The sequence below is a fragment of the Pseudoalteromonas sp. APC 3250 genome, from assembly GCF_030407915.1.
Classification (GTDB): domain Bacteria; phylum Pseudomonadota; class Gammaproteobacteria; order Enterobacterales; family Alteromonadaceae; genus Pseudoalteromonas; species Pseudoalteromonas tetraodonis.
The window spans coordinates 1-57,671 of sequence record NZ_JASDCM010000016.1 but is presented as its reverse complement, the minus strand read 5'-3'; the positions used below and the strand labels follow the sequence as shown (position 1 = coordinate 57,671).

At 40.5% G+C, this 57,671-nt stretch carries 51 protein-coding genes and 14 tRNA genes (1 of these 65 running past the window's edge); 33 read left to right on the top strand and 32 right to left on the bottom strand.

Translation table 11 applies throughout. The features are described 5' to 3' along the window. The 4 genes from QL986_RS15045 to QL986_RS15030 all read left to right on the top strand — a co-directional run. Window positions 1-359, top strand: the 3' portion of a protein-coding gene (locus QL986_RS15045) for a hypothetical protein (RefSeq protein ID WP_016898941.1). 100 nt of this gene lie to the left of the window's left edge; only the last 359 of its 459 coding nucleotides appear in the window; its start codon lies off the left edge, out of view; its stop codon occupies window positions 357-359. Window positions 360-438: 79 nt separating this feature from the next. Beyond that, window positions 439-2,865, top strand: coding sequence for an AAA family ATPase (locus tag QL986_RS15040; protein WP_024601593.1), 2,427 nt, complete (start codon window positions 439-441; stop codon window positions 2,863-2,865). Further along, the gene (locus QL986_RS15035; protein ID WP_024601594.1) at window positions 2,862-3,338 is read left to right on the top strand and encodes an FKBP-type peptidyl-prolyl cis-trans isomerase; all 477 of its coding nucleotides are present in this window, start codon (window positions 2,862-2,864) and stop codon (window positions 3,336-3,338) included. Before QL986_RS15040 ends, QL986_RS15035 begins: the two co-directional genes overlap by 4 nt. Before the next feature lie 140 nt (window positions 3,339-3,478). After that, complete coding sequence (locus QL986_RS15030; RefSeq protein ID WP_024601595.1) at window positions 3,479-3,991, top strand: hypothetical protein; 513 nt, start codon at window positions 3,479-3,481, stop codon at window positions 3,989-3,991. Between the two features lie 56 nt (window positions 3,992-4,047). On the opposite strand, the gene QL986_RS15025 is transcribed toward QL986_RS15030, so the two are convergent. Continuing rightward, window positions 4,048-4,572, bottom strand: a complete 525-nt coding sequence (locus tag QL986_RS15025) for a CIA30 family protein (protein ID WP_024601596.1) — start codon at window positions 4,570-4,572, stop codon at window positions 4,048-4,050. A 186-nt stretch (window positions 4,573-4,758) separates the two neighbouring features. Between QL986_RS15025 and QL986_RS15020 the strand changes: the two genes are divergently transcribed. Genes QL986_RS15020 through QL986_RS15010 form a run of 3 tightly spaced genes read left to right on the top strand, consistent with a single transcriptional unit; the run spans window position 4,759 to window position 7,190 of the window. Further along, the gene (locus tag QL986_RS15020; RefSeq protein ID WP_024601597.1) at window positions 4,759-5,769 is read left to right on the top strand and encodes an RDD family protein; all 1,011 of its coding nucleotides are present in this window, start codon (window positions 4,759-4,761) and stop codon (window positions 5,767-5,769) included. A gap of 25 nt (window positions 5,770-5,794) precedes the next feature. Next, the gene (locus QL986_RS15015; RefSeq protein WP_024601598.1) at window positions 5,795-6,646 is read left to right on the top strand and encodes an alpha/beta hydrolase-fold protein; all 852 of its coding nucleotides are present in this window, start codon (window positions 5,795-5,797) and stop codon (window positions 6,644-6,646) included. 52 nt (window positions 6,647-6,698) lie between these two features. Then, window positions 6,699-7,190 (top strand): hypothetical protein, encoded by a 492-nt coding sequence (locus tag QL986_RS15010; RefSeq protein ID WP_024601599.1) that lies wholly within the window; start codon window positions 6,699-6,701, stop codon window positions 7,188-7,190. Between the two features lie 67 nt (window positions 7,191-7,257). Here QL986_RS15010 and lnt read toward each other — a convergent pair whose 3' ends face one another. Genes lnt through miaB form a run of 5 tightly spaced genes read right to left on the bottom strand, consistent with a single transcriptional unit; the run spans window position 7,258 to window position 12,717 of the window. Continuing rightward, on the bottom strand, window positions 7,258-8,808 hold the full coding sequence (gene lnt / locus QL986_RS15005; RefSeq protein WP_024601600.1) for an apolipoprotein N-acyltransferase: 1,551 nt from the start codon (window positions 8,806-8,808) through the stop codon (window positions 7,258-7,260). Beyond that, window positions 8,789-9,673: a CNNM family magnesium/cobalt transport protein CorC gene (gene corC / locus QL986_RS15000; RefSeq protein WP_290191681.1), complete on the bottom strand. Its 885-nt coding sequence runs from the start codon at window positions 9,671-9,673 to the stop codon at window positions 8,789-8,791. Before corC ends, lnt begins: the two co-directional genes overlap by 20 nt. Window positions 9,674-9,695: 22 nt before the next feature. After that, window positions 9,696-10,154 (bottom strand): rRNA maturation RNase YbeY, encoded by a 459-nt coding sequence (gene ybeY / locus QL986_RS14995; protein WP_010388332.1) that lies wholly within the window; start codon window positions 10,152-10,154, stop codon window positions 9,696-9,698. Between the two features lie 4 nt (window positions 10,155-10,158). Continuing rightward, window positions 10,159-11,217 carry a PhoH family protein gene (locus QL986_RS14990; protein WP_024601601.1) on the bottom strand — a complete coding sequence of 353 codons (1,059 nt, stop codon included), beginning with the start codon at window positions 11,215-11,217 and terminating at the stop codon, window positions 10,159-10,161. Between the two features lie 54 nt (window positions 11,218-11,271). Then, window positions 11,272-12,717: a tRNA (N6-isopentenyl adenosine(37)-C2)-methylthiotransferase MiaB gene (miaB, locus tag QL986_RS14985; RefSeq protein ID WP_010388336.1), complete on the bottom strand. Its 1,446-nt coding sequence runs from the start codon at window positions 12,715-12,717 to the stop codon at window positions 11,272-11,274. Between the two features lie 257 nt (window positions 12,718-12,974). On the opposite strand from miaB, the gene QL986_RS14980 reads away from it, so the two are divergent. Next, window positions 12,975-14,156 (top strand): FAD-dependent oxidoreductase, encoded by a 1,182-nt coding sequence (locus tag QL986_RS14980; RefSeq protein WP_029750353.1) that lies wholly within the window; start codon window positions 12,975-12,977, stop codon window positions 14,154-14,156. A gap of 156 nt (window positions 14,157-14,312) precedes the next feature. On the opposite strand, the gene QL986_RS14975 is transcribed toward QL986_RS14980, so the two are convergent. From QL986_RS14975 to lolB, 16 genes are all read right to left on the bottom strand, one after another. Beyond that, window positions 14,313-14,387 (bottom strand) — tRNA-Gln (locus tag QL986_RS14975). A 39-nt stretch (window positions 14,388-14,426) separates the two neighbouring features. Beyond that, window positions 14,427-14,511 (bottom strand) — tRNA-Leu (locus tag QL986_RS14970). Window positions 14,512-14,575: 64 nt separating this feature from the next. Next, window positions 14,576-14,650: transfer RNA gene (locus tag QL986_RS14965), tRNA-Gln, on the bottom strand. Between the two features lie 40 nt (window positions 14,651-14,690). Then, window positions 14,691-14,775: transfer RNA gene (locus QL986_RS14960), tRNA-Leu, on the bottom strand. A 64-nt stretch (window positions 14,776-14,839) separates the two neighbouring features. After that, window positions 14,840-14,914: transfer RNA gene (locus QL986_RS14955), tRNA-Gln, on the bottom strand. Between the two features lie 41 nt (window positions 14,915-14,955). Continuing rightward, window positions 14,956-15,040, bottom strand: a tRNA-Leu gene (locus tag QL986_RS14950). Between the two features lie 95 nt (window positions 15,041-15,135). Further along, a tRNA-Met gene (locus tag QL986_RS14945) sits at window positions 15,136-15,212 on the bottom strand. A 5-nt stretch (window positions 15,213-15,217) separates the two neighbouring features. Continuing rightward, window positions 15,218-15,292: transfer RNA gene (locus QL986_RS14940), tRNA-Gln, on the bottom strand. A 38-nt stretch (window positions 15,293-15,330) separates the two neighbouring features. Beyond that, window positions 15,331-15,415 (bottom strand) — tRNA-Leu (locus QL986_RS14935). Between the two features lie 69 nt (window positions 15,416-15,484). Then, window positions 15,485-15,561 (bottom strand) — tRNA-Met (locus QL986_RS14930). Window positions 15,562-15,883: 322 nt separating this feature from the next. Beyond that, entirely contained in the window at window positions 15,884-16,975 is a 1,092-nt protein-coding gene (gene ychF, locus QL986_RS14925; protein ID WP_008467970.1) for a redox-regulated ATPase YchF, read from the bottom strand. A 53-nt stretch (window positions 16,976-17,028) separates the two neighbouring features. Next, on the bottom strand, window positions 17,029-17,613 hold the full coding sequence (pth, locus tag QL986_RS14920) for an aminoacyl-tRNA hydrolase (protein WP_016900436.1): 585 nt from the start codon (window positions 17,611-17,613) through the stop codon (window positions 17,029-17,031). An 18-nt stretch (window positions 17,614-17,631) separates the two neighbouring features. After that, on the bottom strand, window positions 17,632-18,246 hold the full coding sequence (locus tag QL986_RS14915; protein WP_013465331.1) for a 50S ribosomal protein L25/general stress protein Ctc: 615 nt from the start codon (window positions 18,244-18,246) through the stop codon (window positions 17,632-17,634). Window positions 18,247-18,395: 149 nt separating this feature from the next. Continuing rightward, window positions 18,396-19,343: a ribose-phosphate pyrophosphokinase gene (locus QL986_RS14910; protein ID WP_008115168.1), complete on the bottom strand. Its 948-nt coding sequence runs from the start codon at window positions 19,341-19,343 to the stop codon at window positions 18,396-18,398. Window positions 19,344-19,429: 86 nt separating this feature from the next. Continuing rightward, complete coding sequence (gene ispE, locus QL986_RS14905; protein WP_016900433.1) at window positions 19,430-20,287, bottom strand: 4-(cytidine 5'-diphospho)-2-C-methyl-D-erythritol kinase; 858 nt, start codon at window positions 20,285-20,287, stop codon at window positions 19,430-19,432. Window positions 20,288-20,289: 2 nt separating this feature from the next. Then, complete coding sequence (gene lolB, locus QL986_RS14900; protein ID WP_029610017.1) at window positions 20,290-20,877, bottom strand: lipoprotein insertase outer membrane protein LolB; 588 nt, start codon at window positions 20,875-20,877, stop codon at window positions 20,290-20,292. Between the two features lie 83 nt (window positions 20,878-20,960). Here lolB and hemA point away from each other — a divergent pair, with 83 nt between their 5' ends. The 12 genes from hemA (at window position 20,961) to rlmM (ending at window position 32,388) form a co-directional block, all read left to right on the top strand. Next, window positions 20,961-22,217, top strand: a complete 1,257-nt coding sequence (gene hemA, locus QL986_RS14895) for a glutamyl-tRNA reductase (RefSeq protein ID WP_024602657.1) — start codon at window positions 20,961-20,963, stop codon at window positions 22,215-22,217. A 7-nt stretch (window positions 22,218-22,224) separates the two neighbouring features. Further along, the gene (gene prfA / locus QL986_RS14890) at window positions 22,225-23,310 is read left to right on the top strand and encodes a peptide chain release factor 1 (RefSeq protein ID WP_008115176.1); all 1,086 of its coding nucleotides are present in this window, start codon (window positions 22,225-22,227) and stop codon (window positions 23,308-23,310) included. A gap of 2 nt (window positions 23,311-23,312) precedes the next feature. Then, window positions 23,313-24,152, top strand: a complete 840-nt coding sequence (prmC, locus tag QL986_RS14885) for a peptide chain release factor N(5)-glutamine methyltransferase (protein ID WP_013465327.1) — start codon at window positions 23,313-23,315, stop codon at window positions 24,150-24,152. A 55-nt stretch (window positions 24,153-24,207) separates the two neighbouring features. After that, a complete protein-coding gene (locus QL986_RS14880) occupies window positions 24,208-25,761 on the top strand; it encodes a DUF3369 domain-containing protein (protein ID WP_013465326.1) in 1,554 nt (517 codons plus the stop codon). An 18-nt stretch (window positions 25,762-25,779) separates the two neighbouring features. Beyond that, a complete protein-coding gene (locus QL986_RS14875; RefSeq protein ID WP_016900431.1) occupies window positions 25,780-26,154 on the top strand; it encodes a SirB2 family protein in 375 nt (124 codons plus the stop codon). Between the two features lie 131 nt (window positions 26,155-26,285). After that, window positions 26,286-27,113, top strand: a complete 828-nt coding sequence (locus QL986_RS14870; RefSeq protein ID WP_013465324.1) for a tetratricopeptide repeat protein — start codon at window positions 26,286-26,288, stop codon at window positions 27,111-27,113. Between the two features lie 21 nt (window positions 27,114-27,134). After that, window positions 27,135-28,388 carry a DUF819 family protein gene (locus QL986_RS14865; RefSeq protein ID WP_013465323.1) on the top strand — a complete coding sequence of 418 codons (1,254 nt, stop codon included), beginning with the start codon at window positions 27,135-27,137 and terminating at the stop codon, window positions 28,386-28,388. 9 nt (window positions 28,389-28,397) lie between these two features. After that, window positions 28,398-29,252 (top strand): 3-deoxy-8-phosphooctulonate synthase, encoded by an 855-nt coding sequence (gene kdsA, locus QL986_RS14860; RefSeq protein WP_013465322.1) that lies wholly within the window; start codon window positions 28,398-28,400, stop codon window positions 29,250-29,252. Window positions 29,253-29,371: 119 nt separating this feature from the next. After that, window positions 29,372-30,268, top strand: coding sequence for a transcriptional regulator GcvA (locus QL986_RS14855; RefSeq protein ID WP_013465321.1), 897 nt, complete (start codon window positions 29,372-29,374; stop codon window positions 30,266-30,268). Then, a complete protein-coding gene (locus QL986_RS14850; protein ID WP_016900430.1) occupies window positions 30,268-30,924 on the top strand; it encodes an alpha/beta family hydrolase in 657 nt (218 codons plus the stop codon). Before QL986_RS14855 ends, QL986_RS14850 begins: the two co-directional genes overlap by 1 nt. Then, window positions 30,917-31,285, top strand: a complete 369-nt coding sequence (locus QL986_RS14845; protein ID WP_016900429.1) for a DUF423 domain-containing protein — start codon at window positions 30,917-30,919, stop codon at window positions 31,283-31,285. The genes QL986_RS14850 and QL986_RS14845 overlap by 8 nt, the downstream gene beginning before the upstream one ends. A gap of 17 nt (window positions 31,286-31,302) precedes the next feature. Next, window positions 31,303-32,388 (top strand): 23S rRNA (cytidine(2498)-2'-O)-methyltransferase RlmM, encoded by a 1,086-nt coding sequence (gene rlmM, locus QL986_RS14840; protein WP_013465318.1) that lies wholly within the window; start codon window positions 31,303-31,305, stop codon window positions 32,386-32,388. 46 nt (window positions 32,389-32,434) lie between these two features. Here the strand turns inward: rlmM and cysZ are convergent, their stop codons facing one another. Further along, on the bottom strand, window positions 32,435-33,163 hold the full coding sequence (gene cysZ, locus QL986_RS14835) for a sulfate transporter CysZ (RefSeq protein WP_013465316.1): 729 nt from the start codon (window positions 33,161-33,163) through the stop codon (window positions 32,435-32,437). A gap of 305 nt (window positions 33,164-33,468) precedes the next feature. On the opposite strand from cysZ, the gene QL986_RS14830 reads away from it, so the two are divergent. Next, window positions 33,469-35,715, top strand: a complete 2,247-nt coding sequence (locus QL986_RS14830; RefSeq protein ID WP_290191680.1) for an EAL domain-containing protein — start codon at window positions 33,469-33,471, stop codon at window positions 35,713-35,715. A gap of 403 nt (window positions 35,716-36,118) precedes the next feature. Then, window positions 36,119-37,678 (top strand): BCCT family transporter, encoded by a 1,560-nt coding sequence (locus QL986_RS14825; protein ID WP_013465314.1) that lies wholly within the window; start codon window positions 36,119-36,121, stop codon window positions 37,676-37,678. Window positions 37,679-37,857: 179 nt separating this feature from the next. On the opposite strand, the gene QL986_RS14820 is transcribed toward QL986_RS14825, so the two are convergent. Next, window positions 37,858-39,462: a methyl-accepting chemotaxis protein gene (locus tag QL986_RS14820; protein WP_013465313.1), complete on the bottom strand. Its 1,605-nt coding sequence runs from the start codon at window positions 39,460-39,462 to the stop codon at window positions 37,858-37,860. 202 nt (window positions 39,463-39,664) lie between these two features. On the opposite strand from QL986_RS14820, the gene QL986_RS14815 reads away from it, so the two are divergent. The 3 genes from QL986_RS14815 (at window position 39,665) to speB (ending at window position 43,107) form a co-directional block, all read left to right on the top strand. After that, on the top strand, window positions 39,665-40,123 hold the full coding sequence (locus tag QL986_RS14815) for a GNAT family N-acetyltransferase (protein ID WP_013465312.1): 459 nt from the start codon (window positions 39,665-39,667) through the stop codon (window positions 40,121-40,123). 143 nt (window positions 40,124-40,266) lie between these two features. Then, on the top strand, window positions 40,267-42,180 hold the full coding sequence (speA, locus tag QL986_RS14810) for a biosynthetic arginine decarboxylase (RefSeq protein WP_013465311.1): 1,914 nt from the start codon (window positions 40,267-40,269) through the stop codon (window positions 42,178-42,180). Between the two features lie 3 nt (window positions 42,181-42,183). Continuing rightward, window positions 42,184-43,107, top strand: coding sequence for an agmatinase (gene speB, locus QL986_RS14805; RefSeq protein ID WP_013465310.1), 924 nt, complete (start codon window positions 42,184-42,186; stop codon window positions 43,105-43,107). Window positions 43,108-43,169: 62 nt separating this feature from the next. Here the strand turns inward: speB and QL986_RS14800 are convergent, their stop codons facing one another. The 3 genes from QL986_RS14800 to QL986_RS14790 are packed head-to-tail and all read right to left on the bottom strand — an operon-like array spanning window position 43,170 to window position 45,588. Then, window positions 43,170-43,463, bottom strand: coding sequence for a hypothetical protein (locus tag QL986_RS14800; RefSeq protein ID WP_013465309.1), 294 nt, complete (start codon window positions 43,461-43,463; stop codon window positions 43,170-43,172). Then, window positions 43,460-44,500 (bottom strand): M48 family metallopeptidase, encoded by a 1,041-nt coding sequence (locus QL986_RS14795; protein WP_290191679.1) that lies wholly within the window; start codon window positions 44,498-44,500, stop codon window positions 43,460-43,462. The genes QL986_RS14800 and QL986_RS14795 overlap by 4 nt, the downstream gene beginning before the upstream one ends. Continuing rightward, a complete protein-coding gene (locus QL986_RS14790) occupies window positions 44,500-45,588 on the bottom strand; it encodes a YjgN family protein (protein WP_013465307.1) in 1,089 nt (362 codons plus the stop codon). The genes QL986_RS14795 and QL986_RS14790 overlap by 1 nt, the downstream gene beginning before the upstream one ends. Before the next feature lie 172 nt (window positions 45,589-45,760). Between QL986_RS14790 and QL986_RS14785 the strand changes: the two genes are divergently transcribed. The 8 genes from QL986_RS14785 to msrB all read left to right on the top strand — a co-directional run bounded on the left by QL986_RS14785 (window position 45,761) and on the right by msrB (window position 54,700). After that, window positions 45,761-46,492 (top strand): RNA methyltransferase, encoded by a 732-nt coding sequence (locus QL986_RS14785; RefSeq protein WP_013465306.1) that lies wholly within the window; start codon window positions 45,761-45,763, stop codon window positions 46,490-46,492. A gap of 68 nt (window positions 46,493-46,560) precedes the next feature. Beyond that, complete coding sequence (locus QL986_RS14780) at window positions 46,561-49,962, top strand: AAA family ATPase (protein WP_013465305.1); 3,402 nt, start codon at window positions 46,561-46,563, stop codon at window positions 49,960-49,962. A gap of 73 nt (window positions 49,963-50,035) precedes the next feature. Continuing rightward, window positions 50,036-50,782 (top strand): cell division protein ZipA, encoded by a 747-nt coding sequence (gene zipA / locus QL986_RS14775; RefSeq protein ID WP_024602645.1) that lies wholly within the window; start codon window positions 50,036-50,038, stop codon window positions 50,780-50,782. A gap of 79 nt (window positions 50,783-50,861) precedes the next feature. Beyond that, window positions 50,862-52,883 carry an NAD-dependent DNA ligase LigA gene (gene ligA, locus QL986_RS14770; RefSeq protein WP_013465303.1) on the top strand — a complete coding sequence of 674 codons (2,022 nt, stop codon included), beginning with the start codon at window positions 50,862-50,864 and terminating at the stop codon, window positions 52,881-52,883. Next, window positions 52,876-53,220 carry a DUF3392 family protein gene (locus QL986_RS14765; protein ID WP_013465302.1) on the top strand — a complete coding sequence of 115 codons (345 nt, stop codon included), beginning with the start codon at window positions 52,876-52,878 and terminating at the stop codon, window positions 53,218-53,220. Before ligA ends, QL986_RS14765 begins: the two co-directional genes overlap by 8 nt. After that, window positions 53,217-53,717 (top strand): DUF2919 domain-containing protein, encoded by a 501-nt coding sequence (locus QL986_RS14760; protein ID WP_024602644.1) that lies wholly within the window; start codon window positions 53,217-53,219, stop codon window positions 53,715-53,717. The genes QL986_RS14765 and QL986_RS14760 overlap by 4 nt, the downstream gene beginning before the upstream one ends. A gap of 6 nt (window positions 53,718-53,723) precedes the next feature. After that, window positions 53,724-54,164, top strand: coding sequence for a hypothetical protein (locus tag QL986_RS14755; protein ID WP_013465300.1), 441 nt, complete (start codon window positions 53,724-53,726; stop codon window positions 54,162-54,164). A gap of 95 nt (window positions 54,165-54,259) precedes the next feature. Further along, on the top strand, window positions 54,260-54,700 hold the full coding sequence (gene msrB / locus QL986_RS14750) for a peptide-methionine (R)-S-oxide reductase MsrB (protein WP_013465299.1): 441 nt from the start codon (window positions 54,260-54,262) through the stop codon (window positions 54,698-54,700). Between the two features lie 357 nt (window positions 54,701-55,057). On the opposite strand, the gene QL986_RS14745 is transcribed toward msrB, so the two are convergent. The 5 genes from QL986_RS14745 to QL986_RS14725 form a co-directional block, all read right to left on the bottom strand. Next, a complete protein-coding gene (locus QL986_RS14745; protein ID WP_024602643.1) occupies window positions 55,058-56,689 on the bottom strand; it encodes a response regulator in 1,632 nt (543 codons plus the stop codon). Between the two features lie 405 nt (window positions 56,690-57,094). Next, a tRNA-Val gene (locus QL986_RS14740) sits at window positions 57,095-57,170 on the bottom strand. 50 nt (window positions 57,171-57,220) lie between these two features. Further along, window positions 57,221-57,296 (bottom strand) — tRNA-Val (locus QL986_RS14735). A gap of 151 nt (window positions 57,297-57,447) precedes the next feature. Then, window positions 57,448-57,523 (bottom strand) — tRNA-Val (locus tag QL986_RS14730). Between the two features lie 50 nt (window positions 57,524-57,573). Next, window positions 57,574-57,649, bottom strand: a tRNA-Val gene (locus QL986_RS14725). Window positions 57,650-57,671 lie beyond the last annotated feature (22 nt).

Here is a 57,671-nt window from a genome sequence, read left to right as displayed (position 1 = left end):
AGCAGGCACTTAAAGATTTAGGTGAAGAAAAATATTATCTTTATCGTAATTACCTAATGCGTGACATTTCTCATCTACAAGAAAATAACAACTACTATAATTCGCTTGCATGGCAGGAGCTTAAAGAGTCATTGTGGTTTGAGCTTTCTCATATTGAAGACAAAACACAACTTGAATGGCAGTCATTAAGTGAAGATTTTAAGCATAATGGTGTTTATCACGCAGGTGAATGGATAGCCATGGGCACATTAGTATGTAAGAATTGCAACCATAGTTACGATGTTTATCATGCAACGCAAATTATTCCGTGTACACAGTGTGATGGCATCTATTTTAGCCGCCAGGCTTTACAACCTTAAATATGAATATTGAGTGGCTTATATAGCCACTCAATACGTCCAAAACCTAGCGAATATGCTGGTAAAAAAAGAAGTTAGAATGACGAAAAAATTGCTGCCACTACCCGTATCAAATCTTGCACCGAGTATTTCATCGAGCCATGTAAACACTTGCATGAGTAATCCATACCCTGAGCAACTTACCTTTATAGGCCAACAACGTGCGCAAAGTGCATTGGACTTTTCTTTAGGAATGGACCTACCCGGTTATAATGTTTATGTAATGGGAGAGGCGGCACACGGGCGTTTTACCTTAGTAAAAGACAAATTAAAAGAACATGCTAAAGAGCGCACTACACCGCATGAATGGTTATATGTTAATAACTACGACGATCACCGTGAGCCTATTGCGTTATTTATGCATGCAGGGCAAAGCAAGCAATTAGCCGATGATATTGACTCATTTATTGATGAAGTGCTCGACACTTTTCCTGCTGCATTTGATAACCCAGCCTATCAGCGTAAGAAAAAATCGATAGACCGTGAATTTAACGATGCTTACGACGGCGCAATTACCGCAGTAGAAATAGCAGCACTTGAACAAAGTGTGGCACTAATTGAAGAAAAAGGCGTAGTCGGCTTTGCACCGCTGATTGATGGTAAACAACTTACCGATAATGAGTTTTCTGATCTTGAAGATGACTTACGCGAGATGTTTTTTGAGCGTATAGAAAAATTAGAAGATGCCCTCATTGAGGCGCTTATTGAGTTACCGCGCTGGAAACGCGAGTCGAAAGAAAAGCTCCGCAACCTTAAAAAGTCTACTGCTGAGCAAGCCACTAAACCGTTATTAAAAGATTTAGAACATAAATATGCCAGCCATATTGGTGTACTGCGTTATTTAAAAGATATACGTGTAGAAATTATTGATGCCGTCCTTGAATGGCTTGATGATGAAGGTGAAAGCGAAGAAAACAAAGAAGACTTTGATCGTAAAGGCATGCTTACCGACTTTTTTGCGCCTAATATTTTGGTCGAATATAAAGAAGGCGATGCGGCACCGGTTGTTTACGAGCCGAACCCCACTTTTGGTAATATTTTTGGCAAAATTGAATACGCAACATCGCAAGGGTCGTTAATTACCAGCTATCGATCAATTCAACCAGGTGCATTGCACCGCGCGAATGGCGGCTATTTAATTATGGATGCTGAAAAAGTAATGGCTCAACCCCAAGTGTGGGATGGGCTAAAGTTGTCGCTAAAAACGCATCAAATAAAAAATGACTTACCTTATCAAGACAGTGTCGTTGGCAGTAGCTTTACGCTTCGCCCGCAGTTAATACCGCTTGATGTGAAAATTATTTTACTCGGCTCACGTGAACTCTATTACACCATCGGTGAATACGACGAAGAATTTGCCGAGTTATTTAGAGTACTTGCCGATTTTGATTATTACTTACCAAGCAGCGATAAGCTGCAGTATCAGTTTATTACTAAAGTCAGTGATTACTGCGAGCAAACATTAAAGTGCACGTTAAACGAATCAGCAATGGTGCGATTGCTTAAGTTTAGTTACCGCCAAGCTGAGCACCATAATAAACTCTCAGCCCGTTTTGCTGATGTACTAGAGCTTGTGGCTGAGGCCAGTTTTTACGCTAAGCAAGACAAACTGACGGTGATTGATGCTCGCCATATTGACGAAGCGATTGAAGGCAAACAATACCGTACGGGGCAAATTAGTGAAAATATGCTCAGCGATATAAAAGAAGGGCATACCTTAATTGCAACCGACGGGCAAGCCGTAGGTAAAGTAAATGGTTTAACAGTACTGCACATTGGTGATACTTCGTTTGGTACACCTGCACGCATTACCGCCACTGTTTATGCGGGTGCTGATGGCGTTATTGATGTGGAGCGCGAAGCAGAGCTGGGTAAAGCAATTCACTCAAAAGGGGTGATGTTGCTTACCGGTTATTTAGGTAACAAATACGCGCAGCACTTTAGCTTAACACTCAGTGCGAATATTGCCATTGAACAAAGCTATGGCTACATAGATGGTGATAGCGCCTCATTAGCTGAACTTTGTGCGCTAATATCGGCGATCACCAGTTTACCAATAAGCCAATCTATTGCACTAACCGGCTCTATTAATCAGCATGGTGATGTGCAAGCAATCGGTGGCGTAAATGAAAAAATAGAAGGCTTCTTTAAACTATGTAAAATGCGTGGCTTAACGGGTGAGCAAGGCGTTATTATTCCAAAATCAAACCAAGTTAACTTAGTACTTGATGATGAAATACTGAATGCGGTTGAACTGGGTAAATTTAATATTTTCGCCGTTGAAACAGTTGACCAAGCGCTAAACTTACTAATGGACATTGACGCGGGTGACATGATTGATGAGCAGTACCCAGAAGATTCAGTGAATGGCATCGCATTAGCGCGATTAAAAGACATTGCTGATATTGTTAATGGCGATAACAGCGACGACAAAGACGACTCAGAAGATGAAAAAGGGGAGTTATGATCAATATTATTTTACTGATTGTTATCGCTATTTTTTGCGTTTTGATTTTTAAAAACAGTAAAAAAGCCAAGCAGCAAGCAATCGCTAACGCGCAAATTGAAAGTGATTATTTAATTGCCAATGCAAAGGTAGAAGGCGTTCAAGAAACCGCATCTGGCTTGCAATATAAAATAATCCATAAAGGACAGAGCGAAAATACACCTATCCCAACGAGTATGGTGAAAGTGCATTATCATGGCACTTTAATTGATGGCACTGTATTTGACAGCTCAGTGGAGCGTAAAACGCCGATTAGCTTTGGCTTGCACCAAGTTATAAAAGGCTGGACTGAGGGTCTGCAACTGATGAGCCCAGGCGATAAATTTCAGTTTTATATACCGCATCAGCTCGCCTATGGTGAAAAGCGAGTAGGGAGTATTCCTCCTGCATCATTGCTTATTTTTGAAGTGGAATTACTGGCTATTGAGTCGTAATTTTAAAGAAAAAAAACACTTTAAGCCTTACTTTAATCAAGTAGGGCTTTTTATTTGCTCTCATTAGCCAATCCTACTCAAGAATTTAAAATATCAGTCGATACCTAAAATAGTGACAAATTCATTTTAGGGATAAAATAATGAAGATTTCAACCGCCTCAATCCAATATCAAGCATCTAATTACAACAACCAGCCTTTAATAGAATCAGAACAGCAACGCATTGATGATAAATCAGAGGAAGAACCTGACTATGTTTTATCAGAGTTTTTAGATGCTAAGGTTCAAAAATACAGCGAAGATAACGCAACATTTGCTGAGCAATATCAAAATTTAGAAAAGGCATATAAATATTTCACCCAGCAAGTGGTTGCATTGCAAGAACAAGTAAATAAGCTTAAGCAGAGTACGGTACAACGCAGTTTAACCATTGATAATAGCCAATATGGGCCAGCTCAAGAGGGCTATCAGTTGGCTATGGATGCTGAGCATATGGGAGCTAAAAAGTATAAAACCGAGCAACAACAAGAAGAGATAAATAGATTGAAGCTGCAACTTAGTGAGGTAAAGTCACAGCAGGCAGCAATAAAACAACAAATTATTGAGCTAGTAATCAACGAAATGAAAAGGCGAGGCGACGACTTTACTATTTAACCAAAGTCTAACTGTATTAGTTCAGGTTATTTAACCTTGTAATGTACGCAGAAAAGTTAGTTTTTAAACTCAATTTTTTCAACCTCAAGCCTAAATTCTCCCGCCTGTTTACCTGCAATCATAAACCCAAGCTGCCTTACATCTTTAAAGTTAATTGTAGGTTGTTGTTCAAGTAAGCGGCCGCGATAAGTAAGCTGAAAATCCTCAGGTAAAAACTCAATATTAAGCCACTCGCTCTTTGTGGTACTAAACGAGCGGGTATAAGCCGCACCATCCATGTACTCATTGGTTCTTAAACGTAATTGATAGGTTTGACCATCGCCCTTAACACGTAGCATAATTTTAGTGATGTCTTGGCTTTGTACATCCAATAGCGTTCGAATAGAAGCAAACCCGCCATTGTTTGCAAGCGATACATTGCCTGTAAACACTAAATTGTCGTTTTCATACAAAACCTGACTATTAGAAATGCCACCCATCACCGAATCATTCACTACATACCAGCGAGCATTGGCGTTTGCCTCGGTTGTGGCAAACAGTAAGTTAAAAACGAAAAGTGATGAGAGTTGTTTGGTTGTCATAAGCTCTTCCTCGTAGCTTTTATATTTAATACGATACGATAGATTAATTGTTCACTCTTTTAAGAATTAATCTACACCTAGCGGCTATTTTCAATGTGAACTCTCGTTATCCATTTTATTCGCTTGAGCAAAAATTAAAAAGCGCGTAATTTAATCGCGTTACCTATTTTAATAACAAGTATAATAATGAAAGCACAAGAATTAGAACAATTAGCGTTATCTAAAGCCGAAACTCGAGAAGTGATCACGCCATATGCCTTTGAGGTTGATAATGCTTTACTTGGCTTGCCTTTGGCTTCGCCGACTCGGCGCGCATTAGCTATGATTATTGATGTTGCATTAATATTCATAGCTGCAAAGCTCAGTGCGACTATTATTGCATTCGTTGCTGCGATGGCTTTTTACAAAGGAACGGCGCAGCAATACCTTCCTAAAATGTCGAGTGTGTGGCGAAGAATATTAAAAATAGTAGCAGCAAGTATTTTATTTGTAAGCGCTCTTGCTGTGCTTTCAATTGGCATAGATTACTTAGAAGGCGATGACCCTGTTCAAGGCTTAACTGTTAAAGGCTTAAAAATACAGGATGACATTCAGCTTACCTCCACAGAAAAAAAGCAGGTAAATGCCTACTTAGTGCAAACAGCCGACGAAAGCTGTGAGCAACTTTGCCAACAAAATGCGCTTGATAATTTGATAGGGCAAGTACCCAAATTAGCCGAAATGGACGACTTACAAAACCCACAACTTGCAAAAGCATTTTTACAATTATTAGTGTTTGGTGAAAATAATGAATTAAAGCTTGCGCAGTTAATAGAAGATAAGCCCGCACAAACAACCACGCACAGTATTTTGCAGTGGGGTAAAGGTATTATTCAAGATTTAGGTTTGGGTTTTGGCTGGGCGACTGTGTACTTCACACTGTTTTCTTTATTATGGCGCGGTCAAACCCCTGGTAAAAAGCTCTGTAACACCCGAGTGGTTGCATTAAGTGGTGAACCGCTGGGTTTACTTGATTGTTTTGGCCGCTACGGTGGTTACGGCGCAGGTTTTGCCACCGGCTTGTTAGGCTTTTTACAAGTGTACTGGGACCCAAACAGACAAGCTATTCAAGATAAAATATCAGCCACGGTGGTTATTAAAGGGAGTATTAACCAAGTTGTAAATGTGCAAACGGTAGAAGAGACTGTTAAAAGTTAATTTTGCTCTTATTACAAGGATGGTTATGAAAGCTTTATTAATTGTATTTATTAATCTGTATTTTATTATGGTTTCGTATGCGTCAGAAAATATTGTGTTCGCAAAAACGCATCAGCTTACGTCTGTTATTTTAGGTGAGCAACGCAGCTTTAGCGTTTATTTACCGCCAAGCTATAATGAAAACCCTAATAAAGTATATCCAGTTATTTACTTGCTCGATGGTGACCAAACACATCTAAAAGCCGTAGCTGGGCTAGTAGAGACACTTAGTACGGACCGGCTAGAGCAGCAAATACAGCAAGCAATTATAGTAGCCATTCCTAATAGTAAAAATGCGATAAGAGAGCGTGACTTTACCCCAACCAATGTTGATTGGACATTTAACGGTAAACTCCTAGAAAGATTTGAAAATATCGGCAACGCCTTAAACTACAGCGCCTTTTTTGAAAAAGAACTTATTCCACTCATTAATAAAAATTACCGGACATCAACTAAACGCGTATTAATTGGCGAGTCTTTCGGTGGCTTATTTGCCAGCTATGTATTGCTTACCAACCATGCGCTATTTACTGATTACTTAATTATTGATGCAACCTATCTGTGGGATAATAACTACCTCAATCGTTATTTTAATGATAACCAATTTATAAATAAGCAGCTTAACGGCAATGTGTATTTTACCTTTGCAAATAATGTCGAAGCGTTTGGCGAAATTGGTAAAACAAATTACCAATGGGGTTTAGCGTTTGCTAAAAAGTTAAAAGCGCACCCGAGCGATAATTTAGTTATAAATCAACGTTATTTTGAAGATGAAACCCATGGCACAGTCGCCGCACTTAGTTGGTATTATGGGATTAAAGAATTATTAAGTAACTAGAAACCTAGTTTTATAAGAATAAAAATATTTAGATTATTTTTAAGGAAAGGCTATGAACGATGACAGCTATGATTGGGTTTTAGCTCCTCATATGATTGAAACATCATATCTATATTTGAAGGCATCAGAGCTTATGTGGAGTCATTCAATTAGTATTTCGATAGCTAATGCAGCATTAGCTTTGGAGATATTACTTAAAAGCTTTAACTGCAAAGTAGTAAGCAATGATGGATTAATAAACGAAAAATATCAATTTAACGCTAAGGTTCTTAATAAAAAAGAAAATGCACATGATTTGGTGTATCTATTTAATGCGTTACCAACTTCAATTAAGCATAAATTTTCAAGCGACCTTTCATTGATACTGATTGAAAGATATCGACATACCTTTATTGAAAGTCGCTATATTTATGAGAAAAATGCAATTACTGGGGGAACAACTGCATTAATGGACATGACAAGTCGTCTTTTAAAGAAAACAATCTCAATTTATCTTGAAAGAGGGTGTACTGATCAATGGATAAAAAATTACCCTGATGTTTAAATCTTACTAAATTATTGGGGTTGTATTTATATACTGATAGCTGACAACCGACAGCTATCAACTCCATTCACTTGCTAAACCTAACCCCAAATCCAATCATACCCAACAACACCATTACTCCCCACACAACCATATTGCCGTATTGGCTATACACGCTATCCCCTTGTATGAGCTTTATATTGGCTTTGAGAGTAGTAGCTTCAAACTGTGGCATAGTTTGGCGTGTTTGGCTTATGGGGTCATATACACCGCTTATGCCGTTGTTGGTAACACGTACCAATGGGCGCTGTAGTTCAAGGGCGCGCATGCGGGCAATTTGCATATGCTGGTGGGGGCCGATTGAATCACCAAACCAGGCATCGTTGCTTACGGTAAATAGTAAATCAGAGTCGCTTTTGTAGTTACCCCGCACTAAATCGGCAAAGACTATTTCATAGCAAATAGCGGGCAGTAGATTAAAGCCATTCGCGCGTAAGTTATTTTGCACTCTATCACCGCGAGAGAACGACGACATAGGCAAATCAAATAACGGCGCTATGGGGCGGAGTATGTCTTCAAAAGGAACAAATTCTCCAATAGGCAATAACTGATGCTTTTGATAGCGGTTACTATCTAAGTAACGATAGTGGCCGTGTTCATCATTTTGCTCTTTGTTACCGACCACAATAAGTGTATTAAAAATGGTTCTTGTATCGCGTTGGTAATCGACAATACCCGTTACTAGCGCGGTTTTATTAAATGAGGCGGCACTGTCTAAGCCTGCTAAATATGAATCAGCGAGGGCTTCTATTTCAGGGACTGCGGCTTCAGGCCACACAATTAAATCAGCATCCCACTGACGGCGCGTCATATCCTGATACTTACTCATGGTGGTCCAAAACTCACTGGGGTCAAAGCGCAAGTGTTGTTTTATATTACCTTGTACAAGCAGCACAGAAAGGTCTTTATTGGAGTAATGGGGTGCCTTTGTAAAATGTGCACCTACGAAAGCTAAAACAACCACAGCAGCGGTAATAGCAGGCACTTTATATTGTTTTTGGGTTAAGCTGTACAATGCAAAACCAATGGCAATACATAATAGCGTGAGTCCAAATTCACCAATAAAAGGAGCAAGGGCATTCAGTGGACTGTCGGTTTGTGTATAACCAAAGCTTAACCAAGGAAAACCGGTTAACAGCTTGGCTCGCAAATACTCACTAATCGCAAAACAAGGGAGTAGTAGCGCTGCAAAACTTATAGAGCCGTTTGAAAAACGAGTGGTTGCCCACAGCGCCAACGCAGGAAATAATGCAAGGTAGCTGCACAGTAATACCATTAACGAAATGGAAGCGATAAGTGGCATACCACCAAAGGTGGCAATAGATACATGCACCCAGCTAATGCCTGCACCAAACCAGCCTAGACCAAATATAAAGCCATATTTAGCCGCCGTTTTAGCGTGGTTTTTTCCGGTGAGGTTTGCAGGGATACAATAAAAAAATGCGGCCAAGCTAAAAAATACAATTGGCCAAATACCAAAAGGCGCGTAGCTAAAAGTCAAAACAAGGCCCGCAACCAGTGCGAGCCATGCTTTTTTATCTTTTGCTAGTAGGGTGAGGCTAGTTAGCAGTTTCTTCACTGTCGTTATCATCAGCCTTAGGAATGGTGACTTGCAGTTGTAATATACGACGGTTATCAGAATTAGTTACTTTAAACTGAAATCCGTCTATATCAATGGTTTCGCCACGACTCGGCATATGGCCAAAGGCATGTAATACGGTACCACCAATAGTATCGGCGTCTTGCGAACTATAGCCTGATTTAAAATGCTCGTTAAAGTCATCTACAGGGGTTAGTGCTTGCACAACGTAAACATGTTTAGCTAGTTGACGAATATCTTGTTGTTCTTCTTCTTCATCGTGCTCATCTTCGATTTCGCCAACAATGATCTCAAGAATATCTTCAATGGTGACCAAACCAGATACGCCGCCGTACTCATCAATCACAATCGCCATATGGTAGCGTTGCAGACGAAACTCGTTAAGCAGAGTATCAACCCGTTTACTTTCAGGCACCACCATAGCTGGACGTAAATAGTCACGTAGCGATGGTAAATGCTCATCTTTGTTTAAAATGAGAGGTAATAAGTCTTTTGCGAGTAAAATCCCTTCTACATGGTCTTTATCTTCACACACAACCGGAAAACGAGAGTGGGTAGAGTCAACCATCATAGGTATATGCTCTTCAAGCGGGCTATCAATTTCCAAAGTGACCATTTGTGAGCGCGGTATCATAATATCTCGCACTTTAAGCTCAGACACACCAAGCACACCTTCAATCATTTCTTTGGTTTCAGGATCGATTACATCCCGCTCTTGGGCATCGGCAATCACCTCAACCAGCTCTTCTCTATTCTGGGGTTCCCCTTGCAACATGTGGGTTATACGGCCCAGCCAAGTCCTGCCAGAAGAACCCTGGCTAGATTGCGAGTTATCGTCGCTCATTACGTCTAATTGCTCCGTTTATTTAAATATCGTCCCGGTATGGGTCTGCTATGTTTAGTTCAGCAAGTAATTGCTTTTCTATACTTTCCATCTCTAACGCATCTTCACTCTTTATATGGTCAAATCCAAGTAAATGCAAGCATCCATGAATAACCATATGGGCAAAGTGGTCATGAAATGACTTTTCTTGCTCTTGCGCCTCAGCCAAAACGATGGCTGGACAAATAATTAAGTCACCCACAAGTGGGATATCAATACCCGGTGGCGCTTCAAATTCAAACGATAATACGTTGGTAGGCTTATTTTTACCGCGGTAGTCATTATTGAGCTGTTGCGACTGTTCTTCATCGCTAATAACAATAGTCAGCTCAGACTCATCGCGGTATTGGCTAAGCACTTTATCGGCCCACATGGCAAACTGCTCGAGGCTAGGTAAGTTGTCAAACTCACACGCTATTTGTAAATCAAGTTCTGTTTTCACGGTGTTACTCTTTAGTCGCAGGTTGCTCTTGAGCGGCGAGCGCTTCTTTGGCTTGTTGTTTCTCTAATCGCTTAAGGCGTTCACGCTCATCGTTGCGCTCATACGCTTCTACAATGCGTGCAACTACAGGGTGGCGAACTACATCGTGCGATTTGAAAAAATTAAAGCTAATTTCATCAACGCCATCTAATACTTCAATAGCATGGCGAAGACCTGAGCGCGCACCCCGAGGTAAATCAACTTGGGTTATATCGCCGGTGATCACTGCTTTAGAATTAAAACCAATACGGGTTAAGAACATTTTCATTTGCTCTGTGGTGGTATTTTGGCTTTCATCTAAAATAATAAACGCATCATTGAGTGTGCGCCCACGCATGTAAGCCAATGGCGCAATTTCAATGATGTTTTTTTCAATTAGTTTTTCAACACGCTCAAAGCCAAGCATTTCAAATAAGGCATCGTAAAGTGGACGTAAGTAAGGGTCTATTTTTTGGCTTAAGTCACCTGGTAAAAAGCCGAGTTTTTCACCCGCTTCAACCGCAGGGCGAGTGAGCAATATACGGCGTATTTCTTGGCGCTCTAGTGCATCAACTGCCGCTGCAACAGCAAGATAGGTTTTACCTGTACCTGCAGGGCCAATACCAAAGGTAATGTCGTGGTGCAAAATGTTAGCAACATACAAGCCTTGGTTATCGTTTCGCGGTTTAATAACGCCACGACGGGTTTTAATCATCATTTCTTTGCCATAGGCGCTACTAGAGGTGTCTTGCTCAAGCGCTTTAGACTCAGTGATGGCTAAATGTACGTTGTCAGGCTCAATTTCGCCAATTTCCCCACGTACAGGTTGAGTATCAATATAAAGGTTTTTTAAGATCTCTACCGCGCCGGCGCTACTGTGTAGTTTACCGGTTACTTTAAAAAAGTTATCACGATGAATAATTTCAACACCTAGACGGCGTTCAATTTGTTTGATGTTTTCGTCAAACGGGCCACATAATGAAGAAAGGCGTTTGTTGTCGGCAGGTTCTAAATAAATCTCTAATGTTTTTAACTGATTACTCAAAATTACTTCCTATTACAGTGCGCCAGCGTTAACTGGCGCAATGAATTTTTGCAACTAAGGTACGAAAGTAGCGACGCCAATTTCGTTAGCTGTCTCGGTTTTTTGCTCACTCGCTGCTTTAGTTAAAATAGCAGAAGGCGCAATTTCGCGGCGTAAGTTCATTTCTGATTCTGTACGAATTAAATCGCCACGTAAAGAGTTTGGTAGTGCCTCGGTAATACGTACATCAACAAACTGACCGATCACTGTGTGTGGGCCAACAAAGTTAACTACACGGTTGTTTTCAGTTCGGCCACGTAGTTCCATCGGGTTCTTCTTAGAAGGACCTTCAACTAAAATACGTTGCTCAGTATCAAACATTTGGCGGCTAATTTGCTGTGCCATTTGCGTAATACGATTTTGCAATAAGTACAGGCGTTCTTTTTTCTCTTGCTCGGTTACGTCATCTGGCAAATCGGCTGCTGGTGTACCTGGGCGTGCGCTGTAAATAAAGCTAAAGCTCATATCAAAACCAATATCGTTGATAAGGTTCATGGTAGCTTCAAAATCGGCCTTGCTTTCACCTGGGAAACCTATGATGAAATCTGACGACATGCTTAGGTTAGGGCGAATTTTACGTAGCTTACGAATTGTTGATTTGTACTCAAGAGCAGTATGGCCGCGTTTCATTAAGTTTAAAACACGGTCTGAACCACTTTGTACTGGAAGGTGTAAGTGATCAACCAGTTCAGGCACATCAGCGTACGCATCAATAATGTCTGGTGTAAACTCTACAGGGTGTGAGGTGGTGTAACGAATACGGTCAATCCCGTCAATTGCAGCCACTAAACGAATTAGATCTGAGAAATAGCAAATTTCACCATCGTGTGTATCACCACGGTATGCATTTACGTTTTGACCTAATAGGTTAACTTCACGTACGCCTTGCTCGGCTAACTGTGCAACTTCTAATAATACATCATCAACAGGGCGGCTTACTTCTTCACCACGGGTGTAAGGCACAACACAGAAAGTACAATATTTAGAACAACCTTCCATAATTGATACAAACGCAGAAGGACCTTCCGCTTTAGGCTCAGGTAAGCGGTCAAATTTTTCAATCTCAGGGAATGAAATATCAACTACAGATGAACCTTTATCGCCTTGTACTTGTTTAATCATCTCAGGTAAACGGTGCAAAGTTTGTGGACCAAAAATAACATCTACAAACGGAGCACGTTGGCGAATTGAATCACCTTCTTGTGATGCAACACAGCCGCCTACACCAATAATAAGGTCTGGTTTGTCATCTTTTAATAACTTCCAACGACCTAGTTGGTGAAATACTTTTTCTTGCGCTTTTTCACGAATTGAACAGGTGTTAAGTAAGATAACATCAGCATCAGCAGCTTCTTCAGTTAGCTGATAGCCGTTGGTAGCATCTAGAAGATCAGCCATTTTCTGAGAGTCGTATTCGTTCATCTGACAACCCCAGGTTTTAATATGCAGCTTTTTGCTCATTGAAATATAGCCTCGTGTTCAATTCGATAGTGGCACAAATATGTGCTAGAAACAGGTATAAGTGGCGGAATTATTAAAATTTCGCTCGACTTAAAGGACGCGTATTTTAGCTGGATACACGCTCAAAACCAAGTATAGATTTCATGTTTGTGATCTGAAATCAATATAGTATGGGTTTAATAATAGAATTAAGCGAAGCGCTCACACTGAGCAAACTAATTACGATATAATCTAAGCAGAGTTAAGTCAGAATTAAAATGATGAAAAACATGGCTAAAAATAATGTAATTGTAGTAGGGGGCGGCATGGTTGGTGCCGCTATGGCTATTAAATTAGCGCAACAAGGCAAAGCCGTACGTGTTATTGAAAAACACCCAATAGATGCACCACAGGTACTTAACAGTGATGACGTTGATATACGTGTTTCGGCTATTAATCGCTTTTCGGAAAAATTGCTTGATCAGCTCGGTGCGATGCCATTACTGCGAGCAAATAGATTGGCTCCCTATGAACAATTAGAGACCTTTGAACGAGGTAACGATCATTTATTATTTGATTGTCATGCTATTAATACCACCCATTTAGGTCATTTAATCGAAAATAAGCTAATTCAAGCCAGTTTATGGCAGCAATTTGTGCAACATAATATTGAAATGATTAATCCTTCATCGGCTTTAACGGCAATAGAGCAAAACCCTGACAGCATTAGCTTGCACTACAACGAACAAAGCTATACTGCTGATTTAGTCATTGCAGCGGATGGTGGCCAATCACAATTACGCAGCAAAGCCAATATTGGTATAACTGGTTGGCAATATCAGCAGCATTGTATGGGCGTGCTAATAAAGCTCGATGCACCGCAACAAGTTAAAACATGGCAGCAGTTTACACCTACAGGGCCTGTTGCGTTTTTACCTATGAAAGCACCTTATGCAAATTTAATTTGGTATGACGATGCAAATACCCTCAAAGCATTTAAAGCCCTACAACCTAGCGAATTAAAAGCCCATATTATTGAAAAGTTTCCAAAGCTTGCTGGTGATTTTGAAGTACAAAGCCATGCTATATTTCCTCTGGCAAGGCAGCATGCCAATAATTATTCACAAGGCAGACTCGTTTTAGTGGGTGATGCGGCGCACACCATTAATCCTCTGGCAGGACAGGGTGTTAATTTAGGCTTTCAAGATGTAGCTGCTTTAGCTGAAGTGTTACGTACAGCTGATGATGTAGGGTGCCCGCTAATGCTTAAAGAATACGAGCGTAGTCGTCGTAACGCTAATTTATTAATGATGAGTATGATGGATGCTTGCTACTTTGGTTTCTCAAATCAAATAGCCCCATTAAAATGGGCGCGCAGCACATTTTTAAAGTTAGCTAATAATACAGGGCCGGTAAAAAACTGGGTGCTGAAATACGCAATAAGCGGTGAGCTTAGTTAAAATACTTATAGTTATTAAAAGGCTCAAATTTGGGTCTTTTTTTATGCCCAAGAAAAAGTGGTGTAGATTATAAAGGTAGAAACAGAATTAAATATATAAGTTAGATAATTGGAGTTTAGGATAGATCGTGAAGTGTAATCAAAGACGTGTGCAAATTGGCTGGGATACCAGGATTTGAACCTGGGAATGCCAGGATCAAAACCTGGTGCCTTACCGCTTGGCGATATCCCAACTCTAAATTTGGATGAGTTTTAGTTCTAGTTAAGAACATGGTGCGGAAGGAGAGACTTGAACTCTCACATCCTAAGATACTGGAACCTAAATCCAGCGCGTCTACCAATTCCGCCACTCCCGCATACAGGCTTATATTTATACTCTTAACAGAGTTTTCTTATACAACGCTCTTTGGTAGAAGAAGTTGGCTGGGATACCAGGATTTGAACCTGGGAATGCCAGGATCAAAACCTGGTGCCTTACCGCTTGGCGATATCCCAACTAAGAAATTGCTGATAATTTTAATTCTTATCAAGAATGTGGTGCGGAAGGAGAGACTTGAACTCTCACATCCTAAGATACTGGAACCTAAATCCAGCGCGTCTACCAATTCCGCCACTCCCGCATACAGGCTTATATTTATACTCTTAACAGAGTTTTCTTATACAACGTTCTTTGGTAGAAGAAGTTGGCTGGGATACCAGGATTTGAACCTGGGAATGCCAGGATCAAAACCTGGTGCCTTACCGCTTGGCGATATCCCAACTAAGAAATTGCTGATAATTTTAATTCTTATCAAAGAATATGGTGCGGAAGGAGAGACTTGAACTCTCACATCCTAAGATACTGGAACCTAAATCCAGCGCGTCTACCAATTCCGCCACTCCCGCATTATAACTTTGAATTAATCAAAGAAATGGTAGTTATTTTAAACTCTTCATTGAGCTGCAATTTAACTCTTGCAGAGCCACTTCTAAAAAAGAAATGGTGGCTAAGACGGGATTTGAACCTGTGACCCCATCATTATGAGTGATGTGCTCTAACCAGCTGAGCTACTTAGCCATTGTTGGCTGGGATACCAGGATTTGAACCTGGGAATGCCAGGATCAAAACCTGGTGCCTTACCGCTTGGCGATATCCCAACAATAACAATTGATAGTTTTAATTCTTATCAAGAATATGGTGCGGAAGGAGAGACTTGAACTCTCACATCCTAAGATACTGGAACCTAAATCCAGCGCGTCTACCAATTCCGCCACTCCCGCATTATCACTTTGAATTAATCAAAGAAATGGTAGTTATTTTAAACTCTTCATTGAGCAACAAAAAATAAATGGTGGCTAAGACGGGATTTGAACCTGTGACCCCATCATTATGAGTGATGTGCTCTAACCAGCTGAGCTACTTAGCCATCTTTTTTGTTAACACTTCATCGCTGAGTGCGGGGCGTATTATGCTGATATGCCCCAAATTCGTCAACACCTTTTTTGCAAAAAAACACTTAAGTTGGTTTGTTTGCAGGAAAAATAGGCTAACCGGCTACTTTTTAATTAAAACGTTGCTTTTTTAACACTCTTTGTGAGCTTTGTATTGTAATTTTGGCTTTGCCTTACAATTCTAAGCCTATAGTAAGGGTAGACTAATTATTACTTTTATTCGGCTGAAAAATAAAAAGGCCCGTAAAAACGAGCCTTTAAAAAACAATGAGCCACTTAACGTGGTGCAATGTTTAATTATACGTTGAACAAGAAGTTCATTACATCGCCATCTTTAACAATGTACTCTTTCCCTTCTTGGCGCATTTTACCTGCTTCTTTTGCACCGCTTTCACCTTTAAATGCAATAAAGTCATCAAAAGCAATTGTTTGTGCGCGGATAAAGCCACGTTCAAAGTCGGTATGAATTTTACCCGCTGCTTGTGGCGCTGTTGCACCCACTGGGATAGTCCATGCACGTACTTCTTTTACACCCGCAGTAAAGTAAGTTTGCAAATGTAGTAGCTCATAGCCACCACGAATAACAAGGTTAAGTCCTGGCTCTTCAAGACCAAGGTCAGCCATAAACTCTAATTTGTCTTCTTCGTCAAGCTCAGATAGCTCAGATTCGATAGCTGCACACACAGGCACAACAACCGCATCTTCAGCAGCCGCTATTTCACGGACACGATCTAGCAATGGGTTATTTTCAAATCCGTCTTCAGCCACGTTAGCAATATACATAGTTGGCTTAATAGTTAAGAAGTTAATAGGCGCAATGGCTGCTTTTTCTTCTTTTGTTAGCGCTAAAGAACGTAAAGTTAAGCCTTCATCAAGATGCACTTTTACTTTTTCAAGTACCGCATTTTGCTCTTTAGCGTCTTTATCGCCACCTTTTGCTTTTTTTGCATTACGGAACATTGCTTTATCGGCACTGTCCATATCAGCAAGTACTAGCTCAGTGTTGATCACGTCAATATCGTCAGCAGGGTCGATAGTACCAGCAACGTGAATAACGTTTTCATCTTCAAAACAACGAACTACATGACCAATCGCATCTGTTTCACGGATATTTGCTAAAAACTGATTGCCTAGGCCTTCACCTTTCGATGCACCTTTAACTAAACCTGCAATATCCACAAATTCCATACTGGTTGTAAGAATACGTTGTGGGTTAACAATTTTAGCAAGCTCGTCTAGGCGAGGATCTGGCACCGGTACCACACCTGTATTAGGTTCAATGGTACAAAAAGGAAAGTTAGCGGCTTCAATACCCGCTTTAGTCAATGCATTGAAAAGTGTTGATTTACCAACATTAGGCAAGCCAACGATGCCACATTTAAAACCCATAGTAAGATACCTTGTTTAGATTCGTTTAATACGTGCGACCGTATACCCAAAAATTAGGGTTTAAACGAATGTAGTCTGTTTTGTGCTTTTAACACACCGTCTTTAGCAAGTATTTCCATACAACGAACTGCTTCATCAACTGCGGCATCCATTTTTTCTTGATCGTCCTTGGCTGCTTTACCAAGCACCCAACCGGTGACCATTTCGCGATGTCCTGGATGACCTACACCTATGCGTAGGCGCATAAAGTCTTTTTGATTTGCCATTTTTGCAATAATGTCTTTTAAGCCATTATGACCGCCATGTCCGCCGCCTTTTTTTAATTTAGCAACGCCCGGGTCTAAATCCAATTCATCATGGGCAACAAGTATGTCTTCCACGGGGATTTTAAAAAAATTGGCTAAACTACTCACCGCTTTGCCACTTAAGTTCATGTAAGTGGTGGGGATCAGTAATTTGAATTCTTTGCCTTGAATAATCACTTTGCCAGTAAGGCCGTGATATTTAGGGTCGTTTTTTAGCGTGCAGTTGTAGCGTGCAGCGAGTTCTTGAATGAACCAAGCACCTGCGTTGTGGCGTGTATTTGCGTATTCGGGGCCTGGATTAGCCAGGCCCACAAGCATTTGAATAGAATTCAAGGTGCGAGACCTTAAATATTATTCTGCAGCGTCTGAAGCGTCGTCTTCAGTTGGAGCTGCTTTGTTAGCTTTGATAGTAACGATAGACTGATCGTGGCCTTCGCCTTTACCAAGCTCAACAGATTGAACACCTTTAGGGAACGCAAGATCTGTAAGGTGGATTGAATCACCAGCAACAAGATCAGATACGTCTACTTCGATGAATTCTGGAAGTGACTTAGGAAGACAAGAAATCTCAACTTCAGTTAACTGGTGAACAACAGTTGCACCTAACTTAGTTACTTTCTCTTCACCGATGAAGTGTAAAGGAACCTTAGTTACTAGTTTATGAGTTGCGTCTACACGTTGGAAATCAAGGTGAGTAAGCTTAGGCTTGAAAGGGTGACGTTGGATATCTTTTAAGATTGCTTCAACTTTCTCGCCACCTACATTTAATGTAAGGATGTGAGTGTAAAAGCCTTCGTCTTCTTGTGCTTTGATCATATCTTTATGAGCAAAAGTAAGCGATACCGCTTCTTTATCAGCTCCATAAAGGATTGCCGGCACTTTGTCTTCGCGACGTAGGCGGCGGCTCGCACCAGTACCAGTTTCTACGCGAAGTTCAGCGTCATAAGTATAAGTTGTGTTAGACATGATGTCTCCAATAATTAAAAGTGTTAGGGCCTTTGCGACCAAGGTCCCTAGCCAAAAGGCGCGCTATCATACCACTGCGGGTTTATAAAATAAACATCGCTTACAAAAAAAGCGCCAAAAGGCGCTTTTATACTCATTAATGTTTAACTTTAGTGTTCAAACATTGCCGAGATAGATTCTTCGTTGCTAATGCGACGAATAGTCTCTGCTAACATATCTGCAAGCGTTAATACTTTAACAATATCAAGCGCTTTTAGTTCGTCAGACAGTGGAATTGAGTCAGTTACAATCACTTCGTCAATCACAGAGTTACGTAAGTTTTCTGCAGCTGTACCAGAAAGAATAGGGTGAGTAGCGTAAGCAAATACACGTTTAGCGCCATGCTCTTTAAGGGCTTCAGCGGCTTTACACAATGTACCACCGGTATCAATCATGTCATCAACAATAATACAATCGCGGCCTTCAACGTCACCAATAATGTGCATTACTTGAGAAACGTTAGCTTGAGGGCGACGTTTATCGATAATTGCTAAGTCGGTATCGTTTAATAGTTTTGCAATTGCACGGGCACGCACCACGCCACCAATATCAGGTGATACAACAACCACGTCATCAAAGTCGCGGTTTTTCATATCTTCTAATAGTACAGGGCTACCAAATACGTTATCCACTGGTACATCAAAGAAGCCTTGGATTTGCTCAGCGTGTAAATCAACCGTAAGAACGCGGTCAACACCTACACTTGATAAGAAATCCGCAACCACTTTAGCTGTAATTGGTACACGGGCAGAACGTACGCGACGATCTTGACGAGCATAACCAAAATAAGGGATAACAGCAGTGATACGACCGGCAGATGCACGGCGTAACGCATCAACCATAACGATAAGTTCCATCAGGTTATCGTTAGTAGGGGCGCAGGTTGATTGCAAGATAAAAACATCCGAGCCACGAACATTTTCATTAATTTGAACACTGATCTCACCGTCACTAAAACGGCCAACAACAGCATCGCCTAATTCAATATATAAACGTTTTGCAACTTTTTGAGCTAGGTCAGGTGTTGCGTTACCAGCGAAGAGCTTCATGTCAGGCACGGTAGGGTTCCTCAGGCACTGAATTTTTGGACTAACTTACATTGAGTGAACAAAGTAGGTTAACTTATGATTACTTGTACGTTACTTCATTTATCAATGATGGCGGCTAACTCCGTATGAGCAGGAGAGGTACTAACGCTGGATGCGATAAAACCCTGCCAAGTATGGGGGAGGTTAGCAAGTACATCTTGTGCTTGAACTTGGCTAGCAAATTCAACAAAACAACATGAACCTGTTCCGGTCATCTTTGATGGAGCGTATTTTAGCAACCACTGCAGGGTTTTTTCAACCTCGGGGCACAGCTTTTTCACTAAAGGCTCACAATCGTTGGTTAAAATTTGCTGTTGCCAGTCGCCAGAAAGTTTTGGCGTATCACGTTTTAAATCAGGGTGAGTAAATATTTGTGCTGTGCTGACATGTTGATTTGGGAAGACAACACAATACCACTTCGGCGGCAGTTCTAGGTACTCTAATTGCTCGCCAATGCCATGTGCTATGGCACTTTTACCTTTAATGAACACAGGCACATCAGCACCGAGTTTCAGGCCTAAATCAGCCAGTTCATCTAAAGATAGGGCTGTATTCCAAAGCGTATTAAGGGCTAAAAGTGTTGATGCGGCATCGGATGAACCGCCTCCAACACCTCCCCCCATGGGTAAGCGTTTAGTTAAATTTATTTTTGCTCCCTTATCTACTTTACAGTGGGTTTGTAATAATAACGCCGCTTTGTAAATCAAATTGTCGGTTAGCGCAATGCCATTGGTGTCGCCGCTAATGCTAATATGAGTATCCGTGCTTAGTTTAAAATGGAGCTCGTCACCATAGTCTAAAAACGTAAATAAAGTTTCTAATTCATGGTAACCATCATCACGGCGGCCATTAATGTGTAAAAATAAATTAAGCTTAGCTGGGGCAATCAGCGAAAATTCAGTGTGAGTATGCATAGTTAGTTAAACTGCCAGTCATAGAGTTTGATTTTAATTTTAATCTTTTCATGGGTTAAGGTTAAAGCATTCGGTAACCAAAAACCGTATTTTTGGACGTAACTTGTGTAACTTATTTGCCACTTTTTACCATTATCATCAAACCATAACACGCTTTTAGCACGCCCTAATTGATCAATTTCTAAGGTGTGATCGTCAATGGTAGCTTTTAACCATGGGCCTGCGTTATTAACCGGTAAAGTAAACCCTGTTAAACGTTGTAAAAGTGCACTGGCGTTACTATCAAAATACGGTTGGTCATCAAAGATTAATTCGGCGCCGACTGCGGTTTGTTTAAGCGATAAAATCCGTGTGCCAATAAACGTGGTTAACACTAAATAATTACTATTTTGTGTTTGTTGCCAATTTAAGTTGGCAGATTGGCGCTCATCTGGGCTAATAAACGCAAGTTTACCGTCTACTTGCCAAGTTTTTTGCTCGCCAAGGCGTAACTTCCAGTCTTCGTAAGGCTCTGTTTTGTAATTGTTTTTACTTGCGCAGCCGGTTAAAAATACAAATAGCAGTGTTAAAATCAAATATTGTCGAGTCAAATGTTGTTCCTTACTTTCCATATTCCTGAGATTTTTGATAAAATTGCCGCCTATGTAGTAGGGCTCAGCAATATTTGGCAGATATGACCATAATAGCACTTGGTATTAATCACAAAACCGCATCCGTAGAATTACGAGAAAAAGTGGCCTTTTCGCCTGAGCAAATTTCAGAGGCGCTACAACAATTAAGTGGCCATGCCGACTTTAATGAAGCGGTTATTGTCTCTACCTGTAATCGCACTGAGGTGTATTGTAGCCTTGCACAGCAAAATTCCCAAACATTGTTGCAATGGTTGGCCAGTTTCCATGGTTTAGATGAACATGAACTGAGTAAAAATATCTACTGTCATGAAGACAGCGCTGCAATAAATCATTTGATGCGTGTAGCCTGTGGGCTTGACTCGCTGGTGTTAGGCGAACCACAAATTTTAGGGCAAATAAAACAAGCCTATAATAGTGCCAAAACCCATGATGCGGTGGGCGTTACGTTTGACCGTTTGTTTCAAAAAACGTTTTCGGTGGCAAAAGAAGTCCGTACCGAAACCAACATTGGTGCCAGTGCAGTATCGGTTGCCTTTGCGGCAGTTAATTTAGCAAAGCATATTTATGGAAAGCTGGATAAAACCAAGGTGTTACTCATTGGTGCCGGTGAAACCATAGAGCTGGTAGCAAAACATTTATACCAAAATGAGCCGCAAAAAATTACTGTTGCCAACAGAACAATAGAAAGAGCGCGCAGTTTAGCCGATGAAGTATCAGCCGATGTTATTGCGTTGGCACAATTGCCTGAACGTTTGCATCAAGCTGATATTGTGATTAGCTCCACCGCCAGCACTTTGCCCATTATTGGTAAAGGTGTAGTTGAGCAAGCACTGAAACAACGCCGCTATAAGCCGATGCTGTTTATTGATATAGCTGTACCACGCGATATTGAAAGCCAAGTCGGTGAACTCGACGACGCCTACTTGTACTCGGTCGATGACTTACAAGCCATTGTTAGTGAAAACATGGCTGCTCGTGAGCAAGCGGCAGAGCAAGCACAAATTATTATTAGTGAGCGCACCAAAGAGTTTTTTATGTGGTTGCGCTCGCTTGATTCAGTGGATTTAATTCGCCACTACCGTAATGATGTACAAACAACAAAAGCAGAACTTGTAGATAGGGCGCTTAGTCAGCTAAATACAGGTAAAGACGCAGAAAAAGTAATTTTAGAGCTGGCCAATAAATTAACCAATCGCTTAATGCACGCGCCTACCCGTGCCATCCAAGATGCAGCGAAAAAAGGTGAAGTGGCTCAGTTAAACCAATTGAAAAAAATGTTAGGTATAGATCAGGAATAACAGTTAAATGAAAGAGTCCGTTTATCGTAAATTAGAAACCTTAGTTGAGCGCTATGAAGAAGTTCAAGCGCTACTAAGTGACCCATCGGTCATTAGTGATCAAAACCGCTTTCGTACTCTTTCAAAAGAATACTCTGAGCTTGAAGAAGTGGTGAAAACGTTTTTAGCATACCAGCAAGCACAAGAAGACTTGAGTAGCGCTGAAGAAATGCTAAAAGATTCAGATCCTGAAATGCGCGAAATGGCACAAGAAGAATATAAAGAAGCAAAAGCACAAATTTCGACTTTAGAAGACGACATTCAAGTGCTTATGTTGCCTAAAGATCCGAAAGACAATAACAACGTGTTTTTAGAAGTTCGTGCCGGAACAGGGGGCGACGAGGCCGCTATTTTTGCTGGCGACTTGTTTAGAATGTACAGCCGCTACGCAGAAACAAAAAAATGGAAAGTAGAAGTTGTGACGACCAACGAAGGTGAACATGGCGGCTACAAAGAAGTAATTGCTAACATCAGCGGTGAAGGTGTGTATGGGCAATTAAAATTTGAATCAGGCGTGCATCGTGTACAGCGCGTCCCAGAAACTGAGTCACAAGGGCGCGTACATACCTCAGCATGTACTGTTGCTGTAATGGCTGAAGTGCCAGAAGCAGAGGCCATAGAAATTAATACCGCCGATATTAAAGTTGATACCTTTAGAGCATCGGGCGCGGGTGGTCAGCACGTTAATAAAACCGACTCTGCCATTCGTATTACTCATTTACCAACCGGTGTTGTGGTTGAGTGTCAAGATGAGCGTTCTCAACATAAAAACCGTGCAAAAGCGATGTCGGTATTGGCGGCGCGTTTGCAACAGGCTGAAGATGAAAAACGTCATGCTGCTGAAGCGTCTGAACGTCGTAATTTAGTGGGCAGTGGCGATCGTTCTGAGCGTATTCGCACATACAACTATCCGCAGGGGCGAATTACCGATCACCGTATTAACTTAACGCTTTATCGTTTAAACGAAGTGGTAGCCGGTGATTTAGGCGCTGTGGTTGAGCCGCTAATGCAAGAGCATCAGGCCGACTTATTAGCAGCGATGGGCGACGATTAATCGTGAACCTCACTGTTGAAAACGCTATTACTACCGGTGCTAATTTATTAGCATCAAGTAGTGATAGCGCAAAGTTAGATGCTCAAGTACTACTGCTTAATATTTTACAAAAGCCACGTAGTTATTTATTTACTTGGCCAGAAAAACAATTAACGGATGAGCAATCACAAGCGTTTGAGCGTGCATGTGAGCGTCGTTTAAACGGCGAGCCTGTTTCGCACATTACAGGGTATCGTGAGTTTTGGAGTTTACAGCTTGAAGTAAATCCAACAACACTCATTCCTCGCCCTGATACAGAAACCTTAGTTGAGCTTGCGCTTTCATGTAATGTACCAAATGACGCCAAAGTGCTCGATTTAGGCACAGGCACTGGAGCAATTGCACTTGCGCTTGGTAGTGAAATGCCTACATGGGATATTATTGCCGTTGATCGTATTGATGATGCGGTGGCACTGGCCAAACGTAATCAAAAACGATTAGCGATAAATAATGTGTGTGTTGAACAAAGCAATTGGTTTAGCGCGTTAAATAATAAAAAATTTGATCTAATTGTAACCAATCCCCCCTATATAGAATATAACGATAAACACTTGCACCAAGGTGATGTGCGCTTTGAGCCTTTGTCTGCATTGGTTGCAGATGATGCTGGATTAGCTGATATTAAACAAATAATTACACAATCACGTGACTATTTACATTCTAATGGCTATCTTTTAATTGAACACGGATTTGAGCAAAGTGCAGCTGTTCGCCATATATTCAACCAAATGGCGTTTATAAATGTAAGCACAGTGAAAGATCTTGGTAATAACGACCGCGTAACTTTCGGACAATGGCCTTAACTTATTAAAAATAGCCCCGTTGTTTGTTTGCATATGTTTTAAGGAACTCTTTGTGATGGAAGATTTTTTATTTTCAAATGAACAACCACCTGAAGTAGTAAGTGAAGAGCAAGGAACATGGAAAGTTCTAATTGTTGATGATGAACCCGAGGTTCATGCTGTTACGCGTTTAGCGTTGAGTGATTTTAAGTTTCAAGATAGACGCTTGGAGTTTATAAGTGCTTATTCCGGCGCAGAAGCGAAAAAGTTGATTGATGATCATCCTGATGCGGCCATCATCCTACTCGATGTTGTTATGGAAACAGACGATGCGGGTTTGCAAGTAGCAAAATACATTCGTGATACCGTTAAAAATAATTATATTCGCATTATTCTACGAACCGGGCAGCCAGGCCAAGCACCCGAGCGCCAAGTAATCGTAAATTACGATATTAATGACTATAAATCTAAAACAGAACTTACCGCACAAAAACTATTCACCGTTATGATGGCAAGTCTTCGCTCGTACCGCGATATTATTTCGATTGAGCAATCGCGTGAAGGGCTAGAAAAAATAATCACCGCTTCGCGCAATATTTTTGCAACCCATTCAATGGATAACTTTATTGAAGGCGTGATGCAGCAGCTTACTTCTTTACTAAACGTTGCTGATGAAGCCATGTATGCCACCACCTTAGTTGCACAAAATCCGTCAGAGGAGATGAATAAAAAACTGATTGTTTGCTCTGGTACCGGCGATTTTGCTAAGCGCGAGGGAGAAGAGTTAGAAACCGTACTAGCAGAAGACCAACTGTTAGCGTGCCAAGAGGCCCTTGCTAACAAAGCAATTGTGTACAGAGATGATTATTTGTTTGCTTATTGCAGCAGTAAATTTAACCATAATTCAATGTTGTTTGTATCAGGTGTGCCGTCAAAGTTGACAGATACACAACGAAACCTAATTGAAATCTTTTCTCAAAATGTGCAGTTGGCATTTGAAAATGTGCAGTTACATACTGAAGTTGAAGCCACACAACAAGAGCTTGTTTATCGTTTAAGTGAAGCCGTTGAACAGCGCTCGTGCGAAACGGGTAATCATGTAAAACGGGTTGCTTATATTTGCTATGAATTAGCATTAGCCTACGGGTTATCTGAAGAGCAAGCGAATTTAATTCGCTTTGCATCGCCTTTACATGATGTGGGTAAAATAGGTATTCCGGATGCAATTTTAAATAAGCCTGGCAAGTTAAATAGCGAAGAGTGGGAAGTTATGAAAACTCATGCTGGAAAAGGCTATGCTATTTTGAAAGATTCACCGCGTAAAATAGTCAGCGCAGGGGCATTAATCGCACAGCAGCACCACGAAAAGTGGGATGGTTCTGGTTACCCTAGTGGATTAAAGGGGGAGCGTATTGATATTTTTGCCAGAATAGTGGCATTGGCTGATGTGTATGATGCACTGCGCCATAAACGTTGTTATAAAGGTGCGTGGACACTTGAAGAAGCGGTTGCGGAGATCAACGCAAATAAAGGAACGCATTTTGATCCTAAACTTGTTGATGTATTTAATGATAAACTTGAAGACCTCGAAGCGGTACTTTTACGCTTTCCTGACAAAACACATAACTAAACAGAAGTAACAATACACATGGATTATTTAGCATTAAAACACTCACACATGGCCATTGCGCTAGTGAGTATTATTTTATTTTACGTACGTTCTTTTTCTCGTATGGGCAGTGGCAGCCTTGCCAAAAATAAATTGGTTTTTATTGGTAGCCACAGTATAGACACTTTATTAATTGTCTCAGCCATCGGCTTAATGGCAATGGCTAAAATAAACCCATTAGAGCAACTTTGGTTATTAGAAAAAATTATTCTAGTTATCGTTTATATTGTTGTGGGTATTATTAGCGCTAAACAAACGACAACCGTTCTAAAAGTCGTATTTTTAGTACTTAACACCGCTGTTATTTTAGCTATTGGTTACTTAGCAACAGCGAAAGCACCGCTGTTGTTATAATTAACAATGCCTATTTAAGCTTTGCACACCAAAGGTGTAAAGCTTACCTCTTCAATTCATTTCTGATTATTGGTATCTAGCTTTAAAATTAGGTAAACTACGTCCTCGTTTTCTAGAATGTTGTAGTATGAATGACCACCCTCGGGTTTGATGAACACGATGAATCTTATATAGAAGATGCTTACGATGATTTTTTGCCGCCGGCTATATATCGTTGTATCAAAGCGGAAGCTAAATGGGACCCTCAAATAGACTTAACACCAAGTCTTGAAATACTCACTGCGTTTGAGCAGCAAATAGAGTCTATTTGTCAGCAGATGCCGGACGAACACGATCGCCTAGATAAACTACTTGATAGCTTTTATAGTGAGTGGCTATTTAGTGCATCAAGCTTGAAAGTTCCTGAGTATAAGTTAAATAGCATCAGCTACACCTTGTCTATGCGCAGTGGCACACCGACAACCTTAGCTATTTTGTTATGCCACTTTTTACAGCATGCTAAACTCGATGCCAGTGTAAGCATAACTCAAGGCGAAGTGGGCATTCACGTCGCAATGAGTGATGAAGAGGGTTATCTTGTCGACCCTAGCAGTGGCCAACAAAGTTGGTACATCATTCCTGAAAATATTGATGAAGAAAACCCTCAAGAACAAGAGCCTTTAGAGCTTATTTTTGAAGACGAAGTGTATAAATTATTTTTAGCGCAGCAAAAATGGTCTTTCATTAGTGAAAATAAATTTGGTCATGCATTAACTTGCGTCGATTTATTAATGGAAATGTTAGGTGATGATCCCTATGAGCGACGCGACAGAGGTTATTTACTAAATCAGCTTGGCTGCCCTAAAATGGCACGAGATGATTTACAGTTTTTTGTTGATGAATGTCCTGATGATCCTGCTATTGAAATCATTCTACATCAAATTGAAGAACTTGAAGACAATCATAAAACTCACCACTAAGAATAAAAAATAGGAAATGTTATGGCTGATCCCCAAACTGCATTAATTACCAATGATGCCGTTGTACTTGGTTTATTGGCGATTATTTTAGGGTTTATTTTCAAAACCTCAAATAGTCAACGCCCAGGTCTTGTGGCATTTTATAAATATGTACCGGCATTATTGCTGTGTTATTTTTTGCCGTCATTGTTAAATACCTTTGGTATTGTTGATGGTTCTCAATCTAACGTATATTACGTCGCTTCGCGATATTTACTGCCAGCGTGTTTAATTTTGCTTACCATCAGTATTGATTTAAAAGCGATTATTAATTTAGGTCCTAAAGCATTAATTATGTTTTTAACCGGCACCGTAGGTATTGTGATTGGTGGCCCATTAGCTATTTTAATAATGAGTGCTGTTTATCCAGAAGCGGTAGGTGGACATGGCCCTGACGCTGTTTGGCGTGGTATGACAACCATTGCAGGGAGCTGGATTGGTGGCGGTGCAAACCAAGCATCTATGAAAGAAATGTTTGAAGTGGGTGGCGATATTTTCTCAGCCATGGTCACCGTGGATGTGATAGTGGCTAATTTATGGATGGCAGTATTATTATTAATGGCAGCTAATCATAAAGCGATTGACGCTAAAGCCGGTGCAGATACCACTGCAATTGAAGACTTAAAGCAACGTGTTGAAAAATACCATGCAGAGCATGCGCGTATGCCAACGCTAAATGATTACATGATGATTATTGCTATTGCCTTTGGTATTACCGGTTTAGCGCACTTTTGTGCAGATATTTTAGGGCCCTTCTTTGCCAATAATTATGCGTGGGCAAAAGAATACAGTTTAAACAGTAAGTTCTTTTGGCTTATTGTTATATCAACGACGATAGGTATTTGCTTATCGTTTACCAAAGTACGCCATATTGAGGCGTTTGGTTCATCGAAAGTGGCGTCAGCCTTTTTGTATATTTTAGTGGCATCGATTGGCCTGCATATGAATGTAATGGCGATTTTTGATTCACCGATGTATTTTGTTATTGGTGCAATTTGGATGTTAACTCACGCAAGCTTAATGCTCATTGTGGCTAAATTAATTAAAGCGCCGTTATTTTATATGGCTGTTGGCTCACAGGCCAATGTAGGTGGCGCAGCGTCTGCCCCTGTTGTGGCCGCTGCGTTTCATCCGTCACTGGCACCGGTCGGCGTATTATTAGCTGTACTTGGCTATGGTGTAGGTACATATATGGCGTATATTTGTGGATTAATGATGCAAGCAGTTGCACCATAAGGAATTAAAATGAACAACCAAGTTATTAATATCAATGAAATAGAACTGGCAAATAATAAACCTTTTGTTTTATTTGGTGGCATGAATGTGCTTGAATCACGCGACTTAGCGATGCGTATTGCCGAGCATTATGTTGAAGTGACCACTAAATTAAATATTCCTTATGTATTTAAGGCGTCATTTGATAAAGCCAATCGCTCGTCCATCAATTCTTACCGTGGTCCAGGCATGGAAGAAGGCTTAAAGATATTTGAAGAGATTAAAAATACCTTTAATATTCCGCTTATCACCGATGTACATGAACCTCATCAAGCAGCACCGGTTGCAGAGGTTGTTGATGTTATTCAGCTACCGGCGTTTTTGGCTCGTCAAACAGACTTGGTGGTTGCAATGGCTAAAACAGGCGCGATTATTAATGTGAAAAAGCCACAGTTTTTAGCTCCGCATGAAATGCGTCATATCATTACTAAATTTAATGAAGCCGGAAATAATAATGTGGCCTTATGTGAACGTGGTTCAAGCTTTGGCTATAATAACCTAGTGGTTGATATGCTAGGTATGGATGATATGAAAACCATGGCTCCCGTTATATTTGATGCAACTCATGCACTGCAGCGTCCTGGCGGTCGAGCAGACTCAGCCGATGGTCGTCGTGCCCAAGCTGCCGAACTTGCTCGTAGCGGCATGGCTCTTGGTATCGCAGGCTTATTTATTGAAGCGCACCCCAATCCAAATGAAGCAAAATGTGATGGCCCCTGTGCATTAGCATTGAGCAAGTTAGAAGGGTACTTATCGCAAATGAAAGCGGTGGATGATTTAATCAAGAGCTTTGCCCCTCTTGATACCAGTGCTAGCGATTTATAAAGTTGATTAACACTTTAAAAAGCGACTTAGGTCGCTTTTTTTATGGCTTGAATATACTCTTTCCTAGCATAGGTATATAATTCACCGCATAAGAAAAACTAATTCTAAGCTTGGTTGCCATGTCAAGACGAGTTCCTCCATTAAACGCGCTGAAAGCTTTTGAAGCTGCAGCACGTCATTTAAGCTTTACTAAAGCCGCAGAAGAGTTGTATGTCACGCAAGCTGCGGTGAGTCATCAAATAAAAACGCTTGAAGAGCATTTAGGCTTAAAGCTGTTTTTACGTAAAAATCGCTCGTTATTATTAACCGAAGAAGGCCAAGGTTACTTTTTAGATATTAAAGAGATTTTTACTCAGCTAATAGATGCAACTGAAAAGCTATTAGCTCGTGGTGCCAAAGGCTCGTTAACCGTAAGTTTAACCCCCAGTTTTGCGATTCAATGGCTCATTCCTCGATTGAGCTTATTTAACGAATTACACCCAGAAATTGATGTGCGAATTAAAGCCCAAGATCAGGATGAAAACTCGTTAACAGACGATGTTGATATCTCAATTTATTATGGTCGCGGTCATTGGAGTGGGGTGCAAGCCTATAAACTGCACACTGAGTATTTAGTGCCGTTATGTAGCCCGTTACTGTTAAATGGACCCAGAGCGCTTAACCAACCCAGTGATTTAGCAAACCATACCTTGCTACATGACACCACCCGTAAAAACTGGAAAACCTGGATGAAAACCGCCGGCGTACGTAATGTACAAGTTAACCAAGGACCTATATTTAGTCATTCTTCTATGGTGTTACAAGCTGCGGTACATGGCCAAGGTGTTGCAATTGGTAACAGCGTACTAGCAAAACCAGATATTGATGCAGGACGTTTAGTGATCCCGTTCAATCACAGTTTAGAGAGTAAGAATGCCTATTACTTAGTGATCCGTGAGTCACAAAATGAGTTAGGCAAAATTGTATCGTTTAAAGACTGGATGTTAAGTTTAGTTGAGCAGGAGCAAGAATATTAATGAGCATTGAATGGGTTAGAAGTAGTCAGCAACCGGCAATCGCACAGTTTATATTTGCTCATGGCGCAGGGGCTGGCAGTGATTCTGAGTTTATGCAAATCATGGCTAAACAACTCAGTGAGTACGGTATTGACGTTGGCTTGTTTGATTTTGAATATATGCAAATTGCTAAACAAACTAACAAACGTCGCCCACCAGATCGAGCGCCTAAACTACTTACTTATTTTGAACATATAGTGACTCAAGCTGATGCAAATTTACCACTATTTATAGGGGGTAAATCAATGGGCGGGCGCATGGCATCGATGCTTGCCTGTTCGACCTCTCATGCTGTTTTAGGTGTGCTTGCGTTTGGTTATCCGTTTCATCCTCCGGGCAAGCCTGAAAAACTGCGTACAGATCATTTTGCAGACATACCGTGTCCTTTTTTAGTATTACAGGGGGAAAGGGATACCTTTGGCACCCGCGAAGAGCTTGCCACAATGGCCATGCCAAAGCAGCCAAAGTATGTATGGTTAACGGATGGTGACCACTCACTAAAACCGCGTAAAAAAAGTGGCGTGACTGAGCAACAAAACCTGAATGCTGCGGCAATACAGGCAGCAAGCTTTATAAAGAATACGCTTGAAAATTTAAAAGAGGATAAACATGATTAAACTATTTTTATTAGCAGGCAGCTTTTTTTGCATGCTTTCAGTGATACTGGGCGCATTTGCTGCTCATGGTCTGAAAAGTCGTTTATCAGAGTACTCCATTGGTATTTTTAAAACCGCCGCTGAGTATCAAATGGTGCATGGGCTGGCGTTAATTGCAGTGGCTATTTTAATTAAGTGGGGTATGCACCTCAGTATGGCGGGTGGTTTTTTTATTGCCGGTACATTGTTATTTAGTGGCAGCTTATACTTATTGGCCTTAACAGGGTTGAAGTGGCTGGGCCCAATTACCCCATTGGGTGGGCTGTGCTTTATTATTGGTTGGATAGTTATTTTAGTGCAAGTTGCACGATTTAAGTTTTAAAGAGTTTAAGGGTTAATATGTCTAGTGTTGTGATTTACTGTCGTAGTGGTTTTGAAAACGATGCCGCTGCTGAAATAACGTTTCACGCTGCCGAACAAGGATTTGCTGGGTATGTAAAAGCAAAACCAAATACCGGTTATGTTATTTATGAATGTTTTGAAGCGCAGCACAGCGACGAAATAATCAAAAAAGTTGATTTTAAAAATATGGTGTTTGCACGCCAATGGTTTGCCGGTAACCTAATTGAAAATATGCCCGTAGAAGATAGAGTAGGCGCTATTGTAGATGCCGCAAAAGATTTTACTTTGTGTTCTGAGCTTCGTGTCGAAACACCCGATACCAACGAGGGCAAAGAGTTACTGACTTTTTGTAAAAAAATATCGACCCCGCTTAAAAAAGCCCTCGAGAAACAAAACACTGTATTGCGTAAGCCAAAAGCAAATCGCCCAGTAATGCATGTGCTGTTTTTAGCTAATAATACTGCGTATGTGGGTTACTCATATAGTTATAACAACTCTCCTTTTTTTATGGGGATCTTACGTTTACGTATGCCAAGCGATGGCCCAAGTCGTTCAACGCTTAAGTTAGATGAAGCGTTTAATGTGTTTATTCCTGAGCAACAGCGTGAGTCACGCGTACAAGCTGGAATGCGCAGCGTTGATTTAGGTGCATGCCCAGGTGGCTGGACTTATCAGTTAGTTCGCCGTGGTATGTTTGTTAGCGCGATAGATAACGGCCCAATGAACGAAAGTTTAATGGAAACGGGTCAGGTAAAGCATTTTAGAGAAGATGGTTTTAAATACCGTCCAGAAAAAAGAAACATCACTTGGTTGGTTTGCGATATGGTAGAAAAGCCGACTAAAGTGACTAACTTGATGATTGACTGGGCAGTAAATGCTTATGCAAAAGAGCTTATTTTTAATCTGAAATTACCGATGAAAAAACGCTTTGATAGTGTGTATGAATGTTTAAAAATGATCAGAGAAGAAATGGCGAAGTACGGTATAAGCTATGAACTTCAAGCTAAGCATTTATACCATGATCGTGAAGAAGTAACGGTGCACTTAAATGTCACTAAAGTGCCACAGAGCTTATATAGTTAATCTACTAGCGAGTATAAAAAATGGGCCAAGTGGCCCATTTTTTATTTTAACTACGGTATTGTGGTCGGTAATTTTCAACCCATAATCGTGTGGCACCACATACCGCCACAGGCATAACAATTAAATTTACAAATGGGATAGCGGTTAGCAGCATCACGGCAAAGCCAAACCCATAAGATAACCCTTGTTTGCTTTTTAAGTCATTTTTCATTTGTGTAAAGCTAATTTTGTGATTATCAAAAGCATAATCTTTATATTGCACCGCATACATCCAGCAGGTAAAAAGCACCCATAGCATTTGGCCTATTACAGGTAGTACCCACAATAAAATAAAAAAGCCGATAGCGCGTGGGAGGTAGTAGCAAAGCTTAGTCCATTCCCGGCCCAGCATTCGCGGAACATCTTTGACTAAATCAGCTAATCCGTCGTCGTTAATTTTTTGACCAGTTAAATACAACTCGACTTTTTCACTTAAAAGGCCATTAAAAGGTGCGGCGATAAAGTTAGTAATAACGGTAAATAACATACTGTAACTAAACAGCACCACCAGCACAGCAATTGGCCACATTAACCATTCGAGCCAACTTAGCCATTCTGGGAGCATGGCGTTTACGGCATTAAAGCCATCACTAAGCCAGCCAAATAAAAAGAATAAGGAGCTACCAAATAATAAAATATTAATAAGTAGGGGTATAAGTACAAAGCGTTTTAGCCCTTTTTGACTAATTAACTTAAACCCTGAAAAAAAATATTCCATACCTTGTGTTATTTGCACACTAACCTCATCGATTATTTATGTTTTAGCTATTATAAATAGCTTGATGATTTTAAACAGTACTTTTAAGTAACAAAGTATTTAATAAAGGGTATTTACAGATGGTATGTAAATAAATGATTTGTTGATAAGTACATTTCAAATCGCCACCTTGTATTGAATGGCAAGCGCTCGTGAAATAGACGAAAATAGCATAGATGCTGATTTCAATATTATGTATAGTCAAAAGACTATAATAAATTATTATAAACAGGCCCTAAAATAGAGCGACGCATTTAGCGTTAGTGATTGTTGAGGAATATAATTTGATTGAAATAATGAGAGTCAGAAAGCTGCTTTCTCAGCAACAAAGTATATTATCGAAAATAGCACTCGGTGCGCCACTTGATGAGGTACTGGAAAATATTTGTTTATCTATTGAGGAGCTTATTGAAGACTCCTCTGCAAAGTGCTCTATATTAACGCTCAAAGGAGAGCAGCTATTTCATAGCGCGGCACCTAATATTGCACAGGGTTACTGCCAAGCAATTAATGGTGTGAAAATAGGGCCAACTGTCGGTTCATGCGGTACTGCAGCCTATGAAAAAAAACGCATTATAGCCGCAGATATTTCAACATCGCCATTATGGGATGATTATAGAGCATTGGCGTTAAGTTATGGTTTAAGGTCATGTTGGTCTACCCCCATTATTTCAACAAAATCAGACATATTAGGCACTTTTGCAATTTATCATGACAGCGCAAAGTCACCGACACCACAAGATTTAGAATTAATAGATTTTTTTGTTGATTTCACCAGTATTGCTCTTGAAAAGCACACCGAGTCACTAAGATTAAACGCGTTGCTTTTTGAATTACAGCAAAGTAATGAAAAGTTTAAAGCCTTTACAAAAGTGCTTCCTGATCTAACCCTCATTTTGAGTGAAGAGGGGGAGTATACCAATGTTTACGGCACAGCTAATGAAAGTTTATATTTAAGCCAAGAGCACGTTATTAATCAAAATGTCAGAGATATTATGCCTCCTGAAGATGCAAATCCTATTCTGGCGGTGATTGACAAAACGTTGCAAACTAATGAAGTTCAAGTGTTTGAATATCAGCTCAATATAAAAGGTAAGCAGCTTACATTTGAAGGGCGAACAGCTCCCCTTGAAAGTTACCAGCCTAATAACCCGTCACTGAGACATGTGGTGTGGATGGCCAGAGATATCTCTAATCGCAAAGCTGCCGAAGAAGAAGTACAACGGTTAGCATTTTTCGATCCGCTCACTAACCTTCCTAATCGCAGAATGCTCAATGATAGGCTCAGTATGTATGTGGAGCGAATTAAGCAGTCTCATCATTCTGGCGCACTCTTATTTTTAGATTTAGATAATTTTAAACGCATAAATGACTCACTAGGTCATAATGCAGGCGATGAAATACTGGTTGAGTTATCACAACGATTAACAGCTATTTTGAACCCGGCAGATACCCTCGCACGAGTCGGTGGTGATGAATTTATTATTCTTATCGAGCATGTCGGTGATAGCCACATGCAAGCTAATAGTGAATCTGAGTTGATTGCTAAAAAAGTACAAAGTGTCTTTTATGAAAAATTTGAAGTGGGCGATTTAGCGTTTCAGGTCAGTTGTAGTATTGGTATTTGTTTGATTAACACGAGCAATGCCATAACCGCTAATATTTTAAAATTTGCAGATACCGCTATGTATCGCTCTAAAATGAAAGGCGGTAATAGTAGTAGCTTTTACGACCCCGCACTGCAAACCTTACTGGAAAATCAAACTGAGCTTGAAACTGACATTGTTAGGGCTATCGCGTGCGATGAGTTTTGTGCTTATTTTCAGCCACAATTAGCAATTGATGGAACCCTTGTGGGTGCTGAGGCATTAATAAGGTGGAATCATCCAACCAAAGGACTTATCCCCCCTAATGCATTTATTCCAATTGCCGAGCAATTTGGCTTAATTCAAAAGTTACAAAATATTGTATTAAGAGATATTTGTATTTTACTTGAAACACTTCGAGATAATAACTTACTCGATGACAGTTTTAGCGTATCAATTAACATTAGCCAGTGTCAGTTTAATTCTTCCACTTTAAAAGGTGAGCTATTTAAAGCAATTGAAGCGTTTGACGTCTCGCCAACTCGAATTAAATTAGAGATCACTGAATCAATGTTAGCGGGTGACTTGATGGGGACCGTAAAGCAAATGGAAGAATTAAAATCGCAGGGATTTGTGTTTTCAATTGATGACTTTGGTACGGGCTACTCGTGTTTAAAACATTTAAGCGTGTTTCCTATTGATGAGTTAAAAATTGATAAAAGCTTTATTGATAAAGTGCTCAATAGCGCATCGGGTCAAAGTATTGTGCAATCTATTATTGGCTTAGGTCATAGCTTAAATATTAACATTGTGGCCGAAGGGGTCGAAAGTGCTGAGCAACTAACAATATTAAAGTCGATGGGCGTGAATGCAGTGCAAGGTTATTTATTTGCAAAACCATTAACCCACAGCAACTATTTAACATGGCATAAACAGCATCAATAACCCTGTATTTATCACTAACAGAGCGACAGGTTTAGTTGCCCTAATCGATAAGCCGCGTTGTTTGCGTACCCACTGCGCAGCAACGTTTAATAACGTACCGCGCTTTTGCTAAAGCAAAAATGTATATTTTTTGTTTGTTTGATACCGTGATGTAATTTATCTTTTATTATTGTGTAACTACTACACAAATCATTCCTGAGGCATTGGTTTAGCGTTTTTAACGCGTTAAACTAGTAAGGAATTGGCAATAAGTCTACTTGTTGTGACATTACCTAGACGTGAACATGACAAGTACTTAAAACTCGCTTTTGAGTTGCTTTGTCGTTTGTTGAAACTAGGGTTTAGTGTGATGTCATGGTGTGTCGCTATGTCGGTAACTTTAAAGAACCATTAGGAGCGATAAATGAATACCACTAAAGCAACTTTAAAGTCGGGTGAAACACATTCTTCCCGAGTTAAGTTTCTGGATGGGGTTGATATACCCGTATTTTTAATCAGTGGCGGTATATTAGTTTTATTTGCCGCGCTGGCACTTTACGACATTAAACTGATGTCTGATTGGATAAATACGGCCTTTGCCTTCTCAACCAAAATATTTGGCGCCTTTTGGCAAGTCCTACTTTTATTAACCTTTGTGATTGGCATTTTCTTAGCTATCGGCCGCACTGGCTCAGTGGTACTGGGTGGCTTAAAAACCCCTGAAATTTCTACCTTTAAGTGGATAAGTATTATTATGTGTACTTTGCTTGCTGGTGGCGGCGTATTTTGGGCCGCAGCAGAGCCAATGGCACATTTTATTTCTCCGCCACCGCTATTTGGTGGTGAAACAGGCACTAACGATGCCGCCTACAACGCACTTGCACAAAGCTTTATGCACTGGGGATTTTTAGCCTGGGCTATATTAGGCAGCTTAACGGGCATTGTTTATATGCATCTTCATTACGAAAAAGGCTTACCGCTTAAACCTCGTACTTTGCTTTATCCCGTATTTGGCGATCGTGTTATGAAAGGGGCGCTTGGTACAATTGTTGATGCATGTTGTGTACTCGCTGTGGTTGCTGGCACTGTAGGTCCCATTGGTTTTTTAGGCTTACAGGTGAGTTTTGGCCTAGATAAATTGTTTGGCATTCCTGACACATACACCACACAAGTAGTTATTTTATTTAGTTTAATTGGCATTTACACACTTTCAGCGGTAAGTGGCGTTACTAAAGGTATTCAGCTGTTAAGTCGTTTTAATGTTGTATTGGCTGTAGTGCTGATGTTGTTTATATTCCTGATGGGGCCCACTGCGTTTATTATTGATAGCTACATTCAATCGTTTGGCTTGTACTTAGATAACTTTATACCTATGGCTACGTTTCGTGCCGATAAACCATGGTTAGACTGGTGGACCGTATTCTTTTGGGGCTGGTTTTTAGGTTATGGCCCTTTAATGGCGATGTTTGTTGCGCGTATATCGCGTGGCCGAACTATCCGTGAAATGATTTTACTCATCTCTGTGGTTGCGCCAGTGATCACCTGCTTTTGGTTTACCATTGTGGGTGGCTCAGGCATATTTTTTGAGTTAAATAATCCAGGTGTTATATCAGAACCTTTCGCAGGGCTTAATTTACCAGCGGCATTGTTAGCCATTACTGAGCAGTTACCCATGGGGTTTGTTGTGTCGGTATTATTTTTAGTGCTGACCACTATTTTTGTGGCAACAACCGGTGACTCAATGACGTACTCGGTATCTATGGTGATGACCGGTACCGATCATCCGCAAACATCAATTCGTGTGTTTTGGGGAGTTATGATGGGGGTAATGGCTGCATTACTCATCTCAATTGGCGAGGGCGGAATTTCAGCGCTACAGTCCTTTATTGTGGTGACCGCGGTGCCAGTTTCCTTTGTGTTACTACCGTCACTGTGGACAGCACCACAAATAGTTAAAAAAATGGCAGATGAGCAAGGGCTCTAATAGCACATAAAAAAGGCGCTCGTTAGCGCCTTTTTCTATTTTATACATCACTTAAATTTTAACAAAAAACAGCCACATTTCTTCAGGCCACAGAGACTCTACCGGATTAAAATAATTCACTAACAAACAGTTTAATTTGTTGATTGAGCAAGTTTGTTAAGTTTTTTCAAACTATTTAATTATTTTAAAAATGAAGCCAGCTCGTCAACGTGCGTTTGAGTTTCATTTATTAAAAGTCCAATTTGTGCCGCTGCTTCGTTTGATGTTTTGGCAAGGTTACGTACTTCGTCAGCAACCACGGCAAAACCTCGTCCAGCTTCACCAGCTCTCGCAGCTTCAATGGCCGCATTAAGAGCAAGTAAATTAGTTTGATCTGCCACGGCATTGATGGTGGTGACCGTAGTTTGAATTTTCCCTAATACGGTTGACATTGATTGATGCGTTCCAGTAACCAATTTGTTTCTAGAAGAGACATTACTACCAAATACAACGTATTTAGAAACCTTACCGTTTAAATCGGTAATAGAAGAAATAATGCAATCTAGCGTTACGTCTTCATTTTGATGCGTCAATGACATCATTACTTCAGTCGGCTTGCCTTGGTTGAGTATTTGAATACGTGAAGCGTCTAAATGATCCCTTAAATTACCAAACACACTCGCTATGTTTGAGCCCTCAGATATGTTTAATTGCTTTTTGGTATACTCATTGGCAGATAGGAACTGGCCATCTTCATTAAACTCAATCACAGCCGAGTGGCTACTTATTGCATCTTTTTGGTTTATTTGTTCAAGTACTTGGCGCTTAATTTCGCGAATATCTGAACTGACGCCCACAAACCCTGTGTGCTGGCCATTATCATCAAATGTTGGGTTTACCGACAGAACAATCCAATATGGCACACCATTTTTATCAAAATTTAGTATTTCTTCATAAAATGGTTGTTTGTTTTTAAGGTTTTTTGAAATCCGCTTAACGGTTTCTTTGTCTGTTTGTTCTCCCTGCAAGAAATTGCCTGGTTTTTTGCCTTTTACTTCTGCAAGTGTATAACCTGAAAGTACTTCAAAGCCAGGGTTAACATATTCTACTAAGCCATCTTTATTGGTAATAAGTACACTAGTACTGGTATTGCTGACCACTTTAGATAACAGTTCAAATTGCTTATAGTCTTCAACTTGTGATTGTTTTGATAATATAAATGCAGACAACAAGGTATTATTGAAGTTAAAAGTAGTGTGGGCAAGATTATAATAAATATTGTCTTTTACAGATAAACACAGTGAACCGTGTTCGCTATTTAAAGCATCTTGTAAAACGTTTAGCAATTTAGTGTTTTCTTTGGGCAGTAGTGCAGCGTCGGCACTGTTCGACGTATCTAAATTATTCGCAACAAGCTTTGAGTTATCATCGAAGACTGCATAGATATCTTCACCTAAACTCAGAAGTGTTTGCCAAGCTTGCTCATCTAACACTCTTATCGGCTCAGGTTTAAATACATGGAGCGAGCATGTATCAAGCTCTTTTAATGTAAGCGGGCTAATGTGTTGGGTTAAAAACAAGTTATTTCCACAAGCAATGGTTTTGCTTGTTGGATTATAACGTTTATTTAAATAAGTTAATGTATTAGTGTCATTAGTTTGGTTAAGTGTCTTACTTAGCGATGTAAACTCGTCATTCCCTGCAATAACAGTGTTGTCGTTGTTAACGATAATCGCAGCTGCTTCGTGTGTACTAACTAGCTGTTTTGCAAACGCCTGTTTTCTTTTTTTTGGGCTAAACCACATTATTTATTCCTAATTTACACTCTAATTGATTGCATTATACGCCCGTCATAGTACATCTAGGTCAAACTATTGTTTTTTATTTTGCAATAATAATTTTGTGTCGGTATTTTTTAAAAGTAATGACATAAAACATAGTTATTGTTCATTTGTTACAATGCGTTATAGTTTGCTAACAAATAAGAAAATAAATTAGAGATAACCTATGCAGTTAATAGATTTAACCCCTGATGATCCCGATGTGATTAATGTTTTTTCTGATATCGACAGACTTATTAATTCTTTATATCCAGTAGCGACAGCACAGTCATTGTCTGTTAGTCAATTGGGTCAACCCAATGTCTATGCAATAGGCTTGAAAAATGAAGAGGGGATTATTGCTTGTGGGGCGATTGTTATGCAGTTTGATACCCAGCCCTATGGTGAGATACGCCGTTTATATGTCAAACCTAGTTATCGCGGAAAAGGCTTATCGCGCCGTATTATGCAAATATTATTACACCATGCTGGCGAAGAAGAAATCCCAATCATAAAGCTAGAAACAGGGCCAAAGCAAAGACAATCAATCCATCTTTACGAGAATTTAGGGTTTGTACAATGTGCCCCTTTTGGTGAATACACAGAAAACCCGAACAGCCTATTTATGGAGCTTGCGCTCAGCTAATAATACGCTATTTACTGTTTTTCTTTATCAATTTTAATCCTCACTCGTTACGAGTAGAAATACTTGTTGGACATGAATCGCTATTTTTCTTTTAATGCGCGCAACTAGCCGGTTTGGCATTCATAAATAAAAGAGAAAGATAAATGAAAGAGACAACATCACTTGAACAAGCTCGTACGAGCTACAACGTTCGTCATTGGAGCCAAGGTTTTTTTGGTATTAATGATCAAGGTGATGTGTATGTTGCGCCCAAGGCTGATGCCCCACAGCAAACCATTGCATTAACAGACATTGCTAAGCAGCTTGAAGAAAAAGGCTTAAGTTTGCCGGCGTTAGTTCGCTTTCCACAAATTTTACATCATCGCGTGCATAGCTTATGTGGTGCATTTAATACTGCTATAGAAAGCTATGGTTACCCAAAAGACTATTTATTAGTTTACCCAATTAAAGTTAACCAACAACGCGAAGTAGTTGAAGAAATTGTTGCCAGCCAAGCACAAGTAGAAAAAAAACAGCTGGGTTTAGAAGCAGGCAGCAAGCCAGAGTTATTAACCGTATTAGCGTTGGCTGAAAAAACCAGTGCGGTGATTGTGTGTAATGGCTACAAAGATAAAGAATATGTGCGTTTAGCGTTGATTGGCGAAAAGCTGGGCCATAAAGTGTATATCGTACTTGAGAAACTGTCTGAGCTGGATATGGTACTTAGCCAAGCTAAAGAATTAAATGTAAAACCACGCATTGGTATTCGTGTGCGTTTAGCATCGCAAGGCAAAGGTAAGTGGCAAGCCAGTGGCGGAGAAAAATCTAAGTTTGGTTTATCTGCTTCTCAAGTGCTGTATGTAGTAAACCGTTTAAAAGAAACAGATCAGCTAGATTTAGTCCAACTGGTGCATTTTCACTTAGGTTCGCAAATGGCCAACATTCGTGATGTGCGCTTAGGTGTAAGCGAGGCTGCGCGTTTTTATTGTGAATTACGTAAGTTGGGTGCACACATAGAGTGTCTTGATGTAGGCGGCGGTTTAGCGGTTGATTACGACGGCACGCGCAGTCAATCACACAACTCAATGAATTACAGTTTAGCTGAATACGCAAATAATATTGTGTACACCATCGGTGATATTTGTAAGCAGTATGAACAGCCTTTCCCTACCATTATTTCAGAGTCGGGAAGAGCATTAACGGCGCATCATGCAGTGCTTATTTCCAATGTAATTGGCACCGAAACGTATACACCAGAAGAAATAGAAGCACCAGCTGACGAAGCGCCGCAGCTACTTAAAAATATGTGGACGTCATGGCAACAACTCCATGTGCTTACTGATGACCGTGCATTAATTGAAATTTTTCACGACAGCCAAGGTGATTTAGCCGAAGCGCATAGTCAGTTTGCGATGGGATTATTAGATTTAACCCAGCGTGCATGGGCAGAGCAAATAAACTTACGCGTTTGTTATGAACTCAATAAATTAATGGATAACAAAAACCGTTTTCATCGACCGATTATAGATGACCTAAATGCGCGTTTAGCGGACAAGTTTTTTGTAAATTTCTCATTGTTTCAGTCATTGCCAGACGCGTGGGGAATTGATCAAGTGTTTCCAGTATTGCCATTAAGTGGTTTAACGCAAGCACCGCAAAAGCGCGCGGTATTATTGGATATTACTTGTGACTCAGATGGCGCTTTAGAGCATTATGTAGATGGCCAAGGTATTGAAAGTACGTTACCAGTACCTGAATACTCAGCCGATAAACCGTATTTAATGGGATTTTTCTTGGTGGGTGCCTATCAAGAGATTTTAGGCGATATGCATAACTTATTTGGTGATACGCACAGTGCTATTGTCAATATGGATGAGCAAGGTGTTGCCAGCATTACAGAAATTAACCTCGGTGATACTGTTGCTGACATGATGCGTTATGTACATTTAGATGTTGAAGGTTTTCAGCAGTCTTATGCGCAGTTAGTCAGCGCAAAAATTGCAGTAGATGAACAGCAAAGCGTCCTCGACGAATTGCAAAGCGGCCTTGACGGCTACACTTATTTAGAAGAGTTATAAGCAATGTCTAGCTTGTTTGGTCATGTTGACCACTCATTATACTCAAATGGGATGACGTTTTTACGTCGTCCTATGGTACAAAATATTAACGCCATAGACGCCGATGTAGTAGTACTAGGTTTACCGTTTGATTTAGCCACCTCTGGGCGCCCTGGTGCCCGCTTGGGGCCAGATGCAATTCGCAGAGCGTCGGTGCATTTAGCATGGGAAGATACTAAATATCCGTGGACGTTTCCTTTGTTTGAACGGCTAAAAGTAGCGGATGCTGGCGATTTTACCTATCCGGTAGGCGATCCTGAGTATTTTACTGCCCAGCTAGAAATGGCGGCAGAGCAAATACTTCGCCAAGGTAAAACATTATTAGGCTTAGGTGGCGATCATTTCGTAACGTTACCGCTATTGCGCGCACATGCAAAAATTCATGGCAAAATGGCGTTAGTGCATTTCGATGCGCACACCGATACCTATAGCAATGGATCGCGTTTTGATCACGGTACTATGTTTTATCATGCGCCAATGGAAGGGTTGATTGATGTTAATCACAGTATTCAGCTCGGTATTCGTACCGATTTTGATCAAAGCAAGCATGAGTTTGCAGTGATTGATGCTATGCAGGCCAATGATCTTCATGCGAATGATATTGCAGCGCAGATTATTGAGCGAGTGGGCGATTTACCGGTTTACTTAACCTTTGATATAGATTGTTTAGACCCTGCCTTTGCGCCAGGTACAGGTACACCAGTATGTGGTGGTTTAACTTCTGATAAAGTGCTGAAAATTTTACGTGCACTCAAAGGCATTAATATGGTGGGTATGGATGTAGTTGAAGTATCGCCTTCTTATGACCAAAGTGAGCTCACCGCCATTGCCGCAGCAACGATTGCCAGTGAATTATTGCATTTGTGGGCACTTAAGCATAAATATTAGTATGTTTTAATGCAGCTCAAAAAAGCGCCAATTTGGCGCTTTTTTGTATAAAAATAAGAGTACTATGAAAACTGCATATTGTGCTTTTTAGCATAAATAAAAAACACCGGAATTTCGATTATTACGTAAGTTAAAAAAGTAAACCAAAACCAATTAACTTCAAATAGTAACCAGCTAAATTGCACGCCCGAGTTGTAATAAAGGCGAGATGCAATTAATAGCGTAATGCCTGTTGCAAATAAATCTTGTACCGATACCTTTTTAAAGCTGCTGCCTGCAAAGCGCGGATAAATAAACCCGTAGCCAAGCGTTATCATAATGATGACTAATAACAATAAATTCAGTTCAGGGGTCATAGTGGTTTATATTGCCTCGCATATTCTATTCGCTCTTGAGAGCTTGGGTGTGTTGATAAATACTTTAACCAAGTATCATCAAGGGTCGCCTCTTGTGCTTTTAAATTATTTTCCAGTGCTTCAATTGCATCAGCAAAGTCGTGGTTAGAATATCCTAATTTTAAAAGATTTTTAATAGCATATTCATCGGCCTCTTGTTCCATATCTCGTGAAAACGCTTGTTGTAAAAAAGATGAACCAGAGCCAAGCACGACCTCTAATATCCCTTCTAAATCACCAAAAATAACTGCAAATACAACGGTGCTCGCTGCAGCTTGTGCTGCAAGGCGAATGCTGTGATGGTGTTGAACATGACCAATTTCATGAAGTAAAATAGCACGCAGGGCATCAGGTTCATTCTTTAATAGCTCAACAAGTTCGTCAGTCACAACAACCCGCCCATTAGGAAGAGCAAACGCATTAACTGAAAAATAATCTGACTGATAAAAAGAGAGTCTAAATTTTGCACTGTCTAAATTGAGTGAGTTAAGCATTAAACGCCATTGTTGCTGTATTTCTGATTGCTTATTAGTAGAAAGTTGAGAAGGTTCTAATGCGACTTTTTCTATCACACTGAGCGTTTGCTTTCCCATAGTTTCAATTGTCGAGGCAGGTGCTAAGTTAACGCTATATACGGCTACTGATGGTATTAAGCGGTATAAAATTAACCAAAGCAATAGGGGAATTAGCAGCACGGATGCAACAATAAGAATCTTATTTTTTTCTAAGCGTTCACTTAGTCCATGCTTTTTAAGCGCGAATGGCCATCTAAATTCTACATCTTGAGGAACAAATCGCCCACCATCAGCAAAATTTAACTCTGATGCCATGCCCGGTAACGGACTATCAAGTTGGCAATCGTCTAAAGTTGATGAAAGTAACGTCGTATTCTCAGAGTCAACAAGCGTTATTTGCTCATGGGAAAGGTATGCGTAGCTTTTAATATATTGGCTGCTATTAGGGTAATAATAACAGCCAAAAATAGGATAATTACTCATTAGGTGAGTGAAATATCAATATCAAACACATTAGCAGCTTCTTCAGCAAATGATGACTGCTCATTTTGTGCAACATCAATCAACGAAAGTGCGCCGCTATAAATAGTGACTTCTGTAACTGATGCTAATAGCTTTGCTCTGCGTATTTTAGCCCAAGGGTAGGCAAGTCCTAAGGTAAATATAATTGCCAGTACATTGGTAAATAGTAAGATGGCATAGTCAATGGCTTTTAAGTTCGAATCAAAGGTAGCGACTTCTGTAAATTCACTGTTATTAAAAATATGATTTCGAATAAGCGAATGATAAACAGCGCCTACCAGTGTTAAAAACGCAACATACAACGCAGCAATTAATAGCGGCACTACAATTGTCGAAAGGCTAAAGTTTTGTGTGTTTAAGTTATCGATCGTTAAGGCACTTGCACCAGCAAAGAAGCCAAAAATAACTAAGCCACCTATTGCAACTCCCAGGGTAATAAGTGCTGCGATGTAATATCGTTCGCCCTGAAGATTTACTGTAAGTGGTTTATTTCCATAGCTGATGTTTTCATGCATATATTGATCAATTCGCTTTAATACATACGGCAGTAATAGGTGTAATGTGAATACACTTGCAATAGGCAATAAAACAAAGTTAATAAATGCATCGCCGTAATTACCTGAAAAAGCAAAGCGTACATTACGATGGCGGGTCATACGCATGTTAAAGCGCAAACCTTGGTTAATGATCCATGGCAACAAAAATAAAAAACCAATAGCAAATAAAAGGCCTATCGCCGGTGCGAGGCTGCTTAGTATGGTGTAAATTAAAAACACGATTACCGCTAAAATGCGGCCTTTTAGAATTTGTATAGGAGTGGCTAGGTAGTCAAAGCTATGACCGTCGATACGCGTATGACCGTAAAAATAACGGTAGGTGCGTACTTTTGCCCATGCAGAATAAATTCCTAAAGTAATAATACTTAGCAGTATATTGACACTCCATATGCCAAAAAATTCGCCGCTTTTGCCGCTAAATTGTACTTTACCGCTAAAAATAGAGGAGGGTGTTTGGTTTGACTCAGATGAAGTTGGGTGTATTGATTCCATTTAAAAAAAGTCCTTGTAATTTTTTGTAAATTTACCCTTTTTAGAGAATAAAAACAATCTTTATGATTAGCTAGCTTATTGTAAGTAGGCTAATTTTATTGCTTTTGCTGTTTATAGGGCTGCACTTTAAGTCTCCTCTGGTATACTGTGCAGATAATTTAACGGGGCTGACATGATTTCAAAAAACCAACTTAAACTAATTCGCCAGCTTGGCCAAAAGAAGTACCGCAAGCAACTTAATCAATACCTTGTACAAGGCGAAAAAAATGTACTGGAGTTATTAAATAGCCCATTAAAAGTAACCGATGTGTTTGCAACGCAAAACTTTATTGATAATAACCAAAGCGCATACCCTCAAACGCATTTTATTACAGCAGATGAAGAGCAGTTAACAAAGGTAAGTACTTTAGTCAGTAATAATGCGGCGATTGCCATTGTTGATATGCCAAGTACCACATTACCCGATGAAAACAGCTTAATATTGGCCTTAGATGGAGTGTCTGATCCGGGTAATTTAGGTACCATCATTCGCGTGGCTGATTGGTACGGCATAAAACACATTGTTGCCAGCACCGACAGTGCCGATCCGTATAACCCAAAAACAATTAGTGCCACTATGGGGTCATTTGTTCGTGTATCGGTAAGCCAAGTTGATTTACCTAGCTATTTAACATCTTTGGATGTGCCTATTTATGGTGCATTTTTAGAGGGCGAGAATGTCCATCATTGCCAGTTTGCTGGGAAAGGGGTGTTATTAATGGGCAGCGAGTCACATGGTATACGTCAGCAGTGTGCCGCGCTGGTAACAAATAAAATTACCATCCCTGCCTTTGGTGGCGCTGAATCACTTAATGTGGCAATGGCAACGGGCATTATTTTAGATAACTTTAAACGCCAAGCTTAACCTTTTGCCTAAAAATAGGTTAAATTGTAACAACTAACAAAAATAATAAAAATTGGTAAAACAAACAGATGCGCTTAAGCACTATAAAATTAGCGGGCTTTAAATCCTTTGTAGAGCCCACTAAAATTCCATTTCCGGATCAAATGACGTGTGTTGTCGGCCCTAATGGCTGTGGCAAATCGAACGTGATTGATGCGGTGCGATGGGTGCTTGGTGAAAGCTCAGCTAAAAATTTACGTGGCGATGCCATGACAGATGTTATTTTTAATGGCTCCACTAACCGCAAGCCCATCTCACAAGCTTCTGTTGAACTCATATTTGATAATACCCAAGGTAAATTACCCAATACCTTTGCTGATCGTAACCAAGTGGCTATTAAGCGTTTGGTAACTCGCGATGGCCAATCGCTGTACTTTTTAAATGGTAGCAAATGCCGCAAACGTGATATTACCGATATATTTTTAGGCACTGGGCTTGGGCCGCGTAGTTACGCCATTATAGAACAAGGCATGATCTCGCGTTTAATTGAGAGCAAACCGCAAGAGCTGCGTGTTTTTTTAGAAGAAGCGGCAGGCGTATCGAAATACAAAGAGCGCCGCCGTGAAACACAAACCCGCATAAAGAGCACCCGAGAAAACCTAGAGCGACTCCTCGATGTTCGCCAAGAGTTACAAAACCAGCTTGATAAACTTGCAGTACAGTCGGTTGATGCTAAAAAATATCGCGAATTTAAAACCCAAGAACGCACTTTAAAGGGGCAAATAGCGGTATTAAAATGGCAAAAGCTGCATCAGCAACAAGTTGATAAAAGCGCACAAATAAAAAAACTGGATGAACAAATCAGCTTTTTTAAAACGGCGCATTCAGGCCATGATGATGTTCTGGCAAGTCTTGAAGCTCAAGTACAATTTCAGCAAGATAAACTTAATGATGCACAGCAACAGCAGCACCATACACATACAGAATTGACTCGCAGTGAACAGCAGCAAATTAGCATTCAACAACAAACGCTGTCACTGAAACAAAATTTAGCCAAGTTAGAGCAACAAAAAAATCAAAGTGAAGAAGTCAAAACGCAGCAACAAAGTTTCTGCCAAGAGTTAGATGACAGCTTACAACAGGCTGTAGAGCATAACTTAATGTGTAGCGAGCAGGTTATAGAGCTTAGCGATGAGGTTAATCGGCTGCTGGAGATTAAAAATGCCGACACATCACACTGGCAATCGCTAAAAGAAGATTATCAACAATTGCATAATCAGCAGTTAGCGCATACCAACGCAGTAAAACACACAGAACAGAAAAGCAGTTATGTTAAGCAACAACTAACGCAGCTTGATGAGCAAATAGATGAGTTAAAACACAGTGAGATAGAGCAGCTATTAACTCAGCAACAACAGCACAGACAAGCCCTGACTGAGCAGCTAGCGAAAGCGCAAACGGCTCACAGTAAAGGCCAAACTGCGCAAACTACTCAGCAGCAACAGCTAGATGATGCACAGCAAGATTGGCAGCATTTATCTCAGCAAGTAAATGAATTAAAAGCCGGTATAGCGGGGCTACAAACTACTCTTGGGCTTGAAAAAAGCAGCGATGAAAGTTTAACCTTATTTAAGCAGTTAACTGTTCAGTCGGGATATGAGTTTTTAGTCGAGCAGGCGCTGTCATCACTTGAGCACATTCATATATCACAAGGTAAAGCAGAAAATAGCACGTGGGAAATTGCATCGCAGTCTGCAGCTAAGCACAGTATTGCCGCGTTTATTACCACAGGTGTGTATCCTGAGTTATTAAATCATATTGCTTATGATGAAGCCGGCGATATAAGCGCACTTAACGACAATAGTTATATTGCGGTTATAGATAAGCAAGGGGCATTACACGGTCGAAACTGGCATGTAAGTGGCGATAAAAATGCAGAAAATTCCTTATTATTAATGCACAAAAAACTCAAGCAGCAAGAAACCTTACTTGAGCAACAACAACAGGCATTGACGAACGCACACTCCACGCTTGAAGAACATAAAACGCAGGCTGCATTGTTAACTGTTCAGCAAAATGAGCGCAAAGACACTATTCATCAATTAGCACAACAACTTGCTGTAGCAACAACGCGTGGCGATATGCTTAAAGCGCAAGCTGATCAGCATCTGCAGCAGCTAACAAAATTACAACAACAGCGTCTGCCTCTGCTAGAGCAACAACAGCAGTTAAGCGAATTATTGAGCGAAGAGCTCGATAAAAATGAACAGCTTGCACAGCAGTTACAGGCCTTAGCTGAAGAGCTTAACCAAGCCGATAGCACACGAATAAATAGTGATGAGCGTTACAAACAAGCTTTGAATAATGCTGAACAATATAAAACACTAGCGCATCAGGCAAACCTTAATGAGCAAAAAGCACGAAGTGAATGGCAGCTCAGTCAAACAAAACTTAGCCATGCTGTACAGGCGCTTGCAACTGCTGCAGAGGGTGCGCAAGAGATAATAGAGCAGATTGAAGCGTTACTTATTCCTGAGCAAGAGCTTGCAGAGAGTATTGAGCAATTATTAGTACAGCACCAACAAGGCGAACAAACCCTTGTGGATACCCAGCAGCAGTTAGCTCAAGCAAAACAAGAATTACAAAACAAACAAGCGAGTTTAAAAAGTTCACAGACTGAGCTGGTGGCATTGCAAGAGCAGCATCAAAAACTGAGTATTGAAGAGCAAAGCTTACTAATAAAAGCGCAAGCGGTACTAGAGCCACTTAGTGAGCTTAATCAAAATTTAAAACAGGTATTAGCAGAGCTTCCTGCAGAGTTGTCATTAAATGCGGCGCAAAATCAACTTGCTGGAGTAAGTAATCAGCTAGAGCAATTAGGAGCTGTTAACCTTGCAGCCATTGATGAATTTGAACAAGCGAAGCAAAGAAGTGATTATTTAAATAATCAGCTGGACGATTTAACCCAAGCATTAACAGCTTTAGAAGGCGCTATTCATAAAATAGATCGTGAAACAAAAACGCGCTTTAAGTCTACGTTTGATCAGGTAAATCACGATTTTGGCCAGCTTTTCCCCAAAGTGTTTGGCGGCGGCAGTGCTTACTTAGAATTAACCAGTGACGATTTACTCGAAAGTGGTGTTAGTATAATGGCAAGGCCACCAGGTAAAAAAAATTCGACAATTCATTTGTTAAGTGGTGGAGAAAAAGCGCTGAGCGCATTATCATTGGTGTTTTCTATATTCAGGCTCAATCCAGCTCCATTCTGTATGCTGGACGAGGTAGATGCTCCATTAGATGATGCCAATGTGGTTCGTTTTTGCCGTTTGGTTGAAGAAATGTCACAATCTGTGCAGTTTATTTATATTAGTCATAATAAAATTGCAATGGAAATGGCGGGTAGATTAACGGGTGTAACCATGGCAGAGCCCGGCGTGTCGCGCATGGTTGCTGTGGATATTGAACAAGCGGTGCAACTTGCACATGCATAATTTTATAGTCATTTGCTGGTTATTTTAGGTAAAATGATGGCTGTTAGGCATATTAATAATAAAAGGTGAGGGGATGGCCGAAGAATTAAGATGGGTTTTAATTGTGATCAGTGTATTTGTCATTGGTGGCTTATTAATACACGGTTTGTGGTCAGTAAGAAAAAAAGAGAATGCTGAACTCCCTGCAAATGAGCGAGTCGAGCCTGTTCAAGAACAGCAGCCTTCATCTGTACATACTGAGCCACAAGAGCCAACGTTAGCGCAACGAGAAGAGCCACAAATGAGTGAGTTAAACTTCAGCGCTGATGAACCACAGATAGACGAAAGCCCAGTAAATACACCTATCGAGGATGACCTTGAAGTGGTAACAGAAGAGGCCGCAGACACACAACAAGATGCCCCTAAAGACGTTGCAGACTTTGTCATTGTGCATATTCAAATGCCAGAAGGGCTCACTATGCAAGGCAGTAAATTACTGCCTGCTGTTAACATGCTAGGTTTTAAATATTCAGAAGAAGGCTTTTTTAATCGCCACCTAGACCCAGCAGGCCAAGGGCCGGTGTTATTTAGGCTGGTGAATATGTATAACCCAGGCACGTTCGATATTGATAATATGGAACAATTTAGCACCGCTGGGGTGAGCTTATTTATGACTCTGCCATGCGATGGCGACGGTTTAGCCGCGTTTAACATGCTGCACAGCGCCGCTAAAAAAATAGCGGATGAATTTGGTGCCGATATTTTAGATGCAGAGCGAAATGTAATGACGGTAGAGCGTATTCGTCAATATGTTGAACAGGTTCGCGCATTTTCTGCGTAACATACGCATAAGTTAAATTTTGTAAGCCACTGGGCGTTCACTCGTCAAAGTGGCTTTTTTTATGTTTTTTGAGGTCTACATGACAAGCAGCATTAGTGAGCAAATTAATCATCTTCGTACCACGCTTGAGCAACACAATTATAGTTATTATGTGCTTGATACACCCAGCATACCTGATGCCGAATATGACCGCTTGTTACGGACACTAAGTGAATTAGAAACCCAGCACCCTGAGTTTTTAACAGCCGATTCACCCACTCAAAAAGTTGGAGGAGCGGCGCTTGCCAAGTTTGAGCAAGTAGCGCACCAAGTGCCTATGTTATCGCTTGATAACGCCTTTGGTGAGGATGAATTTAGCGGTTTTAATCGTCGTATTAAAGAGCGCTTAATGAGCACTGAAGAGCTTACATTTTGCTGTGAGCCTAAACTGGATGGTTTAGCGGTATCGATTATTTATCGCGATGGAGTACTGGTTCAAGCGGCGACCCGTGGCGATGGTTTTACTGGCGAAAATATTACTCAAAATGTAAAAACAATCCGTAATGTGCCATTAAAATTGCGCGGTGATGATTACCCTCGTGAACTTGAAGTGCGCGGTGAGGTATTTATGGATAGCGCGGGCTTTGAAAAATTAAATGCAGAGGCAGAAAAACGTGGCGATAAAGTCTTTGTTAATCCACGTAATGCGGCGGCAGGAAGTTTACGCCAGCTCGACTCAAAAATTACCGCAAAACGCCCATTGATGTTTTATGCCTACAGCACCGGATTAGTTGCCGATGGCACCTTACCTGAAGATCACTACCAGCAACTTGCTAAGCTTACCGATTGGGGATTACCGCTGTGTCCAGAAACCAAATTAGTTGAAGGCCCAAAGGCTGCGCTTGCCTATTACAATGATATTTTAACGCGTCGTAGCGAGCTAAAGTACGAAATAGATGGCGTGGTAATAAAGGTAAATAAAAAAGCCTTACAAGAGCGCTTAGGCTTTGTAGCTCGTGCACCGCGTTGGGCAATCGCTTATAAATTTCCGGCGCAAGAAGAAATAACGCAATTATTAGATGTTGAATTTCAAGTAGGGCGTACAGGGGCAATTACACCCGTAGCAAGACTAGAACCAGTATTTGTTGGGGGTGTTACGGTATCAAATGCAACGCTGCATAATGCCGACGAAATAGCTCGTTTAGGCGTTAAAGTGGGCGACACCGTGATTATTCGCCGCGCAGGGGATGTTATCCCGCAAATTACTCAAGTGGTACTTGAGCAACGCCCAAGCGATGCAAAAGAAATTGTCTTTCCAACTATGTGCCCCATTTGTGACTCGCATATTGAACGGGTTGAAGGTGAAGCCGTTGCACGTTGTACCGGTGGCTTAGTATGCCAAGCACAACGTAAACAAGCGATTAAGCATTTTGCATCGCGTAAGGCATTAGATATTGACGGCTTAGGCGACAAAATTGTTGATCAATTAGTTGACCGAGAGCTGATCAAAACCCCGGCTGATTTATTTATTTTAAAGCAGGGACATTTTGAATCACTTGAACGAATGGGGCCAAAATCAGCAAAAAACTTAGTTGCCGCACTTGATGATGCAAAAACGACTACCTTAGCAAAGTTTTTATATTCACTGGGTATCCGTGAAGTCGGTGAGGCAACCGCGCAAAACTTAGCTAATCATTTTTTAACGCTTGAAAACGTAATCGATGCCAGCATTGAACAGCTGATTGAAGTAAGCGATGTAGGTGAAATAGTGGCAAAGCACGTGCGTGGCTTTTTTACTGAAGAGCATAATTTAACCGTGGTGAACGAATTAATAGCCCAAGGCATTAACTGGCCACAGTTAACAGCGCCATCAGAGCAAGAACAACCGCTAGCGGGTTTAACTTATGTGCTAACTGGGACGCTTAATACGCTTAATCGCAATGATGCGAAAGCGCGCTTACAACAATTAGGTGCCAAGGTATCTGGCAGTGTTTCAGCCAAAACGGATGCGCTAGTGGCGGGCGAAAAAGCCGGCTCTAAACTAACTAAAGCGCAAGAACTCGGTATAGAAATACTGACAGAGGATGATTTAATTACTTTGTTAGAGACTCATAATGGCTAGTTTTACAAATATACTTAATACCTTGTTAATTGACCTAGGCCAGTGGCTACAAGGCTATTTACCGCATTTATCATTGCTTTTGATGGTGTGCTTAGTGTCGCTTTATGCGGATGATATTTTAAAGCTCACCAAAGGCGTGGTAGCTAGGCGTCACTTTATTATAAGGGTGGCATGTTTTGTGTTGATCACCGCGTTTGGGTTTGGTTTATTAGTGGTGTGGTTAAGCCCACTGCTAACTAAAGCCTTACTGTTTTTTGGTACTAAGTGGTTAGGGCTCACATTATTAGCTGCATTTTTTATTTTGGGCACTATTGCCGATAGGAAAAACCAGTTGTGAGCCGTTATGGACCTGAATACTGGGATAAATATGGTAGCTATCGTACGCCAATAGCGTTTCATTTGAGTATTTTAGTGTTACTGCGGGCCTATTTTATTTGGGTGATTGCCGCGCTGAGCCGTCGTCCTGAACTTGATCTAATGTCATTGTTTTTTAAATCAAAAAATGATTTTTTTATTGCCATAGCAATTGGTGCCGTGGCAATTGTACCCACTATTTTGTTTTGTTTACGCAGACCCAGAGACTCGCATCAAGCTACGAAACGGTTAGCGCGTATTTGGCGATACATGCGTTGGCCGCTTATTGCTTGCGCGCTAATAGACTTGTCGTGGTTAAGTATCCAGGCGGCCCATAGTCATTATCGCTTTTCACTGTTTTTAGCCATACAAATGGTGATTGTATTGTGGGTATTGTGGTATTTGGCAAAAAGTCGTTATTTAAGTGTTTTTTTTAGTGATTGGCCTGAGCCGACAGAAAAAGCAACCGATAAAAAGTAAGAGATTATGCACACTATTAATAAAAAAATAGCGCAAGTAGTGGCCTTTATAGGGCTGATTATTATCTGCGTTGGCTATTTTTTATCATTAGGCGAACATATTTGGTTTAAAGGGATATTGCTATTGTGGATAGTGGTATTTTGTTCGTGCTGTTACCGGTTAACGCCGTTATTTAAAATGCGTAACCCGCTGCGTAACTTTATTCAGCGTGATGCACAGCATTTGTTTGTTTTTAGTTTAACCGGGTTGTTTGATAAAAAGAATGGCCCGCATTGGTTAGTCATCAGCAATATTGAGTCAATAGAGATAAAAGACGATGAGCTAATAGTGCATAGTAATAATGACAGGCAATTAAGCGTGAGTATTCCTGGTAGTCAAGCTCAATTACACGCTTATATAAGCTGTATACTTACAGCAACAGAGAAGCACCGTATAGTGTTTAAATAGCGTTGATCGTGGTATTAGCCACGGACGTAATGATAGGCTGTCAGCCAATGCTTTTGGCTCAGTATGAAGCAAATTTATAACGCAATGAGGTTGTTATGTTGAAATGGAACGATATTGTTAATTTTGCCAACCATGGCAATCCGACACCGGTTCAAAAAGTAGTTAAAACAGAACAGCAATGGCGTGAACTGTTAAACGAAGAGCAATATTACGTGACCCGTAAAAAAGGCACAGAGCGACCAAATAGTTCAACTAGTTGCACACTATTAGAACCGGGAAAGTACGTATGTGTGTGTTGTGACAACCTACTGTTTGATGCGGATGAAAAGTTTGATAGTGGCACAGGATGGCCTTCATTTACACAACCTGCAACGGTTGATGCGATAGGGTATGTAATGGATAACAGCCATGGCATGGAGCGAGTTGAAGTTGTTTGTAATGTGTGTGATGCGCACTTAGGGCATATTTTCCCTGATGGCCCACTTCCTTCCGGCTTGCGCTACTGTGTAAACGCACTGGCAATGAAAAAGCTCTAGGGCCTGTTGGCCTTCCAAGGTTAAATTTGCAGCAGTCTGTTTGGTATTTAGGCAAGGCAGAGCCTATGTGGTGTGGTTATTCCCCATAAATGGGCGATAACTTAGCATCAATTCCAAACAGGCGCTGCCCAAAGGGTTCTGCCAAAGGACGATTAACTCTTTGTTGCCTACATGGATGTAGGTAAGGGGCGTGAGCAGGACGCGGAAGCTTTGCTCGGCTTTTACTTATTCTTACATGGATGTAAGCCAATAGAATAACGCAGGAGCAGTTATCGAGCCCACTAGGTTACAAACCTCACGCTGCGATTAAATCGTCCCTTGCTTGAACAAATTTTAATCCGCAAATGTCAACAGGCCCTAGCTAATCTCTAGTTTCATTTCTTTAGCAATCTGAAGTAGTTTATCGAACCGCTCTGATTGCTCTTCTGCTAAGGGTGATTTTTTTAATAGTTTAAAGCACTTTTGAGCCAATAGACTATTGAAAGAGCCCCCCTGTTTTTTTGATTTATCCACTAAACACTGTAATAAGTTAAGCGCAATACTTGGGTTGTGTGGCATGACCCTAAAGGCTTGACTGAATGCCTCTAAAGCAACATTTAACTGGCCACGCTCAAACTGTTTAACTGCATGATTGTTAAGTTCCTTCGGCCCCATTTTAATATCACGTCTTTCACTTTGCTGTTGCTGTATATAACGCAAGTACGTCGCGTCGCTCCTACTTGGGTGGCGTTCGCAATGATCAATAATTTGGCTAAATAGCGCTTGCGCCTTCTGATGAAAACCTAATTCATGTAATGCTTTTGCTTTATCTAGGGCACCATCGACTGAACGTATTTGAGTATCGCTGTCATCAAGTTGTTCAATCAACTGTTTCGCTTTTTTATGTTCATCTTTTAAATAATAAAGGCGTGCATTGAGCACATCGATTTGAGTTTGTGCATTACTGGTTGGGAATTGTGTTTTTAGCTCATTAATATATTTATTTGTTTGACGGGAGATTCTGTTTATTTGGTCAGTTTGATCTGTGGTTAGTGCAAAATCAATCCCAGCACGAGCGGCATTTAAATAAATGTCTGGGCTATCATGCATAGAGTACTTAGCAAAAGTGGCAATATCCTTTTGAGTTAAGTAGCTGGTTTCATAATCTCTATTAATGAGAGATACGCTGTTCAGTGACTTTTGACGGTCTATATTACGTGGAGCAATATGGGCCGCTTGGCTTAAAAAGTCTTGGGCTAAATCAAATTGGTTTAGTTTTATTTCTAAACGGCCTAATAAGTCTAATGCAACTAGTCGTGTTTCATTACGTTCAAGCATAGTTTTAAGCATGCGTTGAGCCAAAATATGCTCATTGTTAGCAATTAAGGCTTCTACTAATCCTACTTTTGCCCATGCAAATTTTTGAATATTCAAAACTGATTTAAAAAAGTCTTTCGCTTCTTGGTTTTGTTTTAGCGCCAGTAAAATATTACCTTTTAATCTAAGCAGAATAGGGCTGTATTTATTACTTTTATCAAGCTGAGCATTAATTTGTTTTAATGCTTTAGACTGGTTATCGTCATCAATTAAAGTGTATATAGCTTTTAAGTCGCTTTTGCGTTTGAGAATACGCTCTATGCGCACTCTTAGCTCTTGTACAGAGAAAGGTTTTACTAAAAAGTCATCGGGTTGAAGTTCTAACACACTGTGAACTAACTCTCCGCTAGTTTCCGCAGATGTAAAAATAAACCCAGTAGAGTGTTTTATTAATGCTTTAGCGCGTAATTCTTCATAAAGCTGGTAGCCATCTTGGCGTTTGCTTAGATTAAAAGAGCAAATTACCAAGTCAAATTCTTCATGTAAGCATTGTTCTTTTGCCGCTAGAGCATGATCTGCAAAACGCATATGTCCAAAGCCAATTTTTTCGAGCGACTGTTTCATGTAGCTTTGAGCAAGTGGCTGCTCCTCTACAATCAGTATTTTTGCTTCATTAAAAATATTTTTAGACATTGGCTTAAGCGTAATTGAATTTAACACAGACTATAATCAACAGTTTAGACGCTTACAAGGTAATTTAAAGATTCGCTTCGAAGATGAGAGCTTATTAAGCAAATTAATTCTAAAGGTTTATATTTTTATCTTAAAAGAGCTAAAAACCCATTTAAAGTAAATGGATAGCACGCGTAATAAAATAAGTTTAAACAAAATGATTTTGGAGATAATAAAACTCGGAAGATAGGTTTTTGGCATGTGATTGGTAATACTGATTTTTTGAAACCGAAGAATTGCTTGATAACGAATTTCTAAATGGCAATTAATGCTGAACATGAACTAAAGGAGTGGAAGATAATGAATATTAAAATGGAAGGTGATACTGGAAGATTTAGATTTTTGTAATATGCACCATTCAAAGAATGGTGGGTCGTACTGGACTTGAACCAGTGACCCTCGCCTTGTAAGGGCGATGCTCTCCCAACTGAGCTAACGACCCATATTACAACTTTAAAACATGACTATTAACATAATAATAGATTTTATATGTGGTGGGTGATACTGGACTTGAACCAGTGACCCTCGCCTTGTAAGGGCGATGCTCTCCCAACTGAGCTAATCACCCACATATAAATTAAAACGCTACTATTAAAATAAATAGTACTGGACTTTAACCAGTGAACTTCGCCGTTACTTGTAAATAGCGGTAATGCTCTCTTTTTCTAACTGAGCTAATCACCCATTTAGATATCTTGTAATATGCACCATTCAAAGAATGGTGGGTCGTACTGGACTTGAACCAGTGACCCTCGCCTTGTAAGGGCGATGCTCTCCCAACTGAGCTAACGACCCATATTACAACTTTAAAACATGACTATTAACATAATAATAGATTTTATATGTGGTGGGTGATACTGGACTTGAACCAGTGACCCTCGCCTTGTAAGGGCGATGCTCTCCCAACTGAGCTAATCACCCACATATAAATTAAAACGCTACT

Excerpts from the sequence above, each read along its gene's own strand:
- QL986_RS15040 (WP_024601593.1), top strand. The coding sequence starts at position 439 with ATGACGAAAAAATTGCTGCCACTACCCGTATCAAATCTTGCACCGAGT.
- QL986_RS15035 (WP_024601594.1), top strand. The coding sequence starts at position 2,862 with ATGATCAATATTATTTTACTGATTGTTATCGCTATTTTTTGCGTTTTG.
- QL986_RS15030 (WP_024601595.1), top strand. The coding sequence starts at position 3,479 with ATGAAGATTTCAACCGCCTCAATCCAATATCAAGCATCTAATTACAAC.
- QL986_RS15025 (WP_024601596.1), bottom strand. The coding sequence starts at position 4,572 with ATGACAACCAAACAACTCTCATCACTTTTCGTTTTTAACTTACTGTTT.
- QL986_RS15020 (WP_024601597.1), top strand. The coding sequence starts at position 4,759 with ATGAAAGCACAAGAATTAGAACAATTAGCGTTATCTAAAGCCGAAACT.
- QL986_RS15015 (WP_024601598.1), top strand. The coding sequence starts at position 5,795 with ATGAAAGCTTTATTAATTGTATTTATTAATCTGTATTTTATTATGGTT.
- QL986_RS15010 (WP_024601599.1), top strand. The coding sequence starts at position 6,699 with ATGAACGATGACAGCTATGATTGGGTTTTAGCTCCTCATATGATTGAA.
- corC (WP_290191681.1), bottom strand. The coding sequence starts at position 9,673 with ATGAGCGACGATAACTCGCAATCTAGCCAGGGTTCTTCTGGCAGGACT.
- miaB (WP_010388336.1), bottom strand. The coding sequence starts at position 12,717 with ATGAGCAAAAAGCTGCATATTAAAACCTGGGGTTGTCAGATGAACGAA.
- QL986_RS14980 (WP_029750353.1), top strand. The coding sequence starts at position 12,975 with ATGATGAAAAACATGGCTAAAAATAATGTAATTGTAGTAGGGGGCGGC.
- ychF (WP_008467970.1), bottom strand. The coding sequence starts at position 16,975 with ATGGGTTTTAAATGTGGCATCGTTGGCTTGCCTAATGTTGGTAAATCA.
- QL986_RS14915 (WP_013465331.1), bottom strand. The coding sequence starts at position 18,246 with ATGTCTAACACAACTTATACTTATGACGCTGAACTTCGCGTAGAAACT.
- ispE (WP_016900433.1), bottom strand. The coding sequence starts at position 20,287 with ATGCATACTCACACTGAATTTTCGCTGATTGCCCCAGCTAAGCTTAAT.
- hemA (WP_024602657.1), top strand. The coding sequence starts at position 20,961 with ATGACCATAATAGCACTTGGTATTAATCACAAAACCGCATCCGTAGAA.
- prfA (WP_008115176.1), top strand. The coding sequence starts at position 22,225 with ATGAAAGAGTCCGTTTATCGTAAATTAGAAACCTTAGTTGAGCGCTAT.
- QL986_RS14880 (WP_013465326.1), top strand. The coding sequence starts at position 24,208 with ATGGAAGATTTTTTATTTTCAAATGAACAACCACCTGAAGTAGTAAGT.
- QL986_RS14875 (WP_016900431.1), top strand. The coding sequence starts at position 25,780 with ATGGATTATTTAGCATTAAAACACTCACACATGGCCATTGCGCTAGTG.
- QL986_RS14870 (WP_013465324.1), top strand. The coding sequence starts at position 26,286 with ATGACCACCCTCGGGTTTGATGAACACGATGAATCTTATATAGAAGAT.
- QL986_RS14865 (WP_013465323.1), top strand. The coding sequence starts at position 27,135 with ATGGCTGATCCCCAAACTGCATTAATTACCAATGATGCCGTTGTACTT.
- kdsA (WP_013465322.1), top strand. The coding sequence starts at position 28,398 with ATGAACAACCAAGTTATTAATATCAATGAAATAGAACTGGCAAATAAT.
- QL986_RS14855 (WP_013465321.1), top strand. The coding sequence starts at position 29,372 with ATGTCAAGACGAGTTCCTCCATTAAACGCGCTGAAAGCTTTTGAAGCT.
- QL986_RS14850 (WP_016900430.1), top strand. The coding sequence starts at position 30,268 with ATGAGCATTGAATGGGTTAGAAGTAGTCAGCAACCGGCAATCGCACAG.
- QL986_RS14845 (WP_016900429.1), top strand. The coding sequence starts at position 30,917 with ATGATTAAACTATTTTTATTAGCAGGCAGCTTTTTTTGCATGCTTTCA.
- rlmM (WP_013465318.1), top strand. The coding sequence starts at position 31,303 with ATGTCTAGTGTTGTGATTTACTGTCGTAGTGGTTTTGAAAACGATGCC.
- QL986_RS14825 (WP_013465314.1), top strand. The coding sequence starts at position 36,119 with ATGAATACCACTAAAGCAACTTTAAAGTCGGGTGAAACACATTCTTCC.
- QL986_RS14820 (WP_013465313.1), bottom strand. The coding sequence starts at position 39,462 with ATGTGGTTTAGCCCAAAAAAAAGAAAACAGGCGTTTGCAAAACAGCTA.
- QL986_RS14815 (WP_013465312.1), top strand. The coding sequence starts at position 39,665 with ATGCAGTTAATAGATTTAACCCCTGATGATCCCGATGTGATTAATGTT.
- speA (WP_013465311.1), top strand. The coding sequence starts at position 40,267 with ATGAAAGAGACAACATCACTTGAACAAGCTCGTACGAGCTACAACGTT.
- speB (WP_013465310.1), top strand. The coding sequence starts at position 42,184 with ATGTCTAGCTTGTTTGGTCATGTTGACCACTCATTATACTCAAATGGG.
- QL986_RS14800 (WP_013465309.1), bottom strand. The coding sequence starts at position 43,463 with ATGACCCCTGAACTGAATTTATTGTTATTAGTCATCATTATGATAACG.
- QL986_RS14795 (WP_290191679.1), bottom strand. The coding sequence starts at position 44,500 with ATGAGTAATTATCCTATTTTTGGCTGTTATTATTACCCTAATAGCAGC.
- QL986_RS14790 (WP_013465307.1), bottom strand. The coding sequence starts at position 45,588 with ATGGAATCAATACACCCAACTTCATCTGAGTCAAACCAAACACCCTCC.
- QL986_RS14785 (WP_013465306.1), top strand. The coding sequence starts at position 45,761 with ATGATTTCAAAAAACCAACTTAAACTAATTCGCCAGCTTGGCCAAAAG.
- QL986_RS14780 (WP_013465305.1), top strand. The coding sequence starts at position 46,561 with ATGCGCTTAAGCACTATAAAATTAGCGGGCTTTAAATCCTTTGTAGAG.
- zipA (WP_024602645.1), top strand. The coding sequence starts at position 50,036 with ATGGCCGAAGAATTAAGATGGGTTTTAATTGTGATCAGTGTATTTGTC.
- ligA (WP_013465303.1), top strand. The coding sequence starts at position 50,862 with ATGACAAGCAGCATTAGTGAGCAAATTAATCATCTTCGTACCACGCTT.
- QL986_RS14765 (WP_013465302.1), top strand. The coding sequence starts at position 52,876 with ATGGCTAGTTTTACAAATATACTTAATACCTTGTTAATTGACCTAGGC.
- QL986_RS14755 (WP_013465300.1), top strand. The coding sequence starts at position 53,724 with ATGCACACTATTAATAAAAAAATAGCGCAAGTAGTGGCCTTTATAGGG.
- msrB (WP_013465299.1), top strand. The coding sequence starts at position 54,260 with ATGTTGAAATGGAACGATATTGTTAATTTTGCCAACCATGGCAATCCG.
- QL986_RS14745 (WP_024602643.1), bottom strand. The coding sequence starts at position 56,689 with ATGTCTAAAAATATTTTTAATGAAGCAAAAATACTGATTGTAGAGGAG.